The 46,251-nt window shown below is 72.6% G+C and carries 41 protein-coding genes and 2 pseudogenes; 19 read left to right on the forward strand and 24 right to left on the reverse strand.

What is annotated here, in order from left to right; genetic code table 11:
- Window positions 1–619: 619 nt before the first annotated feature.
- From ACZ7N4_RS12420 to ACZ7N4_RS12435, 4 genes are all read right to left on the reverse strand, one after another.
- On the reverse strand, window positions 620–1,597 hold the full coding sequence (locus ACZ7N4_RS12420) for an EamA family transporter (RefSeq protein ID WP_471357005.1): 978 nt from the start codon (window positions 1,595–1,597) through the stop codon (window positions 620–622).
- Between the two features lie 87 nt (window positions 1,598–1,684).
- Entirely contained in the window at window positions 1,685–3,736 is a 2,052-nt protein-coding gene (locus ACZ7N4_RS12425; protein WP_471357008.1) for an ABC transporter ATP-binding protein, read from the reverse strand.
- An 87-nt stretch (window positions 3,737–3,823) separates the two neighbouring features.
- A complete protein-coding gene (locus ACZ7N4_RS12430; protein WP_471357012.1) occupies window positions 3,824–3,955 on the reverse strand; it encodes a hypothetical protein in 132 nt (43 codons plus the stop codon).
- Between the two features lie 199 nt (window positions 3,956–4,154).
- Entirely contained in the window at window positions 4,155–7,409 is a 3,255-nt protein-coding gene (locus tag ACZ7N4_RS12435) for an FAD-binding and (Fe-S)-binding domain-containing protein (RefSeq protein WP_471357014.1), read from the reverse strand.
- 156 nt (window positions 7,410–7,565) lie between these two features.
- On the opposite strand from ACZ7N4_RS12435, the gene serC reads away from it, so the two are divergent.
- A complete protein-coding gene (gene serC, locus ACZ7N4_RS12440) occupies window positions 7,566–8,684 on the forward strand; it encodes a phosphoserine transaminase (RefSeq protein ID WP_471357016.1) in 1,119 nt (372 codons plus the stop codon).
- A gap of 340 nt (window positions 8,685–9,024) precedes the next feature.
- Here the strand turns inward: serC and ACZ7N4_RS12445 are convergent, their stop codons facing one another.
- Entirely contained in the window at window positions 9,025–9,873 is an 849-nt protein-coding gene (locus ACZ7N4_RS12445) for a helix-turn-helix domain-containing protein (protein WP_471357018.1), read from the reverse strand.
- Between the two features lie 18 nt (window positions 9,874–9,891).
- Window positions 9,892–10,659, reverse strand: a complete 768-nt coding sequence (locus ACZ7N4_RS12450; protein ID WP_471357156.1) for a DUF6879 family protein — start codon at window positions 10,657–10,659, stop codon at window positions 9,892–9,894.
- Window positions 10,660–10,854: 195 nt separating this feature from the next.
- Between ACZ7N4_RS12450 and ACZ7N4_RS12455 the strand changes: the two genes are divergently transcribed.
- Both ACZ7N4_RS12455 and ACZ7N4_RS12460 read left to right on the forward strand, forming a co-directional pair.
- Window positions 10,855–11,088, forward strand: coding sequence for a DUF397 domain-containing protein (locus tag ACZ7N4_RS12455; RefSeq protein ID WP_471357021.1), 234 nt, complete (start codon window positions 10,855–10,857; stop codon window positions 11,086–11,088).
- Window positions 11,089–11,167: 79 nt separating this feature from the next.
- On the forward strand, window positions 11,168–11,638 hold the full coding sequence (locus ACZ7N4_RS12460) for a hypothetical protein (RefSeq protein WP_471357022.1): 471 nt from the start codon (window positions 11,168–11,170) through the stop codon (window positions 11,636–11,638).
- A 62-nt stretch (window positions 11,639–11,700) separates the two neighbouring features.
- On the opposite strand, the gene ACZ7N4_RS12465 is transcribed toward ACZ7N4_RS12460, so the two are convergent.
- Both ACZ7N4_RS12465 and ACZ7N4_RS12470 read right to left on the reverse strand, forming a co-directional pair.
- Window positions 11,701–13,281 carry an alpha/beta fold hydrolase gene (locus ACZ7N4_RS12465; RefSeq protein ID WP_471357024.1) on the reverse strand — a complete coding sequence of 527 codons (1,581 nt, stop codon included), beginning with the start codon at window positions 13,279–13,281 and terminating at the stop codon, window positions 11,701–11,703.
- Window positions 13,282–13,477: 196 nt separating this feature from the next.
- The gene (locus ACZ7N4_RS12470) at window positions 13,478–14,503 is read right to left on the reverse strand and encodes a WD40 repeat domain-containing protein (RefSeq protein WP_471357027.1); all 1,026 of its coding nucleotides are present in this window, start codon (window positions 14,501–14,503) and stop codon (window positions 13,478–13,480) included.
- Between the two features lie 377 nt (window positions 14,504–14,880).
- Between ACZ7N4_RS12470 and ACZ7N4_RS12475 the strand changes: the two genes are divergently transcribed.
- Together ACZ7N4_RS12475 and ACZ7N4_RS12480 are read left to right on the forward strand one after the other, a co-directional pair.
- Window positions 14,881–15,564: an SGNH/GDSL hydrolase family protein gene (locus ACZ7N4_RS12475; RefSeq protein WP_471357030.1), complete on the forward strand. Its 684-nt coding sequence runs from the start codon at window positions 14,881–14,883 to the stop codon at window positions 15,562–15,564.
- A gap of 88 nt (window positions 15,565–15,652) precedes the next feature.
- A complete protein-coding gene (locus ACZ7N4_RS12480) occupies window positions 15,653–16,237 on the forward strand; it encodes a Uma2 family endonuclease (RefSeq protein ID WP_471357033.1) in 585 nt (194 codons plus the stop codon).
- On the opposite strand, the gene ACZ7N4_RS12485 is transcribed toward ACZ7N4_RS12480, so the two are convergent.
- Complete coding sequence (locus tag ACZ7N4_RS12485; protein ID WP_471357035.1) at window positions 16,138–17,343, reverse strand: hypothetical protein; 1,206 nt, start codon at window positions 17,341–17,343, stop codon at window positions 16,138–16,140. The genes ACZ7N4_RS12480 and ACZ7N4_RS12485 overlap by 100 nt on opposite strands.
- Window positions 17,344–17,762: 419 nt before the next feature.
- On the opposite strand from ACZ7N4_RS12485, the gene ACZ7N4_RS12490 reads away from it, so the two are divergent.
- Complete coding sequence (locus ACZ7N4_RS12490; protein ID WP_471357038.1) at window positions 17,763–18,758, forward strand: aldo/keto reductase; 996 nt, start codon at window positions 17,763–17,765, stop codon at window positions 18,756–18,758.
- A 175-nt stretch (window positions 18,759–18,933) separates the two neighbouring features.
- Here the strand turns inward: ACZ7N4_RS12490 and thpR are convergent, their stop codons facing one another.
- Window positions 18,934–19,506, reverse strand: a complete 573-nt coding sequence (gene thpR, locus ACZ7N4_RS12495) for an RNA 2',3'-cyclic phosphodiesterase (RefSeq protein WP_471357041.1) — start codon at window positions 19,504–19,506, stop codon at window positions 18,934–18,936.
- 53 nt (window positions 19,507–19,559) lie between these two features.
- On the opposite strand from thpR, the gene ACZ7N4_RS12500 reads away from it, so the two are divergent.
- Complete coding sequence (locus ACZ7N4_RS12500) at window positions 19,560–20,084, forward strand: GNAT family N-acetyltransferase (protein ID WP_471357043.1); 525 nt, start codon at window positions 19,560–19,562, stop codon at window positions 20,082–20,084.
- A gap of 339 nt (window positions 20,085–20,423) precedes the next feature.
- Here ACZ7N4_RS12500 and ACZ7N4_RS12505 read toward each other — a convergent pair whose 3' ends face one another.
- Entirely contained in the window at window positions 20,424–21,767 is a 1,344-nt protein-coding gene (locus tag ACZ7N4_RS12505) for an MFS transporter (RefSeq protein WP_471357045.1), read from the reverse strand.
- A gap of 27 nt (window positions 21,768–21,794) precedes the next feature.
- Entirely contained in the window at window positions 21,795–22,232 is a 438-nt protein-coding gene (locus ACZ7N4_RS12510) for a MarR family winged helix-turn-helix transcriptional regulator (protein WP_471357048.1), read from the reverse strand.
- Between the two features lie 154 nt (window positions 22,233–22,386).
- On the opposite strand from ACZ7N4_RS12510, the gene ACZ7N4_RS12515 reads away from it, so the two are divergent.
- Window positions 22,387–22,569 carry a ribbon-helix-helix protein, CopG family gene (locus ACZ7N4_RS12515; RefSeq protein ID WP_189294974.1) on the forward strand — a complete coding sequence of 61 codons (183 nt, stop codon included), beginning with the start codon at window positions 22,387–22,389 and terminating at the stop codon, window positions 22,567–22,569.
- A gap of 28 nt (window positions 22,570–22,597) precedes the next feature.
- Here the strand turns inward: ACZ7N4_RS12515 and ACZ7N4_RS12520 are convergent, their stop codons facing one another.
- Complete coding sequence (locus ACZ7N4_RS12520; protein ID WP_471357053.1) at window positions 22,598–24,049, reverse strand: NCS2 family permease; 1,452 nt, start codon at window positions 24,047–24,049, stop codon at window positions 22,598–22,600.
- A gap of 150 nt (window positions 24,050–24,199) precedes the next feature.
- Between ACZ7N4_RS12520 and ACZ7N4_RS12525 the strand changes: the two genes are divergently transcribed.
- Both ACZ7N4_RS12525 and ACZ7N4_RS12530 read left to right on the forward strand, forming a co-directional pair.
- Window positions 24,200–24,466, forward strand: a complete 267-nt coding sequence (locus ACZ7N4_RS12525; protein ID WP_471357058.1) for a DUF2530 domain-containing protein — start codon at window positions 24,200–24,202, stop codon at window positions 24,464–24,466.
- Between the two features lie 49 nt (window positions 24,467–24,515).
- Complete coding sequence (locus tag ACZ7N4_RS12530) at window positions 24,516–26,882, forward strand: HAD-IC family P-type ATPase (RefSeq protein WP_471357061.1); 2,367 nt, start codon at window positions 24,516–24,518, stop codon at window positions 26,880–26,882.
- 60 nt (window positions 26,883–26,942) lie between these two features.
- On the opposite strand, the gene ACZ7N4_RS12535 is transcribed toward ACZ7N4_RS12530, so the two are convergent.
- The 4 genes from ACZ7N4_RS12535 to ACZ7N4_RS12550 all read right to left on the reverse strand — a co-directional run bounded on the left by ACZ7N4_RS12535 (window position 26,943) and on the right by ACZ7N4_RS12550 (window position 32,899).
- On the reverse strand, window positions 26,943–27,725 hold the full coding sequence (locus tag ACZ7N4_RS12535) for a hypothetical protein (protein ID WP_471357159.1): 783 nt from the start codon (window positions 27,723–27,725) through the stop codon (window positions 26,943–26,945).
- A 198-nt stretch (window positions 27,726–27,923) separates the two neighbouring features.
- Window positions 27,924–28,814 (reverse strand): hypothetical protein, encoded by an 891-nt coding sequence (locus ACZ7N4_RS12540; protein ID WP_471357064.1) that lies wholly within the window; start codon window positions 28,812–28,814, stop codon window positions 27,924–27,926.
- A gap of 32 nt (window positions 28,815–28,846) precedes the next feature.
- Window positions 28,847–29,629 (reverse strand): calcium-binding protein, encoded by a 783-nt coding sequence (locus ACZ7N4_RS12545; protein ID WP_471357067.1) that lies wholly within the window; start codon window positions 29,627–29,629, stop codon window positions 28,847–28,849.
- A 111-nt stretch (window positions 29,630–29,740) separates the two neighbouring features.
- Window positions 29,741–32,899, reverse strand: a complete 3,159-nt coding sequence (locus ACZ7N4_RS12550) for a sacsin N-terminal ATP-binding-like domain-containing protein (RefSeq protein ID WP_471357070.1) — start codon at window positions 32,897–32,899, stop codon at window positions 29,741–29,743.
- 148 nt (window positions 32,900–33,047) lie between these two features.
- On the opposite strand from ACZ7N4_RS12550, the gene ACZ7N4_RS12555 reads away from it, so the two are divergent.
- Window positions 33,048–33,542 carry a hemerythrin domain-containing protein gene (locus ACZ7N4_RS12555; RefSeq protein WP_471357073.1) on the forward strand — a complete coding sequence of 165 codons (495 nt, stop codon included), beginning with the start codon at window positions 33,048–33,050 and terminating at the stop codon, window positions 33,540–33,542.
- 21 nt (window positions 33,543–33,563) lie between these two features.
- Here the strand turns inward: ACZ7N4_RS12555 and ACZ7N4_RS12560 are convergent, their stop codons facing one another.
- Window positions 33,564–34,526, reverse strand: coding sequence for a YihY/virulence factor BrkB family protein (locus tag ACZ7N4_RS12560; RefSeq protein WP_471357076.1), 963 nt, complete (start codon window positions 34,524–34,526; stop codon window positions 33,564–33,566).
- A gap of 15 nt (window positions 34,527–34,541) precedes the next feature.
- Window positions 34,542–35,561 carry a polyphosphate kinase 2 gene (ppk2, locus tag ACZ7N4_RS12565; protein WP_471357079.1) on the reverse strand — a complete coding sequence of 340 codons (1,020 nt, stop codon included), beginning with the start codon at window positions 35,559–35,561 and terminating at the stop codon, window positions 34,542–34,544.
- 140 nt (window positions 35,562–35,701) lie between these two features.
- Between ppk2 and ACZ7N4_RS12570 the strand changes: the two genes are divergently transcribed.
- Window positions 35,702–37,327, forward strand: coding sequence for an alkaline phosphatase D family protein (locus ACZ7N4_RS12570; protein ID WP_471357082.1), 1,626 nt, complete (start codon window positions 35,702–35,704; stop codon window positions 37,325–37,327).
- 56 nt (window positions 37,328–37,383) lie between these two features.
- Here the strand turns inward: ACZ7N4_RS12570 and ACZ7N4_RS12575 are convergent, their stop codons facing one another.
- The gene (locus ACZ7N4_RS12575) at window positions 37,384–37,596 is read right to left on the reverse strand and encodes a hypothetical protein (protein ID WP_471357162.1); all 213 of its coding nucleotides are present in this window, start codon (window positions 37,594–37,596) and stop codon (window positions 37,384–37,386) included.
- Between ACZ7N4_RS12575 and ACZ7N4_RS12580 the strand changes: the two are divergent.
- Window positions 37,517–37,849: pseudogene (locus tag ACZ7N4_RS12580) on the forward strand (ATP-binding protein); the annotation flags it as partial. The gene ACZ7N4_RS12575 and the pseudogene ACZ7N4_RS12580 overlap by 80 nt on opposite strands.
- A gap of 11 nt (window positions 37,850–37,860) precedes the next feature.
- Here the strand turns inward: ACZ7N4_RS12580 and ACZ7N4_RS12585 are convergent.
- Entirely contained in the window at window positions 37,861–38,784 is a 924-nt protein-coding gene (locus ACZ7N4_RS12585) for a DUF3027 domain-containing protein (RefSeq protein WP_471357085.1), read from the reverse strand.
- Between the two features lie 356 nt (window positions 38,785–39,140).
- Between ACZ7N4_RS12585 and ACZ7N4_RS12590 the strand changes: the two genes are divergently transcribed.
- From ACZ7N4_RS12590 to ACZ7N4_RS12605, 4 genes are all read left to right on the forward strand, one after another.
- Complete coding sequence (locus ACZ7N4_RS12590; protein ID WP_471357088.1) at window positions 39,141–40,541, forward strand: MFS transporter; 1,401 nt, start codon at window positions 39,141–39,143, stop codon at window positions 40,539–40,541.
- A gap of 88 nt (window positions 40,542–40,629) precedes the next feature.
- Window positions 40,630–41,109, forward strand: a complete 480-nt coding sequence (locus ACZ7N4_RS12595; protein WP_471357091.1) for a DUF2771 domain-containing protein — start codon at window positions 40,630–40,632, stop codon at window positions 41,107–41,109.
- Window positions 41,076–41,843 (forward strand): futalosine hydrolase, encoded by a 768-nt coding sequence (locus ACZ7N4_RS12600; RefSeq protein ID WP_471357094.1) that lies wholly within the window; start codon window positions 41,076–41,078, stop codon window positions 41,841–41,843. The genes ACZ7N4_RS12595 and ACZ7N4_RS12600 overlap by 34 nt, the downstream gene beginning before the upstream one ends.
- Window positions 41,833–42,681 carry a 1,4-dihydroxy-6-naphthoate synthase gene (locus tag ACZ7N4_RS12605; protein WP_471357096.1) on the forward strand — a complete coding sequence of 283 codons (849 nt, stop codon included), beginning with the start codon at window positions 41,833–41,835 and terminating at the stop codon, window positions 42,679–42,681. The genes ACZ7N4_RS12600 and ACZ7N4_RS12605 overlap by 11 nt, the downstream gene beginning before the upstream one ends.
- 3 nt (window positions 42,682–42,684) lie before the next feature.
- Here ACZ7N4_RS12605 and ACZ7N4_RS12610 read toward each other — a convergent pair whose 3' ends face one another.
- Complete coding sequence (locus ACZ7N4_RS12610) at window positions 42,685–43,068, reverse strand: cold-shock protein (protein ID WP_030989397.1); 384 nt, start codon at window positions 43,066–43,068, stop codon at window positions 42,685–42,687.
- A 175-nt stretch (window positions 43,069–43,243) separates the two neighbouring features.
- On the opposite strand from ACZ7N4_RS12610, the gene ACZ7N4_RS12615 reads away from it, so the two are divergent.
- The gene (locus ACZ7N4_RS12615) at window positions 43,244–43,507 is read left to right on the forward strand and encodes a hypothetical protein (RefSeq protein WP_471357100.1); all 264 of its coding nucleotides are present in this window, start codon (window positions 43,244–43,246) and stop codon (window positions 43,505–43,507) included.
- Here the strand turns inward: ACZ7N4_RS12615 and ACZ7N4_RS12620 are convergent.
- Window positions 43,471–44,109 carry an HAD family hydrolase gene (locus ACZ7N4_RS12620; protein ID WP_471357102.1) on the reverse strand — a complete coding sequence of 213 codons (639 nt, stop codon included), beginning with the start codon at window positions 44,107–44,109 and terminating at the stop codon, window positions 43,471–43,473. The genes ACZ7N4_RS12615 and ACZ7N4_RS12620 overlap by 37 nt on opposite strands.
- Before the next feature lie 145 nt (window positions 44,110–44,254).
- Window positions 44,255–45,280 carry a hypothetical protein gene (locus tag ACZ7N4_RS12625; protein WP_471357105.1) on the reverse strand — a complete coding sequence of 342 codons (1,026 nt, stop codon included), beginning with the start codon at window positions 45,278–45,280 and terminating at the stop codon, window positions 44,255–44,257.
- A gap of 99 nt (window positions 45,281–45,379) precedes the next feature.
- Between ACZ7N4_RS12625 and ACZ7N4_RS12630 the strand changes: the two are divergent.
- Window positions 45,380–46,251, forward strand: a pseudogene (locus tag ACZ7N4_RS12630) (DNA-binding protein); the annotation flags it as partial.

The following is a 46,251-nucleotide window of genomic DNA, read 5'->3' on the forward strand; positions in this document are numbered from 1 at the left end:
CGGGGGGCATGGCTCGGCGCGAGCGGGCACGGCTTGGCGGGGGGCATGGCTCGGCGCGGGCACGTGCGGCTCGGCGGGGGGCATGGCTCGGCGCGAGGGGGCACGGCTCGGGGCCTGCTGTCGCGGCTCGGGGCAGGCGCGCATCACCCGGGGCAGGCGTGAGCGGCTCGGGACAGGCGGGCCACCGGGGGGCACACGGCTCGGGGCAGGCATGCTTCGCCCGAGCAGGACTCACGCGACTCGGGCGCGCGGCTCGGGGCAGGCACGCATCACCCGGGCGGACGTGAGCGGCTCGGGACAGGCGGGCCACCGGGGGGGCACACACGGCTCGGGACGGGTGGGCTTCGCCCGGTAGGACTCACGCGGCTCGGGGCCTGCTGTCGCGGCTCGGGGCAGGCGCGCATCGCCCGGGCAGGGCTCGCGCGGCTGACGGCGAACGCGCGCGGCTCGGTGCTCACGCGGCTCAGGGCGGGCTCGCCCGGGCGCCCACGTCACCCGGGGCCCACGTCGCTCAGGGAGAGCCCACTCGCGGCGCGTCCACGCCGTTCGGAACGGGCCTATGCCGCCGCCCGGGGCGGCGGCGTCCGTCGGGGCTGCGGTGTCCAGCGGGGCGGGAGAGTTACTGGCCCTCGGCCGGGAGCGGCGGGATCTTGCTTCGGCCCACCTGGGTGCGGACCGCGCCGATGCTCGCCGCGATGACCAGCGCGATCGCGGCGGCCTCGGTGGCGGTCAGGGACTGGCCGAGGATCAGGAGGCCGGCGGTGGCCGCGATGGCGGGTTCGAGGCTCATGAGGATGGCGAAGGTGGAGGCCGGCAGGCGGCGCAGGGCCAGGAGTTCGAGGGTGTAGGGCAGGACCGAGGAGAGTAGGGCCACCGCCGAACCCAGGACGACGGTGGTGGGGTTGAGGAGTCGGGTGCCGGCCTCGGCGATGCCGATGGGGAGGAAGAGGAGGGCCGCTACTGCCATGGCCAGGGCCAGGCCGTCGGCTTGTGGGAAGCGGCGGCCCGTACGGGCGCTGAAGACTATGTAGGCCGCCCACATGGCTCCGGCACCCAGGGCGAAGGCGACACCCGTGGGGTCCAGGTTGCTGAAGCCGCCGCCGCCGAGCAGGAAGACGCCGGCGAGGGCCAGGCCGGCCCAGACCGCGTTGACCGCGCGGCGCGAGGCCAGGACCGAGAGGGTGAGCGGGCCGAGGACTTCGAGGGTGACCGCCGGGCCCAGCGGGATGCGGGCGACCGCTTCGTAGAACAGGCCGTTCATCGCGCCCATGGTGATACCGAAGACGATCACCGTGCCCCAGTCGGTGCGCGAGTGGCCGCGCAGACGGGGACGGCAGACCAGGAGGAGGACGACCGCCGCCGCCAGGAGGCGCAGGGTCACCACACCCAGCGCGCCGGCCCGGGGCATCAGGGTGACCGCCAGCGCACCACCGAACTGCACCGAGATCCCGCCGGCCAGCACCAGCCCGACCGGTCCGAGTGAGCCGAGTGAGCCGGAACGGCTCCCTCCCGGGGCGGAGGGCGCGGTCTGGGACGGCGAGGTCGTGCTGGGTGCGGCGGTCACGGGCGGTCCTGGTGCCTGATCGAGTTCGTGCATCGCGATGTACTACCGAGTCCAGGGTAGTGGACTTCGTCAGGTGCGTGAACCCTTTTTGGGACTGTCCCGGATGCCGGACTCCCCGTGTCAGCCGCTGGGCCACACTTCCTCGTCGCGGAACAGGGGACGGCCGTCCGGGAGGACCGAGGGCACGGCACCCTCTTGCCCGCCGCCATACCCGGAACCGGAGCCGGAGCCATAGCCGTGGCCGTGGCCGTGGCCGTGGCCGTGTGCATATCCGCCCTCCTGCCGCTGGCCGTTTCCGTGTCCGTACTCGTACGCCGGTGCCGGTGCCGGTGGCCGCGGTTCCTCCCACAGCGGCATGCGCAGTTCCCCGGTGTCCAGGACCGCGTTGTTCTGGGAACGGTGCAGGCGGGCGTAGGCCCCGCCCCGGGTGAGGAGTTCGTCGTGGCGGCCGTTCTCCACGATGCGGCCGGCGTCCACAACGATGATGCGGTCGGCGTCGGGGGCCAGGTTGAGGTCGTGGGTGATCATGATCGTCGTACGGCCCGCCATCAGGCGGCGCAGCGGCTTGACGACGCGGCGGGCGGCCATCGCGTCCAGGCCGGTGGTCGGTTCGTCCAGGACGAGGACGGGTGCGTCGCGCAGGATGGCGCGGGCGATGGCCAGGCGCTGCAGCTGGCCGCCGGAGAGGCGGGCGGAGTTGGGGTCGACCTCGGTGTCGTAGCCGTCGGGGAGCCGGACGACGAAGTCGTGGGCGTCGGCCGCCTTCGCCGCCTCCACGATCGCCTGCTCGCTGGCACCGGGCCGGCCGCAGGCTATGTTGGCGCGCACCGTGTCGTGCAGGACCAGGGTTTCCTGCGGGAGCAGGGTGATGTACTCGCGCAGCCGGGCCAGCGGGAAGTCGCGGAGCGGGACGCCGTCCAGGAGGACGTCTCCGGAGTCGGGGTCGTAGAAGCGCAGCAGCAGCTTGGACACCGTGGACTTGCCTGCGCCGCTCGGGCCGGTGATGATCACCAGCTCGCCGGGGTGGACGGCGAAGGAGAGGCCTTCGAGGGCGGTCCGGTCGGTGCCGGGGTAGCGGAAGGAGACGTCCCGGACCTCGACGGTGCCGTCCGGGCGCCCCACGTCCGCGCCGCGCCGGGGGTCGGCGACGGAGGGGCGCACGTCCAGGATCTCGATGAGCCGTTCCGCGCCCGCGGTGGCCGCGGTGACCGTGAGGCCGAGCTGGGCGAGGCCGCGGACGGGCGGGTAGAGGTAGCCGAGGAAGGCGGCGAAGGCCAGGAGCCGGCCGAGGGTCATCCGGCCGGTGGAGATCTCCCAGGCACCGATGCCGATCACGGCGAGCACGCAGACCGTCTCGATGACCTGGACGAGCTGCTCGTAGGCCTCGTTCAGCCGGGTGGAGCGGACGGAGGCGCGGAACCAGGCGCTCGCCTCCTCGTGCAGTCGGCGGCGCTCGGCGTCCCGGCGGTCGTAGGCCTGGGTGAGGACGATGTTGCCGAGGGACTCCTCCACCACGGAGGTGATCGCGCCGTCGGCGACCCGGCCCGCGCGGGCGACGTCCTTGATGGAGCCGGAGAAGCGCCGGGCGGCCAGCCAGAACAGGGGAGCGAGGACGAAGGTGGCGGCGGCGAGGTCCCAGCGGAGCCAGAACGCGGCGACGGCGTAGAAGAGGGCGGAGAAGGCCGCCGAGGCGGCGCCGACGAGACCGGACACGACCATCGTCTCGATGGCCTCGACGTCACTGGTCAGCCGCGAGAGCAGATCGCCCTGACGGTGGCGCTGGAAGAAGTGCGGGGGGAGTTGCTGGACGTGGTCGAAGACGTGCTCGCGCAGCCGCATCACGAAGCGCTCGGTGGCCCACGCGGCCAGGGAGTTGCCCGCGTACGCGACGAGCGCGCCGAGCACCGCGATGCCCAGCCACTTCGCGGCCGGACTCCAGAACGCGGCCGGCGAACCCTTCTGCAGGGCGTGGTCGGTCAGGTCGCTGAACAGCAGGATGGCCTCGGTCTCGGCGAGCGCGGCGAGCACCGTGCACAGCCAGACGACGAGCAGCCATTTCCTGAGGCCCCTGGTCAGCGGCCAGAAGCGGCGAAATGCCGTGCGGGCGGGAATGGTCGGTGATGCGAATTCATATTCTTCGCCTTCACCGGCCGTCAGAGCTTCGTCAGCCATCGGGGAATCTTTCCTGATCACCTTCCCAAAGGAAGAGGAAAAGGGGTCGGCGGTGCACCGTCGACCCCTTTTCCACTCAGCTCCGGATCACGCGTGCCGGCCGGGCAGCGGCTTCGGCAGCGGCTTGTGCGCGTGCTTCTTCGGCTTCGGCTTCGGCGGCGGGGGGAGCTGCTTCGACTTGGGCTTGGGGGGCAGCGGGGCAAGCTTCTTGAAGCTCATTTCCGTCTCCTTGTTTCGCATTGTTCCTGTGGCGTTGAATTCCGTCTCCGGAACCCGACACCCATGAACTTACACGCCGTCCAGGAGCCCGGAACCGCGAAATCGGCAAGGGGGCGCTGTGAATTCCTTTGTGTTTCCTGAGAGAGCTGCCCGGAGCCGGCTCCAGGCTGAGAATTCTCTGGTGAAGCTGGGTGGGGCCTTATGAGCCGGCCGGTCCGCCACCTCCCGAGGACGCGTCCAGGGCCTCCGCGAGCACCTCTGCCAGGTGCCTGCCCCGCACCCCGGCGAGCTGTTCCAGCTGGGTGCGGCAGGAGAAGCCGTCGGCCAGGACGACCGTGCCCGGGGGTGCCTGTCGGACGGACGGAAGGAGCTGTTCCTCGGCGCAGGCACGGGAGACCTCGTAGTGGCCTTTCTCGAAGCCGAAGTTGCCGGCCAGGCCGCAGCAGCCTCCGCTCAGCTCACCGGTGAGGCCGGCGGCGGTGCGCAGACGGCGATCGGGGGTGTCGCCGAGCACCGCGTGCTGGTGGCAGTGGGTCTGGCCGGCCACCGGGCGGTCGACGGCGGGCGGGGTCCAGTCCGGGGCGTGCCGCTCCAGGGTTTCGGCGAAGGTGAGGACCGCGGCGGCGAGCTGGGCGGCCCGCGGGTCGTCGGGCAGGAGTTCCGGGAGGTCGCCGCGGAGGGCGGCGGCGCAGCTGGGCTCCAGCACGACGACCGGGACCCCGGCCCGCAGCACCGGTTCCATCAGGTCCAGGGTGCGGCGCAGGACCCGGCGGGCACGGTCCAGCTGTCCGGTGGAGACATAGGTGAGTCCGCAGCAGACCCGGGCCCGGCGGGCCGTGAGCAGCGCCGTCGCCGCCCTTGTCCGGCCGTCGGCGATGGCTCCGCGGCCCGGCAGCCGCGTGGGCGGAAGCGCCACCCGCAGCCCGGCGGCCTCCAGCACGCGCACGGCGGCCTGTCCGACGGACGGCGAGAGGTGCTCGGTGAAGGTGTCGGGCCAGAGGACCACCAGGTGCCCCGCGGAGTCAGGGGAGTCACCGGAGCCAGAGGAGCCGGGAGACCCGGGAGACCCGGGAGAGTCGGAGGGGCCTTCGGCCCCGGTGGGTTTTCGCCCGCGCCACCAGGCGCTGAACGTCCGCGTCGCCAGCCGCGGGATCTCCCGTTCAGGTGCCAGCCCGCCCAGCCCTTTGCCGATGCGGGCCAGCGGGCCGACCGAAGCCAGCGCGTTCAGGACCGGCGCCGTGCGGGTGCGGGCCGTCCAGGTGAGCCAATCCGGGAGGCGGCCCATGGTGTGGTGGGCGGCGGGGCGGCGACGGTCGGCGTAGTGGTGGTGCAGGAACTCGGCCTTGTAGGTGGCCATGTCCACGCCGACCGGGCAGTCCGAGCGGCAGCCCTTGCAGGACAGGCAGAGGTCGAGGGCGTCCCGGACCTCCGTGGACCCCCAGCCGTCGGTGATCACCTCGCCCGCGAGCATCTCGTGCAGCAGCCGGGCCCGGCCGCGCGTGGAGTGCTGTTCCTCGCCGGTGACCCGGTAGGAGGGGCACATCACGGCGGGGCCGGTCGCCGTGGCCGTACGGCACTTGGCGACGCCGACGCAGCGGCGGACGGCCGCGGTGAAGTCACCGCCGTCGGCCGGATAACCGAAGACGACGTCGACCGGGCGGCCGAAGGCGACGTCGGCCGGGGAGCCGGGGGTCGCGCCGGCCTGGGAGCCGGAGGTCACGCCGGCCGGAGAACCGGAGGTCCCCTCGTCCACGGAACCGGAGGCCACATCCGCCGGAGAACCGGAGGTCCCCTCCTCCGCGAGACCGGACGTCACCCCGGCCGAGGAACCGGAGGCCACGCCGGCCGGAGAACCGGAAGCCCCCTCGACCAGAGAGCCCGGAGTCTCCTCAGCCGGCGAACCGGAGACCACGCGGGCCGAGGACCCGGAGGTCACGTCACCCCAGCGGCTCGGCAGGACGGAGAAGCGGAGGTTCGCGTCGAGGGGGGCCGGGCGGACCAGGATGCCGGGGTTGAGCAGGTCGTCGGGGTCCCAGACCGCCTTGGCGCGCTCGAAGAGGCGGACCGTCTCCGCGCCGTACATCCGCGGGAGCAGCTCCGCGCGGGCCTGGCCGTCGCCGTGTTCGCCGGACAGGGAGCCGCCGTGGGCCACCACCAGGTCGGCCAGCTCCTCCGAGAAGCGGCGGAAGCGGCCGATGCCGGCCTCGGTGAGCAGGTCGAAGTCGATGCGGACGTGGATGCAGCCGTCGCCGAAGTGGCCGTACGGCGTGCCGCGCAGGCCGTGGGCCGACAGCAGGGCGCGGAAGTCGCGCAGGTAGGCGCCGAGCCGGGCGGGCGGGACCGCGCAGTCCTCCCAGCCGGGCCAGGCCTCCGTGCCGTCCGGCATCCGGGTGGCCGTGCCGGCCGCGTCCTCGCGGATGCGCCACAGGCCCCGCTGGGCCGCGGGATCGGTGACGACGAGGGTGTCCACGACGTCCGCGGCGCGCACGATCCGCTCGGCGTGCGCGAGGGCCTCGTCCGCCGTCTCCCCGCCGGTCTCCACGAACAGCCAGGCGCCACCCCCGGGCAGCCCGGACCCGGGCGGCACCAGGTCGGCGGCCATGCCCTCCACCGTGAGCGGCCGCAGCGGCAACAGGCCGGCGGCGGCTTCGGCGGCCGTGCTCTCGTCGGCGTACGCCAGCACGGCCAGGGCACGCGCGCGGGGTGCCTCGACCAGGCCGACCACGGCCTCGGTGAGGATGCCGAGGGTGCCCTCGGAGCCGCAGAAGGAGCGGGCGACGTCGGCGCCCTTCTCGGGCAGCAGCGCGTCCAGCGCGTACCCGGAGATGCGGCGGGGCAGGTCGGGGAAGCCGGTGCGCAGCCGGGCCAGTTCGCCCTCGGCCAGCTCGCGCAGCCCCTCCGGGGCGCCCGCCCACCCGGGCCCGAGCCGCAGCCGCCGCCCGCGCGCGGTGACGACGGACAGCTCCCGCACGCTGTCCGCGGTCGTGCCCCAGGCGACCGAGTGGGAGCCGCACGCGTTGTTGCCGATCATTCCGCCCAGCGTGCACCGGCTGTGCGTGGACGGGTCCGGGCCGAACCGGAGTCCGTGCGGGGCGGCGGCCTCCTGGAGCCGGTCCAGGACGAGCCCGGGCTGGACGACGGCCGTCCTGCTGCCGGGGTCCAGCTCCACCAGGCCGTTCATGTATCGGGTGAAGTCGAGCACCACACCCGTGCCGGTCGCCTGCCCGGCGATCGACGTGCCGCCGCCTCGCGCCACCACCGGCACCCCGTGCGCCCGGCACACCTCCAGCGCGGCGGCCACGTCGTCGGCGTCCCTGGGCGCCACGACCCCCAGCGGGACGCGCCGGTAGTTGGACGCGTCCATGGTGACCAGCGCCCGGCTGGTGGCGTCGAAGCCGACCCCGCCCCGGACGGCCCCCCGCAGCTCCGCTTCGAGACCCAAGTGATCCGTCATGTGTCCAGGATGCATCCCGTCACGGACAGTCACCGAAACTTATCCACAGCTCCGCCCCTATCGTCGTACAACCTCACAAGTTCACGCGCCGGTGATCTCGTCTCATCGAACGGACACGTCTCCACCTGGCAGAACACCACCGGCTAACCTCGTCCCGTGGCCGACATCCAGATTCCCGCAGACATCAAGCCCGCCGACGGACGCTTCGGCGCGGGCCCCTCCAAGGTGCGGACCGAGGCGCTGGACGCCCTCGCCGCCACCGGTACCTCCCTGCTGGGCACGTCCCACCGGCAGGCGCCGGTGAAGAACCTGGTCGGCAAGGTCCGCGAGGGCATCTCCGAGCTGTTCTCCCTCCCCGAGGGCTACGAGGTCGTCCTCGGCAACGGCGGCTCCACCGCCTTCTGGGACATCGCCACCCACGGTCTGATCGAGAACAAGTCGCAGCACCTCAACTTCGGCGAGTTCTCCTCGAAGTTCGCCAAGGCCGCCAAGCTCGCGCCCTGGCTGGCCGAGCCCACCGTCATCGCCTCCGACCCCGGCACCCACCCGGAGCCGCGCGCCGAGGCCGGCGTCGACGTCTACGCCTTCACCCACAACGAGACCTCGACCGGTGTCGCCATGCCGATCAAGCGGGTCGAGGGGGCCGACGAGGGCGCGCTGGTCCTGGTCGACGCCACCTCCGGCGCGGGCGGCCTCCCGGTCGACATCGCCGAGACCGACGTCTACTACTTCGCCCCGCAGAAGTCCTTCGCCTCCGACGGCGGCCTGTGGATCGGCGTCTTCTCCCCCGCCGCGATCGAGCGCGCCGAGCGGATCCACGCCTCCGGCCGTCACGTCCCGGAGTTCTTCTCGCTCCCCACCGCGATCGACAATTCCCGCAAGAACCAGACGTACAACACCCCGGCCCTCGCCACCCTGTTCCTCCTCAACGAGCAGCTGGAGTGGCTCAACGGCCAGGGCGGTCTCGCCTGGTCCACCGCCCGCACCAAGGACTCCTCGACCCGCCTGTACACCTGGGCGGAGGAGGCCAAGTACGCCACCCCGTTCGTCTCCGACCCGGCCAAGCGCTCCCAGGTCATCGGCACCATCGACTTCTCCGACGAGATCGACGCCGCCGCCGTCGCCAAGGTGCTGCGCGCCAACGGCATCGTGGACACCGAGCCGTACCGCAAGCTCGGCCGCAACCAGCTGCGCGTCGCGATGTTCCCGGCGATCGACCCGGCGGACGTCGAGGCGCTGACGAAGTGCGTGGACTACGTGATCGAGAAGCTCTGACCTCCCGGTCGAGTACGACGCCGAAGGGCGCCCGGTGACGAACACCGGGCGCCCTTCGCCGTCGTTGCGTGCTGTCTACCGACACGCGGGGGCACCGCCAGGGGCCGTACACCAAGACCGTGTGGGCCCGGTTCGCGCTCACCCCCGGGGTGGTGGCCGGTGTTCCGGACCGTGCGTAAGCCCAGCCCCTTCGACGCCCGGTGGCGCCGCTGGTTCAAAGGTTGCCGTGCCGCCGGCCGTCGGCTGCCGTTTCCCCGCGACGAGGAGTGCCGGCAGGCGCCGCCCCGGCCGACGGCTCCCCACGGGGAGACCGCCGACGACGTCGTGCGGCTGTACGTCCTCAGACCTTGATGCTGCGGCGGACTCGGGCGATCACCTGCTGGGCCTCGGCGCCGTAGACGGCCGACTCGGCGAAGGTGTCCCAGACGCGGCGGTAGAGAGCGATCGTTTCGGCATCGTCCAGCCAGAGTTCGGCGTGCCAGTCCTCGACCACGACCAAGCGCTCGTCCAGCATGCAGAAGGCGTTGCCCGGTGGAATGCGCAGCTCTGCGTCCAGCGGAAGGATGCCGAGGTGCAGCGTATCCATACCCACCGCCCCGAGCAGGCGGTCCAGTTGCGCGACCAGCACTTCCGCCGGGCATACCCTGGCCCACAGGGCGCCTTCCCACATGAGCAAGTTCAACCGTTTGCCAGACCGGTACAGCCACTCCTGCCGCTTCATGCGAGCCCGCACGGCCTCATCCATGTCTCTTGGGGAAGAGCGGAGGTCCGTGTAGCGCTCGAAGACATACCGGGCGTACTCGGCGGTCTGAAGCATGCCGCAGACCAAGTGGTTCTCCCACATGTGCAGGACCCGAGACTCCGCAACGAGTGTGTTCCAGGTTTCCTGCACGGGACGGTGTCCTGCCGCCAGCTGGCGTCGCCAGGAGCGGATGTGGCTTTCGAATCCCTTGAGCCGAGCACGGAGTTCCACAAAAGCAGTCGGCTGTCCCACGGCACTGGTCCACGCGCGCAGGTCCTCGTCCGAGGGAGTCTGTCTGCCGTTTTCCAGCTTGCTGACCTTCGACTGCGGCCACCCCAGCCGCTGAGCCAGCTGGCTACCGGTGAGCCGTCCATCGGGGCTTTCCAGACGCAGTTCCCTGAGCTTGCGCCCCAGTTCCTCACGTGCCCTCTGATAGTCCGTGCTCACCGGTATCCGCTCTGGCCCCTACGCGTCGCTGTACATCTCCGCCGTGAACTGCTGCCACGGTACGGCGTGGTGCCAAGCAGCATCCCTCACCATGCAGCAGCGCACCACCTCTGCGGGCTCGGTGATCAGGTCCACGTGCGTGAGCTGGTCGTCGTCGTCGAACCGCAGGAGCGCGATGAGGCGGCTGTCGAACAACCAGAAGTCCTCGGCGGGCAGCCGCAGTCGGTCGGCGTCGGCACGCCACATGTTGCGAATGTCCTCGCCGAGGCCGATGTTCCACCTGGCGCTGTCGAGGAGGTAGCGCTGGCCGGTGGTGGCGGGCTGGTCCACGATGCGCACCCGCTCCACCCGCCTGCCCTGCGCGGTGTGGGCGCGGATCGTCTTGGTCCACCAACTGTAGAGCGAGTCTGAATCCTCGCTCTCGCCGATCGTCCCGTTCCGGATGAACCGATCCCACCGGTCGCCCGTTTCGTCGCTCGCATACCGGCGGCGCGTCTCCAACCGCCACGCCGTGTGCTCGAACTTCTCGAACAGGCCATGGAACTCGTCCAGATCGATCGTCTGCACCTGCCGCGTCCGCTCCTTCGGCGCCCAGTCCACCAGAAGGTCCCGCGGTACCACCACAGCAACCTCCCCCTCCGAGAGGTGCTGAAGCTGTGCGACGTCCTCCGGATCGGTGAGCGGCGGGCCGTGCACGATCACCTCCCCGCTGTCCAGGTCCTCATGCACTGACGGGCACCCCGTGACCCCGCTCCCCGTCCCGTTGAACCGCAACCGACGCGCCATGCCCAACCACCCCCTGGGTGTCGACGATGATGGCCCCCAGCATGTCGGTGCCTCTGAGTGAAAGTCCATGCATCTAGAGTGACGGCGCGGGAATAACCAAGAATATTCGCCTACTTGCTCCACCCCGCCGCCCTACGGTCACCTCTCGAATCCACACCCACTCGGCTCCCGCAGCGGAGCAGGAAGGTGCCACCCATGGTGAACGGAAACGACCTGTACGCCCTCGACCTCGACGGCGTCTCGTTCGTGACGGCGTGCGGGGGCAACACCCACCCGGACGGCGAGTCGTGCGTGATCCTCGCCCGGATCGGCCAGGACGCCTGGGCCCTCGGGGACGGCAAGCGGCCCGACAAGGAGCCGTTGCGGTTCAGCACCGAGGAGTTGGCCGTGGCCGGGATCGACCCGGCGCGGTTCGGGCTGTCCGTCTGAGCCGGTACCCCCTCCCACCGGTCCCGGTCAGGCGCGGTCCTGGCCGGGGCCGGTCCACCCCGGCGAACTGGACGCGCCCGTGCACCACCACGCCTATCTCTGGGCAGGCCCCAAGGACCGCTTCGACCAGGAGGCCCTGCGCCGGCCGCCCCACCCCGACCCGCCCCCGGCGGAGAGCAAGCCGGACGTGATCCTGCGGTACCGGGAGGTGGCCACGGAGTTCCCCAAGTCGGATCTGCCGCCGATCGAGACGGCGTACTGGCTCGTCAAGCCGCGCTCGCTGGTGCGTGGCACCTGGCCGGACCCGGACGGGGCGGCAGCATGGCTGAGTGACCGTCTGGTGGAGTTCGCGCCCCGGTTCGCGTCCCCTGCCGAGCGCGGTGGCGCGCGTCTGAAAGACCTCGTCGTGTCCGCCGCCGAACGGTTGGGAGCGGGAGGTGACGTCTCGCTCGGGTTCTACCTCGAACGTCCCTCCTATCTCTCGCTGGCGCTGGTGACCTGCTCCCCCAATCGCCAGATGCCCGCACTTCCCTGCCCCCTCGGCGCATGAACGAGAGGGCGCCCGGTGCACCGGCACCGGGCGCCCTAGTGGGTCAGCGGGTCAGAAACGGGTCAGAAGCTCGGGACCAGCGACGGCTTCACGCCCAGTCCCTGCCGACCGGACGGCTTGCAGGTGACGTCCCGTGCCGGGAGCTTGCCGGTGCTCAGGTAGGCGTTGACGTTGCTGTCGGCGCAGGAGCGCGGGTCGCCGCCGTAGACGCCGTGGCCCTCGCCGCCCTTGACGTACACCATGCGGGACCCCTTCAGGGCGCGGTGCATGCCGAGGCCGCTGGCCAGGGGGGTCTGGGAGTCCCACTCGTTCTGGACGGTCAGCAGGCGGACCTTGTTGTCGACCCGGGTGACGGGCTCGACCGGCTTGCCCCAGAACGCGCAGGGCGTGATGTTGGAGCCGAAGTCGCCGTAGACCGGGTACTTGGCCTTGTCCCGGACGGCGTCGCGCCGGTACTGCTCCGGGTCGTGCGACCAGGCCGCGGTGTCACCGCAGAGCACCGACCAGAAGACGGCGCTTCCGTTGTCCGCCGGCGTCCGCACGGCCCCGGATTCCGCCGCGGCGGGAGCCGGCACGGCGGCCCAGCGGGGCGACTGTCGGGCGGCGGGCGGCAGGAGGGAGTGGCGGGAGGAGCCGTGGCCGGCCGCGGCCTTCTTCAGTTCGACGACCGCCTCGGCCGCGTACTTGGGCGAGAAGAACACCGGGCGCAGGCCGGACCGGATGTCGTCGCCCGTGTACTTCTGGCCGTCGAGCTTGACGGGGGTGCGGTCGGCGCGGGCGATCAGGTTCCAGAACGTCTTGCGCACCTCGGCCGGGGTGTTGCCGAGCTTGTAGGTGCGGTGGTGTTCCGCGGTCCACTTCGTCCAGCGGGTGAACGCCGGCTCGGTGCCCGACGCCCAGACCTGGATCATGCCGCGCCAGACCCGGGCCGGGTCGACGGAGCTGTCCAGCACGAAGCGGTCGGTGCGCTCGGGGAACATCTGCGCGTAGACGGCGCCGAGGTACGTACCGTAGGAGTACCCCAGGTAGGAGAGCTTCTTCTCGCCCAGGACGGCACGGATGACGTCCATGTCACGGGCGGTGTTGCGGGTGGTGATGTACGGCAGCTTGTCGCCGCTCCTGGCACGGCACTTGTCGGCGACGGTCCGGGCCCACTTGACGTCGCGGCTGAACGTCTCCGCCTTGTAGGGGTGCTCGGAGTTCTGCTCGGCGTCCGTGAGGCCGCAGGTGACCGGGGTGCTCCGGCCCACACCGCGCGGGTCGAAGCCGATGAGGTCGTACTGCTCGCGGACCTTCTTGGGCAGCGTGTCCTTCATCATGACGGGCATGTCCAGGCCCTCGCCGCCCGGGCCGCCGGGATTGAAGAGGAGCGAGCCGTGCCGCTTGCCGGGGACGCTGGTCTTCATCCGGGAGACGGCCAGCTTGATGGTCTTGCCGCCGGGGCGGCTGTAGTCGAGCGGGACCTTGATGGTCGCGCACTGGAACGAGGCCGGTTCCGACGCGTCGCATCTGTGCCAGGCGGGCTTCTGGGTCTCGAACCTGCCCAGCGGTTCCGCGGCGGAGGCCTGTGCCGGGGCGAGGGCGGGGACGAGGGTCGCCGTGACCCCCACGGCGAGCACGGGCGCCAAGCGTCCTATCCGCACGATGGACGTTCCTTTCCGTCAACTTACGGTTCGGAACGACGATTTCGTGTCGGGCGGGACGTACGAATCCATCTGGGAGGCGGACTTGATCCACCTTCGGATGGACACGGAAAGGGACCTGCGGAGGAGAACCGGAACGCGCCGAAAACCGTCCGCCCCCCGGCCCGCGCGGCCGGTTGCGGCGTACGTCCCGTGCTCAGCCGCGCCGCAGCCGCCGCAGGCCGAACAGCGCCGCCACGCCGACCACGACGATCACGGCGCCGATCTTGAGGCTTCCGCCTCCTCCCTTGTCCGCGGTCTCGCCGGAACTCCCGCGTGCGGACGGTGACTTCCCGGCCGGGCGGTCGGGAGCGTCGACCGCCTGCACGGCGCTGTCGGCGCCCTCGCTGCCGTACATCAGCTTGGTGCCGTCGGCGGAGTACGACACCGACTCCCCCTGTCCCTGGAGCGGCACGTCGAGGCGCCCCTTGCGCCGGAGCCGGCCGTCGTTCCAGTCGTAGGCGATGCCGCCGAAGTAGCCGCGTACGGCGAGGTGCCGGCCGTCCGGCGAGAGGGCGGCGTCGGTCGCCCACAGGTCGACGGCCGCGACGGGCCTGAAGACGTTCGCTCCGGAGGTGGAGAGGGTGGCCGGGCCCTCGTACAGGTGCCCGCCGTCCTCCTTCTTGTCGATGATGTAGACGCGCCCGGTCTTCGGGTGGACGACCAGCGACTCGGCGTCGCGCGGTCCGTCGGAGTACTTCACCACGTACTGCGTGGCCGTGACGGTCTGGTCGGTGAGCTTCTCCGGCTCGGGCAGCCGGTAGATCCACACGTACGGCCACTTGCCGCCCAGGTTGTCGCCGATGTCCCCGACGTAGATCTCGTTGTGCGGCCCGACGGAGATGGCCTCGACGTCCCTCGGGGAGCCGATGCCGCGCAGAGTGATCCGGGCGACGGTCCGGCCGGTGGCGCTGTCCACGGCGTAGAGGTACGGCCCGTCGTCGCTGTCGTTGTGCGTCCAGTAGATGCCGGGGTGCTGCCGGGAGGCGGCGAGCCCGCTGGACTCGGTGATCCGCGGGTCCTTGATGGTGAAGCCCTGGTCCCCCGCTCCGTCGGCGGCCCCCGCGGCGGGCCTCCCGGCGGCCCTCACGGCGGACCCGGCGGTTCCGTCGGCTGCGGATGCGGGCAGCGCGCAGGCGCCGGCGAGCAGCATCCCGGCGAGAACGGCGAACGATCGACGCATGGGCCAAGCCTGCCATTACCGCCGGGGGTTCGGGGGAGGGTGGCCCAGGGATCAGGGAGGGCTGCCGTCGAGGGCTCGGGAAAGTGGTCGCCCGGGGTCGCGGTGTGCGGCCGCCCTGGGGTCGCCGTGTGCGGCCGCCCTGGGGTCGCGGTATGTGGCCGCCCTGGGGTCGCGGTATGTGGCCGCCTGGAGCCGGGGCAAGTGGCCGTACGGGGGCCGGGGCAAGTGGCCGCACGGGGTGCGGGGCGAGTGGCCGTCCTGGGTTCGGGACGGGGCCGCACGGGGTTCGGGACGGGTGGCCGCCGGGGGCCGGCACGTGGTCCGCCTCACAGGCACCCCCTGCCCCACGTGCCTCCGGGATCCTTCATCATGAGCGGATGCTGAGGTTCATGCCCGTGGGCGACTCCATGACGATCGGGAGCGCGGGCGAACACACCTGGCGTTACCGGCTGTGGCAGCACCTGTGCGTCTCGTACGGCGGCCCGTTCACCTTCGTCGGCCCGCGCGAGACGCTGTACGACAAGCAGGCCGACGCCCCGACGTCCCTCGCCTACGCCGAACCCGGATTCCCGCGCGCCCACCTCGCGGGCTGGGGCGAGGGCTGGCTGCACATGGCCCCGCTGATCGGCGACGCGGTCCGCGCCCACCGCCCGGACGTCCTGCTGGTCTCCCTGGGCCTGATCGACCTCGGCTTCTACACCAACGCCGAGCAGACGGCGGAGAACGTGCGCGCCTTCGTCGCGGGGGCCCGCGAGGCCGGCCCGCGCGTCCGGATGGTGCTGCTTCCGGTGATACCGAACATCCGGGCCGCGGAGGACCCGCCGTTCGCCGAGCAGGTCGACCGGTTCAACGTGCTGCTCGCCAAGACGGTCGCCGACCTGGACGAGCCCCGGTCACCCCTGCTTCTGGCCTCGCCGCCCAAGGCGTACGACCTCCACACCGACACCTACGACGGCACGCACCCCAACGCGCGCGGCGAGCACCGGATCGCGGAGGCGTTCGCGGGGGCGATGTGGGAGGCGTGGGGGGTCGGACAGGCGTACGCGGCGGGAACGAGCTGACCGAAATCCGGCGTCTCGTCGTCGTGGTGCCTATCGTTGTACTGCGCGGCTGCACCTGTCCGTGGGGCGGCCGGGGAGGAGCGCCACGATGACCGTCCTCGAAGACAGGATCGAGATGGCCGAGGAGAGCGACGAGCTGACTCTGGACGCCCTGTTCGAGTCGCTTGAGCGGACCACCCCCGAGGGATACAAGGTCGAGATCGTCGAGGGGGCCATCTTCATGACGCCGCAGCGGGACACCCGCTGGGAGATCATCGCCGACCTCTACGAGCAACTGCGCACCAGGTTCCCGCGCAAGCGCGTCAAGTCGGACGTCCGCATCGACTACCCGGGCCACCTCAACGGCTTCTGCTCCGACGTCACTCTCATCGCCGAGGGTGCCGAGAAGACGCCCGGGGGGCTCTGGCGCTGTGGCGACGTCGAGTTCGTCGCAGAGGTCATCTCGAAGGGCACGGCACACAACGACTACGGCCCCAAGCGGACGGCCTACGCCACCGCCGAGGTCCCCGTCTACCTCATCGCCGATCCCTACCAGGGACGGTGCCACATCCACACCGACCCCAAGGACGGCGACTACGCCGTGAGTACACGGGTGGAGTTCGGCACCGACGTCGACCTGACCGGCACCGTCGTCGACCTCGTCCTCAAGACCGACGACTTCCCCCGCGACTGACCCCGCTCCCACACGTACAGCACCTCCCCGGAGTCGTCCGGCGTCACCCACCTGCCGTCCCCCAGCGCGGCCATGGGCGGCCGGATGCCGACCGGTACCGGATAGGTGACCTCCACCGGCGTGCGCGCACCCGCCGTGTCGAGGAGCCAGTGCCGGCCCCGCCCCCACTCCTCGTCGCTCTCGACCGTCGAGCAGATCAGGGTCGTCTCGTCCAGGAAGCCGCCCGCCCAGTCCCAGCAGGAAAGCGCCTCGTCGTTGTCCGGCTCTGCCTCCGGATGCGGGGGGACGGCCGTCCCGGCGTCCCACTCCAGGCCCTCCGGCACCGAACCGCCGGTGTCCCGCACCGCCAGCACGTCCTGGTCGTGGGCCACGGTCATCAGCCGCGCACCGGACGGGCTCACGCCCATCAGGGTCAGGTCACCGTCGACGTACGTGACGGACAGCTCCGTCCCGTCCCAGCGCCCCCAGCGCAGTGGCGCCCCGTCCTGGCCCTCCCCGATGCTCAGCCCCATCTGCCGCGGGTCCGCCGGGTGCGGCAGGTGAAGACTGCCCGCCGCCGCGGACTCGGCGTCGGCCCGTGCGAGCACCCGCCCGTCCGCCGGGTCCAGCAGCACCCACTCGTCCAGCACGTCCGGGTCCGGCTCCCCCGCCGCCAGCGGCCCCCGCACGTGCGCCCAGACGAACGCCCCGTCCACGGAGAACCCGGCCGAACCGCCGTCCGGGTGACGGTGGTCGGCGCGGTCGCCGTACTCCTCGTACGACTCGTGCAGCTCTCGGCAGGCCCCGTACCAGCAGCCGTGCCGGACCTCCCAGCGCGTGGTGCCCGACGGCTCCACCGCCCGCACCGCGTGCACGCCCGCGAACACGGCCAGGCTCGCGTCCGGCGCCACCGCCCACGTCCCGCGCCGGCGCGGCCACGGCGCGGGCACCCGCACCCGGTCCCCCGCCGGTGCGAAGGCGTCGTCCAGCGGCTGGACCAGGAGCGCGTCGTCGCCGCGCTGGACCAGCAGACGGCGGCCCGGCGGCCCGAGCAGTTCGGGGACGTCCGCCTCGGCGGAGGGCAGCGGCGCGGGGACGACGGCACGGAGCCGGGCGGGGACGGACACGGGACTCTCCAGAGGCGGTGCGGCTCCCCGCACCGTACGGCACGCCTCTGACAGTCCTTCCGCCCGGCCCGACGGTGGCCGGGTCCCACGGGCCAGGCTGTCGCAGCGGGGGCCGGCCGGCATCTCGTGGTCGACGCGACGCCGCGCCCGCCACCGGAGCGGTACCGTCTCCACGATTGCGGACCACCGCATCGAACTCCGTCTGAACCTGATGGACAACGGACTCGGCGCCGGCTCGGCGAGCGTTTCGCGGGCATCGGCCTCGGCACCGCCCAGTCTGTGCTGCCCGGAGTCGCCGGGCCGACCGGCCCCCGGGGTGCCCGGCGGCACCTCCCTGCCGGGCCGGGCACCCTACCGCAACCCCCTTGATCCACAGAGCACTTGCCTAGAGCGCACTCCAAGCCGTTGGCTAGTGGACCATGGAGTACACGCAGCTCGGACGCACGGGACTCAAGGTCAGCCGGCTCGTCCTCGGGACGATGAACTTCGGTCCGCAGACCGACGAAGCCGACAGCCACGCGATCATGGACGCGGCGCTGGACGCGGGCATCAACTTCTTCGACACCGCCAACGTGTACGGCTGGGGCGAGAACAAGGGCCGCACCGAGACCATCATCGGCAACTGGTTCGCCAAGGGCGGCGGGCGGCGCGAGAAGACCGTCATCGCCACCAAGGTGTACGGCAACATGGCCGCCGACACCGACAACGCCTGGCCCAACCACGACAAGCTCTCCGCGGTGAACATCCGCCGCGCGGTGGACGCCAGCCTGAAGCGGCTCCAGACCGACCACATCGACCTCTACCAGTTCCACCACATCGACCGGAACACCCCGTTCGAGGAGATCTGGCAGGCGATCGACGTCCTCGTCCAGCAGGGCAAGATCCTCTACGCCGGCTCCAGCAACTTCCCCGGCTACAAGATCGCCCAGGCCAACGAGATCGCCGCCCGCCGCGGCGGCACCATCGGCCTGGTCAGCGAGCAGTGCCTGTACAACCTCGCCGAGCGCCGCGCCGAGATGGAGGTCATCCCGGCCGCGCAGGACTACGGCCTCGGTGTCATCCCGTGGTCGCCGCTGCACGGCGGTCTGCTCGGCGGGATCATCAAGAAGGAGGTCCAGGGGGGCCGCCGTGCCTCCGGCCGGGCCGCCGACACCCTCAAGGACCCGGCCGCCCGCGCGCAGATCCAGGCCTACGAGGACCTGCTCGACAAGCACGGTCTGGAGCCCGGCGAGGTGGCCCTGGCCTGGCTGCTCACCCGCCCCGGCGTGACCGGCCCCATCGTCGGCCCGCGCACCGCCGACCAGCTGGAGTCGGCTCTCCGGGCGGTGGAGCTGGAGCTGGGCGAGGAGCTGCTGAACAGCCTGGACGAGATCTTCCCGGGCCCGGGCCCGTCCCCGGAGGCGTTCGCCTGGTAAGCGGTGGGGCAGGGGGAACCGCGCGACCGGTCACGACGCGCCCGCAGCCGGAAGGACGGCCGCGGTTCCCCGGCACCCCTAACGCATGGCCGACGCCAAGGCCACCACGACGAACATCAGCACGAGCACACCGGCCATGATCCGGTTTCGGGTTTTCGGGTCCACGCATGCGAGCCTAACCGCCCCCGCCCAGCACCCACCGCCCGACCACCTCGTACCGCGGTTGCTCCCCCGCCACCCCGGACGTCGGCAGACGGCTGCGCACGAGCGCCAGCTCGCCCACGGTCCAGCCGGCGCCGGCGAACTCCGCGAGGTCCGCCACGTACGGCCGTACATCCACCGCCTCCCGGCTGCGGGCCAGCGTCAGATGGGCCTTGTACCGCCGGTGCTCCCCCATCGGCACCCCGGCCTTCCGCCCGGCCGCCTCCGCCCGGTCGGCCAGCAGCCGCAGCGCCTCCACGTCCCCCTCGGCGCCCGCCCACAGCGCGCGGCCCCGGCCGAACTGGCCGCCGCCCGCCAGGGCGAGGGGGAAGGGGGCCGAGCGCCGGGCCGCGTGGGCCAGGCGGTCCGACAGGGCGGGCACGGCCTCGTCGGCGACCTCGCCGTAGAACGCGAGGGTGAAGTGCCAGCCGGGGCGGGCGGTCCAGCGCAGCCGGTCCGCCCCCGGCAGCCGCCGCAGCCGGGACACCTCCGCGGCGAGTTCGTCGACGACGTCCTCGGGGGGAATCACGGCGGCGAAGAGTCTCATGGACCTCACGATCCCACCCCGCGGCCCCGGACCCCGGGCGGCATGATGGGCCCATGGCGATCACCATTCGGGAAGGCGGCCCCGACGACCTGCCCGCGATACTCGGCATGCTCGACAGCAGCGTGGAGTGGCTGGTCTCACAGGGCCGCACCGTGCAGTGGGGCACCGAGCCCCTGTCCGGGCACGAGAAGACGGTGGCGGCGGTCGCGCGGGCCATGGAGGAGGGGACCACGTATCTCGCCGAGGTGGACGGCGTACCGGCCGCCACCCTCACCCTCACCGACGGGCCCGGCTCCTATCTGTCCCACCTGCCGCCGCCCGGGGAGCCCGAGCGGTACATCCACTGGCTCGCCTCCGACCGCCGCTTCAAGGGCCATGGCGCGGGCAGCGCGCTGCTCGCCCACGCCGCCGAGGTGACCCGGCGGGCCGGCGTGGGGCTGCTGCGCGTGGACTGCTACGCGGGCGGCGACCGCAAACTGGTCGCCTATTACGAGGCCAACGGCTTCACCCCGACGCACCCCTACACCCACGGCCCGAACGCCTGGCCGGGCCAGGTGCTGGCCCGGCGGGTGCTGTAGGAGGCAGCGCCGGAAGAGGCACGGGCGGCGTCGGCGTGCGGCCGCGCCGCGCGGGCGAGAACCCCGTCCACGGCTTGTCCGCGAGCGAGAACCCCGTCCACGGCTTGTCCGCGGGCGGGGAGCCGGCCGGCGCACGGGTAACCCGCCGCGGCCCGGCACCCCGCGGCGATCCACGCCGCTGCGGCCCGACCCGCTCAACGATCCGCACCCTTACGGCCCGACCCCGCGGCGACCGGCACCCCCACGGCCCGACCCCGCGGCGACCGGCACTCCCACGGCCCGTCCCCGCGACGATCCGCGCCCCCGGGGCACGGCCTTCCCTTGCCCCGGCCGGCAGGCCTACGCGGCGGTCGTCAGCCGCTCCCGCTCGCGCGGTACGAAATGGACCCGCGGGTGGCCGTGGTGCCAGCCCACCGACACGCGCAGGCCGCCGACGCGGACGAGGGCCAGGCCGACCGCGGTGGCGGCGGCGGCCGACACGACACCGCCGGCCGCGAAGCCGATCCGGGCGCCGTAGGTGTCGGTGACCCAGCCGACCACCGGTGCGCCCAGCGGCGTACCGCCCATGAACACCATCATGAACAGGGCCATCACCCGGCCGCGCATGGCCGGGTCGGTGGCCATCTGCACGGCCGTGTTCGCGGTGACGTTGACCGTCAGGCCGAAGACCCCGATCGGGACCATGAGCAGCGCGAACAGCCAGTACGACGGTGCCACGGCGGCCACGACCTCCAGCGTGCCGAAGGCCAGCGCGGCGGCGATCAGGACGCGCAGCCGGGCCGTGCCGCGCCGGGCGGCCAGCAGGGCGCCGACCAGGGAGCCGACGGCCATCAGCGTGTTGAAGAGGCTGTACGCGCCGGCTCCGGCGTCGAAGACGTCGTCGGCGTACGCGGAGAGCCACACCGGGAAGTTGAAGCCGAAGGTGCCGATGAAGCCGACCAGGACGATCGGCCAGATCAGCTCGGGCCGCTTGGCGACGTAGCTGAGGCCCTCGCGCAGCTGGCCCTTGCCGCGCGGCGCGCGCTCGACCACGTGCAGTTCGCGGGCGCGCATCAGCAGCAGGCCGGCGATGGGCGCGGCGAAGGACAGGCCGTTGGCGAGGAACGCCCAGCCGGTGCCCACACCGGTGATCATGAGGCCGGCGACGGCGGGGCCGACCAGCCGGGCGGACTGGAAGTTCGCCGAGTTCAGGCTGACCGCGTTCTGCAGCTGCTCCGGGCCGACCATCTCGGAGACGAAGGACTGACGGGCCGGGTTGTCGACCACGGTGGCGAGGCCGACGGCGAACGCGGCGACGTAGACGTGCCAGACCTGGACCTGGCCGGAGAGGGTCAGCGCGGCGAGCGCGAGTCCGGTGACGGCCATCGAGGACTGGGTGACCAGCAGGGCGGGCCGCTTGGGCAGGCGGTCCACGAGGACGCCGCCGTACAGCCCGAACAGCAGCATCGGCAGGAACTGCAGGGCCGTCGTGATGCCGACGGCCGCGGAGGAGCCGGTGAGACTCAGGACCAGCCAGTCCTGGGCGATGCGCTGCATCCAGGTGCCCGTGTTGGAGACGACCTGGCCGGCGAAGAAGAGGCGGTAGTTCCTGATCCTCAGCGAACCGAACATCGAGGACTTACGGGAAACGGGGGTAGGGGTGGCCGGTGCGGGGGCGGAAGGTGTTCCGGATCCCGTACTCAAAAGGGTTCGCCTCCTTCGGTGGTGCGCTTACAGGTGTGCGAGCTTCTCCAGCACGGGGGCGGCGGCGCGCAGGGCGGCCCACTCGTCCTCGTCGAGGGCCTCGACCAGGCCGGCCAGGAAGGCGTTCCGCTTGCGGCGGCTCTCCTCGAGCATGGCCTCGGCCTGTTCGGTCTGGGTGACGACCTTCTGGCGCCGGTCCTCGGGGTGCGGCTCCAGCCGGACCAGCCCCTTGGCTTCGAGCAGCGCGACGATGCGGGTCATCGACGGCGGCTGGACGTGCTCCTTGCGGGCCAGTTCGCCCGGGGTGGCGGAGCCGCAGCGGAAGAGGGTGCCGAGCACCGACATCTCGGTGGGGCTCAGCGACTCGTCGACCCTCTGGTGCTTGAGCCGACGGGACAGCCGCATCACGGCGGAGCGGAGGGCGTTCACGGCGGCAGCGTCGTCGCCATGGGTAAGGTCCGGCATGTTCTTTAGAGTAACTCATTACTCTCGCTAAAGACCAGTCGGACGCGCCTGCTTGCCCGTGATGCCCGCCACTGAACCCTCCGATCACCCGTATGAGTGAGCCGGTTCCGGAAAGCGACGCGTCGCGCGGCCGGATGTGGCGACCCTCGTACGCATGGGGACCAGTGTGCTCAGCCTGCGGATAGACGGGGAGCTGCTCGAAAGGCTCCGGCACCACGCGGCGAAAAGAGGAATGAGCGTCCAGGACTATGTCGTCCGGACGCTCATTCGCGATGACTTCGACCAGCGGTTCCAGACCGCCGTCGAGGAGACGGAGAGGTTCTACGGGGTCACCTGACGGCTCCCGCCGGGGCTCGGATCAGGGCTCAGGTCAGGCCCAGGGCCGGCATCAGGTAGTAGAAGGCGAAGACGGCCGAGACGGCGTACATCGCCACCGGGATCTCCCGGGCCCGCCCGGCGGCCAGCCGCAGCACCGTGAAGGTGATGAAGCCCATGCCGATGCCGTTCGTGATCGAGTACGTGAACGGCATCATCAGCATCGTCACGAAGGCCGGGATCGCGATGGTGTAGTCGGCCCAGTCGATCTCCTTGATGGAGTTCGACAGGATCAGGAAGCCGACCGCGATCAGCGCCGGGGTGGCCGCCTGGGACGGGACCATCGTGGCGACCGGGGTGAGGAACAGCGCCACGGCGAAGAGGCCGCCCGTGACGATGTTCGCGAGGCCGGTGCGGGCGCCCTCGCCGACGCCGGCCGTGGACTCCACGAAGGCGGTGGTGGCCGAGGAGGAGCTGGCACCGCCCGCCGCGACCGCGAGGCCGTCCACGAAGAGGACCTTGTTGATGCCGGGCATGTAGCCCTCGGCGTCGGTCAGCTTGGCCTCGTCGCTGACGCCCATGATCGTGCCCATCGCGTCGAAGAAGCACGACAGCAGGACCGTGAAGACGAAGAGGATGCCGGTCAGCACGCCGACCTTGGAGAACCCGCCGAACAGGCTGACCTGGCCGACCAGGCCGAAGTCGGGGGTGGCGACCGGGTTGCCGGGCCACTTCGGGACGGTCAGGCCCCAGGAGGGGATCGTCACGACCGCGTTGACGATCACCGCGAGGACGGTCATGCCGACGATGGAGACGAGGATCGCGCCCGGCACCTTGCGGACGATGAGGGCGAAGGTGAGCAGCGCGCCCAGGATGAACACCAGCACCGGCCAGCCGGTGAGGTGACCGCCGGTGCCGAGCTGGACCGGGACGGTGGTCTGGGCGGCGTCCGGCATCCGGGTGACGAAGCCGGAGTCGACCAGGCCGATCAGCATGATGAACAGGCCGATACCGATCGAGATCGCCTTGCGCAGCCCGAACGGCACGGCGTTCATCACGCGCTCGCGCAGACCCGTGGCGACCAGCAGCATGACCACGACGCCCGCGAGGACGACCATGCCCATGGCGTCCGGCCAGGACATGCGCGGCGCGAGCTGGAGCGCGACCACCGAGTTCACGCCGAGGCCGGCCGCGAGCGCGATCGGCACGTTGCCGATGACACCCATCAGCAGCGTGGTGAACGCCGCCGTCAGCGCCGTCGCCGTCACCAGCTGGGCGTTGTCCAGGTGGTGCCCGTACATGTCCTTCGCGCTGCTGAGGATGATCGGGTTCAGCACGATGATGTACGCCATCGCGAAGAAGGTGGCGAAACCGCCCCGGACCTCGCGGGCGACGGTGCTGCCGCGCTCGGAGATCTTGAAGTAGCGGTCGAGGGCACCGTAGGCGGACGCGCCGCCCGGCTTCTCGGGGGTGGGGACCTTGGCGGGTGCCGAGGTGGACATGGAGGACCTCGTCCCCAGCGGGGTTCCCCCGAGCCCCGTTGGAGTTTCCTACGATCAGAAGCGGTCAAAGACAAACGGTTTCAGTATGAACACATGAGCCGGAGATCGCTATCTCCGCGCGTAGACACGGGCGGCGCATAAGCTGTGCGCATGGCTAAGTGGACCCCCAAGCACGAGGCGCCGGAGCCCCTGGAGGGGCCCGTGGTCGCCACCATCACCGGCGGCACCCTCGTGTGGTTCGTCCTCTTCCTGGTCCAGCTCCCCTTCTACGGCTGGTTCGAGGACCACGGACACCTGTGGTGGCTGTGGACCTGCCTGGCCGGGGGCGGACTCGGGCTGATCGGCGTCTGGTACGTCCGCAGGCGGGACGCGGCGATCAAGAGGGACGCGGCCCTGAGGTCGGCGGGGGCGGAGTAGCGACCCGTTCGGCAGGTGAACGGGCGGAGCGGCACGTACCGTCGATGGCATGAGCCATATGGACGTGGCCCTGCCGAAGAGCCCCGCGGCCGGGCTGACCGGTGCCGAGGTCGCCGACCGCGTCGGCCGCGGCCTCGTCAACGACGTGCCGGTGCGCAGCAGCCGGTCGCTCCGCCAGATCGTCCGGGCCAACGTCCTCACCCGGTTCAACGCGATCATCGGCGTGCTCTGGCTGGTCATGCTGTTCGTCGCGCCGGTCCAGGACAGCCTCTTCGGCTTCGTCATCCTCGCCAACACCGGCATCGGCATCGTCCAGGAGTGGCGGGCCAAACAGACCCTGGACTCCCTCGCGGTGATCGGGGAGGCCCGGCCGACGGTACGACGGGACGGGGTGGCGACCGAGGTGGCCACCCACGAGATCGTGCTCGACGACCTCGTCGAGATCGGGCCCGGCGACAGGGTCGTGGTCGACGGGGTGTGTGCCGAGGCGGACGGGCTGGAGATCGACGAGTCGCTGCTCACCGGCGAGGCCGACCCCGTCGTCAAACGCCCCGGGGACCCGGTGATGTCCGGCAGCTTCGTGGTCGCCGGCGGCGGCGCCTTCACCGCCACCAAGGTCGGCCGCGAGGCCTACGCGGCGCAGCTCGCCGAGGAGGCCTCCCGGTTCACCCTGGTCCACTCCGAGCTGCGCACCGGGATCTCCGTCATCCTCAAGTACGTCACCTGGATGATGGTCCCGGCGGCCGTCGGACTCGTCATCACCCAGCTCGTCGTCAAGAACGACGATCTGAAGGACGCCGTGGCCCGCACGGTCGGCGGGATCGTGCCGATGGTCCCCGAGGGGCTGGTGCTGCTCACCTCCGTCGCCTTCGCGATCGGCGTGATCCGGCTGGGCCGCAGGCAGTGCCTGGTGCAGGAGCTGCCGGCCATCGAGGGCCTGGCCCGCGTCGACACCGTCTGCCTGGACAAGACCGGCACCCTCACCGAGGGCGGCATGGACGTCACCGGGCTGCGGCTGCTGGACGGGGCCGAGGAGCCGTACATCCACAAGGTCCTCGGCGCGCTCGGCGAGTCCGACCCGCGCCCGAACGCCTCCCTCCAGGCGATCATCGACGCCTACCCGGACAGCGACGACTGGCGCTGCGTCGAGTCGCTCCCCTTCTCCTCCGCCCGCAAGTACAGCGGGGCCTCCTTCAGCGAGGGCGACGGCGAGACCAGCACCTGGCTGCTGGGCGCCCCCGACGTCCTGCTCGCCCCCGACGACCCGGCACTGGCCGAGACCGAGCAGCTCAACGAGCAGGGGCTGCGCGTACTGCTGCTGGCCCGCGCCCGCCGCGACCTGGACGACACCGAGCCGGCCCGGGGCGCCCGCCCCACCGCCCTGGTCGTCCTGGAGCAGCGGCTGCGGCCCGACGCCTCCGACACCCTGCGCTACTTCGCCGAGCAGGACGTCCGCGCCAAGGTCGTCTCCGGGGACAACGCGGTGTCGGTCGGCGCGGTCGCCGCGAAGCTGGGCCTGGACGGTACGGCGGTGGACGCGCGGCGGCTGCCCGCCGACCGGCCGGCCATGGCCGAGGCTCTCGCCTCGGGCACCGTCTTCGGGCGGGTCAGCCCGCAGCAGAAGCGGGACATGGTGGGCGCGCTGCAGTCGCGCGGACACACGGTCGCGATGACCGGCGACGGCGTGAACGACGTGCTGGCGCTGAAGGACGCCGACATCGGGGTCGCCATGGGCTCCGGCTCGGAGGCCACCCGGGCGGTGGCCCAGATCGTGCTGCTGGACAACAGCTTCGCGAGCCTGCCCTCGGTGGTCGGCGAGGGCCGCCGGGTGATCGGCAACATCACCCGGGTGGCGACGCTGTTCCTGGTGAAGACGGTCTACTCGGTGCTGCTCGCGGTGCTGGTCGTGTGCTGGCAGGTCGAGTACCCGTTCCTGCCCCGGCACCTGACCCTGCTGTCCACGATCACCATCGGCGTCCCGGCCTTCTTCCTGGCCCTGGCGCCGAACACGGAGCGGGCGAGACCCCACTTCGTGCGCCGGGTGATGCGGTACGCGGTCCCCGGCGGCGTGCTGGCCGGCGCGGCGACCTTCGTGACGTACCTGCTGGCCCGGCACCACTACTCCGGGCCCGGCGCCCTGGACGCGGAGACCAGTGCGGCCACCCTGACCCTGTTCCTGATCTCGATGTGGGTGCTGGCGATCATCGCCCGCCCCTACACCTGGTGGCGGGTGGCGCTGGTGGCCGCGATGGGCGCGGCCTTCCTGCTCGTCCTCGCCGTCCCGGCGTTCCAGGACTTCTTCGCCCTCAGGCTGGTCGGTATGGAACTGCCGTGGACGGCGGTCGGCGTGGCGGTGGTGGCGGCGGCCGTCCTGGAGTTCCTGTGGAGATGGGTCGACCGCCGCTTCCCGGCCTGAGACGGCCCGGAAGGGCCCGGGGCGGCCCTTGGGCGGCCCCGGGACCGTCTGGGACGCGTGTTACTGCACGTCGACGTAGTCACCCGCGGCGCTGACGCCGGACGTGGTGGACGTCCCCGCGAAGCTGTAGCGGTAGTAGCCGTCCGAGCCGGCCGTGACCGTCGTCTTCAGGGCACCCGTGGAGGACGAGGTGATCGTCTTGACGGTGGTGTAGGTGCTGCTGCCCGCCTTGCGGAACTGGAGCCTGACGGACTGGCCGCCGAAGCCGGCGTACGTGCCGTGCTGCCAGTCGGCGCGGGTCAGCTTGCCGGTGACGGTGAGCGTCCTGCCCTTCTTCACCGGCTCCGGGGTGGCGTCGGCGGTGAGCTTGGCGGCGCGGCGGACCGGGATGGTGCCGAGGTCGCTCTGCCACTTGGCGGCGTAGGTCTTCTTGTCGACCGCGAGGCCGCCCTGCTTCCAGGTGCCGGCGTCGGAGTTGTACAGCTCGCGGGCGGGGATGGAGATGTAGGCCGTGCAGTTCACGGTGGTGGAGTTCACCGTGGTGCAGGTGCCCGGGTCGTCGCTGACGACCTGGGTGTCGGCGTCCTTGACCGAGGTGCCGCGGTAGAGCACCGGGCCGGTGTCGACGTTGGACAGGGAGACGGTGCTGGGGTGCGTGACGGTGTAGGTCGCCTTGACCTTGACCGTGGAGGCGGCCCCGATGGTGATCGCCTTGCCGCTGTTGACCTTCACGTTCGAGAAGGTGACGTTCGGCGCCGTGCCGGCCGCGTGGGCGGCGGGGACGGCGAAGGCGGACAGGGCCAGGGCGCCGGAGACGGCGGCCACGGTGGCACGAATGCGCATGTGCTTCCCTAGGAGGGAGAAGTTGATCGTGGAGTCGGTCGACTCACGCATCAGATCGTCGAGGCACACGGCAGGTTGTACGCCGGGAGTGCGGACCGGCCGGATTTGAGTCAGGGATTACCGGCTCATGGCACATCTGAGAAGAAACGTTCCGCCCCGGGAGCGACGGCAGGCACTCCCGGGGCCGGACCGGGGCGCCTACTTCACGTCGACGAAGTCACCCGCGGCGCTGACCGCCGGGGTGGTCGTGGTGCCCGCGAAGGAGAAGCGGTAGTAGCCGTCGACCGTGGCCTTGGTCGTCGTCTTCAGGGCGCCCGTGGAGTCCGTCTTGACGGTCTTCAGCGTGGTGTAGCTGCTGGAGCCCTTCTTGCGGAACTGCAGCTTCACGGACTGGCCGGTGTAGCCGTGGTACTTGTGATCCTCCCAGTTGGCGCGGGAGAGCTTGCCCGTGACGGTGAGGGTCTTGCCCTTCTTCACCGGCTCCGGGGAGGCGTTGACCGTCAGCGTGGAGTTGCGCTGGAGCAGGGTGGTGCCGAGGCCGTCGACCTGCACGATCTCCTTCTCGGAGTCCATGTCGATCGCGATGCCCGCGCCGTGCCAGGTCCCGGCCTGCGTGTTGCGCAGCCTCATGTCCCGGTCGGTCTCCCGCGGGTTGAGCACGATCGTGCCCTTGCAGTCGGCGGTGGTGGCCGAGGTCGCCACGCAGGTGCCGGGCGCGTCGCCGCCGGCGGCGTTGTCCGGGGTGGTGGACGAGCCGTGGTAGATGAGCGGGACACTGAGGAAAGTGTCCGAGTCGATCTTGACGTCGGCGCCGTGGGTCAGGGTGTAACGGACCGGCACGGACACCTTGTTCGTGGTCCCGACCTTGATCGCCTTGGCGATCTTGAAGTTCGAGAAGGTGACGTCCAGGTCGCCCTCCGCCGGGGAGGCGGCGACGCCCGCCCGGCCGGACGCGGCGTGCTGCACGAGGACCTTGGCAAGGTCCGCGCGGTGGGCGGAGCCGCCGTCGGCGGCCTGCGCGGCCGGCACGACGAGGGCGGAGAGGGCCAGGGCGCCGGAGACGGCGGCCACGGTGGCACGAAGTCGCATGGGATGTCCTTGGATGCGGAGGTGCTTGCGGCTTACTTCACGTCGACGAAGTCACCGGCGGCGCTGACCGCGGAGGTGGTCGAGGTGCCGGCGAAGGAGTACCGGTAGTACCCGTCGGCGGTGGCCTTGACCGTGGTCTTGAGACGGCCCCTGGAGTCCGTCTTGACGGTCTTCAGCGTGGTGTAGCTGCTGGAGCCCTTCTTGCGGAACTGCAGCTTCACGGACTGGCCGCTGTAGCCGGAGTACGTGCCGCCGTTCCAGTTGGCGCGGGTCAGCGTGCCCCCGGCGGTGAGGGTCTTGCCCTTCTTCACCGGCTCGGGGGAGGCGTCGGCCGTCAGCTTGGCCAGCCGCTGCGCCTGGAAGGTCTTGACGTTCTCCTTCTTGACGAAGTCGGTGTCCTTGCCCTGGGCGATCGCCCAGACCTTCCAGCCCCCGGCCACCTCGTTGACGAGGTTCTCCCGGGCCGCCAGCGTGTACGTCGCCTTGCAGTCGGCCTTGGTGGAGCTGACCTTGGTGCAGCGGGAACGGTTGTCGGGGGTGTTGGCGACGGCACCGCTGTCGGAGTGCGCGATGTCCTTGCCGTGGTACAGGATCGCCTGGGCCCACGAGACGCCGGAGTCGTCGGTGACCGTGAAGGAGACCGTGATGGTCTTGGACCCGGTGGCGCCGACCACGACGGGCTTGCCGCCGTTGACCACGACGTTCGAGATCTTCGTGTCGCCACGGTGGTCGTCCGCCGCCTGCGCGGCCGGAACGGCCAGAACGGACAGCGCCAGGGCGCCGAGGACGGCCGTGCCGGCGGCTCGCATACGCATGGGTGTGTGTCTCCCCGTGATCATGAAGCTGATATCGCATGATCAGATCGACGACACTCACCGGAGGTTGTACAAGATCTTCACTTTTTCTCGACTGTGCCGCACGTCACCTCAGTCGAACCAGCGGTCCCGCGCCAGCTCCTCGGTCCGGGACGGGTCCTCCAGCAGCGCCGCCACCTCGAACCGCCTCGGCCACTGCCCGGCCGCCCACGCCAGCCCGGCGGCCACCCCCTCCAGGGTCGCCGCGTGCAGCACGCCGTCGCCGGTCAGCCGCCAGTCGAGCTCCACGCCGTCCACGACGAGTTCCTCGTGCTCGACGTACGTCCGCGGGGTGCGCGGCCCGAGCAGCGCCCGCACCGGGTCCGGTACGTCGTGCTCGGCCCCCTCGGAGTGCACCTCGCCGGTGACGGACTCGCTCAGCCGCCGCACCTGGAACAGCTCGGCCAGCTCGGCGGCCCGCGCGGGCCGGACCGGCAGCAGCGGCACACCGGAGGTGAACGGCAGCAGGTCCGGCGAGTCGACCACGACCGCCGACCCGGCGTCCACGACCTCCACCCGCCCGTCGACCACGGCCCGCAGCTCATCAGGCAGCGTCACCCGCTCCGGCTCTAGCTCCGCCAACGCACCGTACAGGCCGTGCAGTTGGGCGGCGGTGACCGGACGCTCCGGGTCGGCGAGCCGGTCCAGCAGCTCGGCGGCCCCACCGGGCTCGTCCAGCAGCGCCCCGACGGAGGTGCGCACACCGAGCGCCCGCAGCACCTGCTCGTCCTCGAACCCGGTGGCGTCGGCCTCGTCGTACAGCCCGCGCAGCAGCGGGTCCCCGCCCGCCGCCAGCAGACCGGCGGGCCGGCGGCCGTCCAGCACCGGGTGTCCGCGCAGCCACCACGCGGTGTACGGCCGTACGAGCTCGTGGGTGCCGTCCGGCAGCAGGATCCGCACGGGCTGGGTCAGGGCGTCCCGCAGCGGCGGCCGGGCCAGCAGGGCGAGCGCCTCCGGCCAGTGGTCGTCGTCCACCAGGTCCAGGTCGCGGACGGCGACGAGTTCGGTGGCGACGGGCGGCACCGGGCTGTCCGGGAACCGGTCGAGGATGTCCTCGCACCACACGTCGACGGCGTCCAGCAGGCCGGCGTCGTCGGGTTCGGCGTAGTCACCGTCCCGGGGCTCCAGCTCGTCGGGGTCGAGGACGACGTCGGTGGCCCGGACCAGCGCGAAGTCGGCGAGCACCCCGCACGCGGCGAGCGGCTGCTCCCCCCACCGCTCCGCCAGCTCGGCGTCGACGGCGGCGAGTTCACCCGCACGGATCACCCGGGCGAAGGAACTGCCGGGGAACACCAGCTCACCGGCGGGCGCGAGCTCCCCGTCCTCGTCGGGCAGCGCGAGCGCGCCCAGCCAGGGCTCCTCCCCCGGCTCCAGCCCCGCGTCCCGGACGAGACCGAGCACGGTCTCGGCCAGCTCCTCGGCGTCCGGCGCGTCCTCCTCCCAGCCGAACCCGCCTCCCCCGTCGAGGGAGCCCGCCACGGCGGCCCGCACCTGCGGGGTGGTCAGCACCGCGCGCGCGGTCGCGGGCAGCGCGCCCAGCTTCTCCAGCAGCGGGTGCGCGGCATCGGCGTGGGCCACCTTCAGCCCGAGCCGCCCCAGCACGTCCGGGTCGATCCGGGCGCCGTCCGGCGCGGGCAGCAGCACCTGCCGGGGCCCGATGGCCGTCCTCCCTCCCCCGGAGCCGAAAGCCTGGGAGGTGCCCCCGGCGAGCGGCACCGGCAGCCCCGACAACCGCTCCGGGTCGACCCCGGCGAGGCTGTCGTACAGCCGCCACCACCACTCCGGCTCCTTCTCCAGTCCGGCGAGCCGGTCGACGGCCTCGGCGAGCGGCAGCCGCGCCACCCCGAGGGTGCGCAGCTCCACGCGCCGTTCCAGACCGGCCGGGAGCAGGGTGGGCAGCACCTCGGCGAGCACCCGCACGGTGTCGGCCCCGGCGCCCTCGACGACCTCGGCGTCCCGGGGCCGCAGCGCCTCCGGCAGCTCGTCGTCGGCCTTGGCCTCGACGGCCGGCGGCAGGAAGGCGGTACGCGGCAGCCGCTCCAGCACGGCCTGCCGCAGGGCCCCGTCCAGCTCGCCCCGGCCCAGCGCCCCGGGCACGAGGCCGATGACCCCCTCCCCCACCGGGCGCCAGGCGCCCAGCAGTTCGGCGTAGGCGTCGGCCGCGCGCTGCACCAGGAAGTCGGTGAGGGGGCCGGGCGCCGCGTGCCGGCGGGTGGTGTCGAGCGGGAACGAGGCGATGAGCAGGGCGGGCACCCCGAGCGGCTCGTCGCTGGGGGTGGGAGCGTGGAGGACCGGCGAGGTACGGGGCCGCACCGGAGCCCCGTACGCGTCCACGGGGACGGCCCAGGTCACGGACCAGTGCGGGCGCAGCCGCTCCTCGACCGGGCGGTCCGCGAGGAGGTCCGGGGTGAGCGGCCCGTGCGCGGAGGCGGTACGCCAGTTCGTGAGACCGTCCCGGGAGTCGTCGACCACCGTGAAGGCGCCGTCGCTGCGCCGGGTGAGGGTGCGCGGCGCCTCCCCGCCGACCTCCACGACGACCTCCTCCAGCCCCGGCAGGGCGAGGAGCAGGGCGTCGTCGACACCAGCGAGGAGCCGCTCGGCGAGGTCGGCCGCCGCCGCGTCCCGCAGGGGCAGGATGACGGCGGTGTCGTACGGCTCGGGGGCCGTGCCCTCGGCGGCGAAGGGCAGCCGGAGCAGCGGCACGTGCCCGTCCCGGCGGCGCACCTCGTCCCCGAGCCCCGGGCTGTGCCGGGCGACGTCGGCGGCCAGCTCCCGCGCCTCCGCGAGGGACCAGCGCACGCCTCCGTGCCGGCCCACGATCGCCGGTTCGTCGGTCACCGCGAGCACGGCGGCGAAACCGACCCCGAACCGGCCGACGGCACCGTGCGTCGCCTCGGCGTCCCGCTTGGCGGAGGCCCGCAGCGTGGACAACGACTCGACACCGGCCGCGTCCAGCGGGGCCCCGGTGTTCGCCGCCACGAGGACGCCGTCGCGGAGGGTGAGCCGCAACCGCCCCGGCACGTGGGCCCGGGCGGCGGCGTCGGCGGCGTTCTGCGCCAGCTCGACCACGAGCCGGTCCCGGTAGCCGCCGAGGACGAGATCCTCCTCCGCGTTGGCGTCCTCCCGGAACCGGGCGGGGCTGGTCGCCCAGGCGTCGAGCACCCCACGACGCAGACGGGCGGTGCCGAAGGGGTCGGCGCCCTCGGCCGCCGGCCGGACGAACTTGCTCACGTTGACTCTCCTCTACGACGTGGGACCGAACCTACAGCGCGGACGGACCGGAGTCCGAGGGGACGTGGTGGCCGCGGGAGCCATCGGTGCGCACGAAGGGGGTAAGCGGAAATGACACGAGCCCTTCGCACGAAAGTGGAGCACGTCCATGACCCAGACACAGGACGTCGTCGAGCTGATCCTCGAGGACCACCGGCGCATGGAGGACCTCTTCCGCCGGATGCGGAGCGTCGAGGACGACCGGGCGGCCGCCCTGCGGGAGTTCGCCGATCTGCTGATCGCCCACGCCCTGGCCGAGGAGGCCGAGGTGTACCCCGCCCTCAAGCGCTACAAGAACATCGAGGACGAAGAGGTCGAGCACGGCGAGCACGAGCACGACGAGGGCAACAAGGCCCTCCTCGACCTCCTCGAGGTCGAGGAGGTCGGCTCCGAGGAGTGGGACGAGAAGCTGGAGGCGCTGGTGGAGGCCGTCACCCACCACGCCGACGAGGAGGAGCGCACCATCCTCAACGGTGCTCGCGAGAACGTGGCGATGCAGCGGCGCGAGGAGCTGGGCGCGGTGTTCCTGGAGGAGCGTGAGCGACAGCTGAAGTCCGGCTGCGGTTCCGTCGACAACGTGCGCCGCATCGTGGAGCAGTCCTGACCCGCGCCCCGGGCCGGGCTCTCACGGGCCCGGCCCGGGGTCCGGCCGCACGGCCCGGCCCAGTCCGGCGCGGGCCGCCTCCAGCTGCGCGGCGAACGCGATGCCCAGGAACAGGGCGACCCCGGTCAGGTTGGCCCACAGCAGCAGGGCCACGAAGGCCGTGAGCGGTCCGTACACGGCACCGAAGGAACCGCTGCGGGAGACGTAGAGGGCCAGCAGCCAGGTCGCGGTGACCCACAGCACCAGGTGGACGGCGGAACCGAACGCCAGCCAGGTGTACCCGGGCTGGTCCCGGCGCGGCGACCACCGGAAGACGACGGCGGAGGCGATCCAGGCGAGGGCCGTCCCCACGGGCACCTCCAGGGCGCCCCACCACGCCGGGGGCGGGGAGGTGCCCAGCGCCTCGGCCGTCGCCGCGGACACGGCCCGGCCGGCGACCAGGACCAGGAACCCCAGGACCATGGGCACACCGGCGGCGAAGGCGAGCAGCACGGCCCTGCCGTACTTGCGCGGGAGGGGCCGGTCCCGCTCGATGCCGTAGATCCGGTTGGCGCCCCGCTCCACCTGGCCCATGGCCGACGCCAGGTTGACGACGGAGAAGACCAGCCCCAGGACCAGCGCGAGCGTGCTCCAGGCTCCGGAGCCGGCGGTGCGGCGGGTGCCGCGCAGCGCCTCCCGGATCACGTCGGCGCTGGCACCCGGCACGATCCGGCCCAGGGTCAGCTCGATGATCCGGCCCACGCTCTCCGTGTGCGCGGCCGTGGCCAGGCCGACGAGCGCGATGGTGAACGGCACCATGCCCAGCACGATCTGGAAGCCGAGGGCGCGGGCGTTGGTGAAGCCGTCGGCGTAGCGGAACCGGGAGAAGGCGTCGAGCAGCAGCCGCGCGCCCCCGTAGCGGCGCAGCGCGGTGAAGGCCTCGTCGCCGGAGAGCTCGTCCCCGATCATGTCCCGCGTCTGCGGGACGTGCACCACCGTCCCCATGTCCTCGGTCCCTCCTCACCCGTGGCCGCGGCCGGCCGGCACCTCGGTGTCCGGGTGGTTGCCGGGGCCGCCGCCGGGGCCGGCCAGCGGGGTCGGCGACAGGGCCGTGGGTTCCTCGCCCGGTTCGAGCAGGGTGTCCGCCGCACCGACGACCAGCGGGTCGGGGGTGCCGACCGCTTCGGGGTCCTTGGCCGGGTAGTCGAAGCGGTCCAGGAGGCTGCGCATCGCCTCCAGCCGGCCCCGCCGCTTGTCGTTGTTCTTCACGACCGTCCACGGCGCGTGCGCGGTGTCGGTCACCCGGAACATGTCGACCTTGGCCGCGGTGTAGTCGTCCCAGCGGTCGAGGGAGTCCAGGTCGGTGGGGGAGAGCTTCCAGCGGCGCACCGGGTCGACCTGCCGTATCGCGAACCGGGTCCGCTGCTCGGCGCGGGACACCGAGAACCAGAACTTCACCAGCGCGATGCCGTCGTCGGTGAGCAGCCGCTCGAACAGCGGGGCCTGCCGCAGGAACTGGCGGTACTCGGCCTCCGAGCAGAAGCCCATGACCCGCTCGACGCCGGCCCGGTTGTACCAGGACCGGTCGAAGAAGACCATCTCCCCGCGGGCCGGCAGGTGCGTCACGTACCGCTGGAAATACCACTGCCCCGCCTCGCGCTCGGTCGGCTTGTCCAGCGCCACGACGCGGGCCCCGCGGGGGTTCAGCCGCTCGGTGAACCGCTTGATGGTGCCGCCCTTGCCGGCCGCGTCCCGCCCCTCGCACACCACGACGATCCGCTGCCCCGTCTCCTTCACCCAGCGCTGGAGCTTGAGCAGCTCGATCTGCAGGATCCGCTTGGTCCGCTCGTACTCGCGCCGGCCGAGCACGTGGTCGTAGGGGTGGTTCTCCCGCCAGGTGTCGACCGGCCGGCCGTCGGCGTCCAGCAGCACCGGCCGCTCCGGCTGCCGGTCGTCCACCACGAACCCCCGCAGCAGGTCGTCCTCGCGCACCGTGCCGGGGGTCTCCTCGGCCTCCGTCGCCTGCTCGTGCTCGGCCACGCCACCGCCTCTCCGTCTCGCCCTCGCCCGGGCCGGGTCCGCCCGGGTCTCCTCACCAGTGCCCGCCCAGCCGCGTCCCAGACGCCTGTACCGTCGCTGGGGTCGTTCCGCCGTACCCCGCGAGACAGGAAGGCGATCAGATGCCCGAACTGCGCCTGGGACCGCTGCTGAGGTACACCGACGGCTCCTGCGCGACCGTGTGGGTCGAGACGAGCCGTCCCTGTACGGCCGAGGTGCGCTGCTCCGACGGCGCGTCCGGCACGGCCCCCACCTTCCAGGTGGCCGGGCACCACTACGCGCTCGTCACGGTGACCGGACTGCGACCGGGCACCTCGCCCGCCTACGAGGTGTTCCTCGACGGCACCCCGGTGTGGCCCCTGCCCGACTCCCGCTTCCCGCCCTCCGTCATCCGCACGCCCGGCGCCGGCGACGCCGTCCGCGTCACCTTCGGGTCGTGCCGCTGGGCCGCGCCCCCGGCGGACGGCAAGGACCCGGTCGGCCCCGACGCCCTCGACACCCTGGCCACCCGCCTGGCGGCCGACCCCGACGGCGAGCGCCCCGACGTCCTGCTGCTGCTGGGCGACCAGGTCTACGCCGACGAGACCTCCGAGGAGACCCGGCGACGGCTGGCCGCCCGCCGCGACCTGGACCGGCCGCCCGGCGCCCAGGTCGCCGACTACGAGGAGTACTGCCAGCTCTACCACGAGTCCTGGCTCGACCCGGAGGTCCGCTGGCTGCTGTCCACCGTGCCCAGCTTCATGATCTTCGACGACCACGACATCGTGGACGACTGGAACACCTCCGCCTCCTGGCTCGCCGACATGCGCACCACCGACTGGTGGCAGGAGCGGCTGCTGAGCGGCCTGATGTCGTACTGGGTCCACCAGCACCTGGGCAACCTCTCCCCCGCCGAACTGGCCGACGACCCGACCTGGGCCGCCGTACGCGCCACCCCGGACGGTACGAAGGCGCTGCGCGCCCTGGCCGAGCAGGCCGACGCCGACTCCTCCACGGTCCGCTTCAGCTACCGGCGGGACTTCGGCCGGGTGCGGGTGGTGATGGTCGACTCCCGGGCCGCGCGGGTCCTGGAGGAGGGCCGCCGCTCCATGCTGGACGCGGGCGAGGCCGCCTGGCTGCGCGAGCAGGTCCTGGCCGGCGAGGGAGCCTGTGACCACCTCCTCATCGGCACCTCCCTGCCCTGGCTGCTGCCGCACCTGGTGCACGACACCGAGAGCTGGGACGCGGCCCTGTGCGCCGGGGAACGCGGCGACCGCTGGGCACGCTTCGGCGAGTGGCTGCGCCGTGGGGCCGACCTGGAGCACTGGGCGGCCTTCCCCCGCTCCTTCGCCGACCTCGCCGGTCTCATCGCCGAGGCCGCGGCGGCACCGGGCGCCCCGGCGAGCGTGTGCGTGCTGTCCGGGGACGTGCACCACGGCTACATCGCCGAGGCGACCTGGCGCTCCGGTGACCTCGGCATCCCCGTCGTCCAGCTCACCTGCTCGCCCGTGCACAACTCCGTGCCGCTCGCGATGCGGATCGGCTTCCGCGCCGGCTGGAGCGCGCCGGCCCGCCTCCTGGGCCGCCTGCTCGCCCGGCACGGCCGCTGCGCCCGGCTGCCGGTGCGGTGGCGCAAACGGGGCGGGCCGTGGTTCGGCAACCAGCTCATGACCCTGACGCTGAAGGGCCGTTCGGCCCACCTGCGCCTGGAACGCACCGGCGGGGAGGCCGGCCTCCACACGGTCCACGAGACGAGCCTCACCGGCTAGCGCGGTCCCGACACCACCGGTCGTGCGCCGGGCAGTGACTCTACGCAACCATTTCATCACTGTTCACGGGTGTCGGGTACGGCCACTCTGAGTGATGTGAACAGGCACATCTCCACGCGCATCTCCACCCGCATCCCGAACTTCACGGTGCAGCTGTCCCCCACGCCCCGCGGGGCCCGGCTCGCCCGGCTGCTGGCCGCGGAGCAACTGCGCTCGTGGGGGCTGCCGTTGGATCCGGCCGCGCTGATCGTGGCCGAGCTGGCGGCCAACGCGGCCACTCACGGCCGAGTGGCCGGACGGGATTTCCGGCTGACGCTGTACGCCGTCGGGGACGTCCTGCGGATCGAGGTGACGGACACGCGCGGTGACCGGCTGCCGGAGCCGCCGCTCCGGCCCGCGCCCGACGCCGACGCCGGGCGGGGGCTGCTCCTCGTGGACGCGTTCGCCCGGCGCTGGGGGACCGCCCCCGGGGCCTCGCCGAAGAAGACGGTGTGGGCCGAGGTGTGGGTCGGGCCGGAGGACCGGCCGGCGGTTCAGGAGTGGCCGAGTTCCGCCGTCTCGTCGTCGGACTCCGGGACGGAGCCGGAGTCACGGGCCGGGCGGAGCGGGAAGGGGTCGACGCGGGTCTCGTCGATGACCGGGGCGGCGGGCTGCGGGGGCTTGGGCATGACCGCGGCCTCGGAGTGGCCTCCGCAGCCGTAGGAGAGGGAGACCACACGGCCGTCCGCGGGGGAGAACTCGTTGGCGCAGACGCCGAAGGCCTGGCCGAGGGAGCCGCCGATGGGGGCGAGGAAACCGCAGCTCACGCAGGTGGCGGGGGCCGCCTGGGCCATCGCCGTCTTCGGGCCGAAGGCCTCCTCCCAGCGGTCGGCGGCGACGTGCAGGCCGTACCGGGACAGGACACGCGCGCGGCGCATGCCCAGTTCCTCGGCGACGGACGCGATCGTGCCGCGGACCGGGGTCGTCGGCTGGACGGCGGGGGCACCGGGCGAGACGTCGGCGTCCTCGGCCTCCGCCAGCTCCCGCATCTCCTCGGAGACCAGGGAGTTCGGCGGCGGCTCCTCCTCGCCGGTGTAACCGGGCTCCAGGCGCAGGTCGTCCTGGTCGGTGGGCAGGAGGTCGCCGGGGCCGAGGTCGCCGGGCCGCAGGCGCTCGCTCCAGGGGACCCACTCGGGGGCGAGGAGGGCGTCGGGGCCGGGCAGGAGGACGACCTCGTCCAGGGTGACGATCTTGGCGCGGGAGGCGCGGGCCACGGTGACGGCCCAGCGCCAGCCGCGGTAGCCCAGTTCCTTGCACTCGAAGAAGTGCGTGACAACGCGGTCGCCCTCCGACACCAGGCCGGCGTGCTCGCCGACCACGCCGGGCGCGGCGGCCTCCTCGGCGGCGGCGCGGGCGAGGTCGACGGCCTCGGCGCACAGGCGGTCGGGGGTGCGGCTTCGCGTGGTCGCTGCGCTCACAGGTATCGCTTCTCTCCTACGCCGTCTCGTCGAGTGCGGCTGCCTCCGGCGGTTTCGCCGACGGAGCGGACCTGGGGACCGCATCGACGTCTGCATCCGCGCGCCTGGGCGCACCTCTGCCATCCATTCTGCGTTATGGCTGAGATAGGCACGCTACACCGGACGGGATTCGTGGATATTCCCACCCGGCCATCCCGCGGTCCCCGCCCGGACCTCACCCGGGCCCGTACCCGCCCCTCCCGCAGCCCGGCCCGCCGCTGGTGCCGCCGCTCGTCCGCGCCCTTCCGCGCCCTTCCGCCCCTTGTCCGGCGCCACGCCCGCGGTATCCGCACTATCGGGCCGCCTCTCGGGGCACTATGAACGTCGTGGCAGCCGCGGACAGGGCGAATGGTCGGGGCGGCGGTTCGGGCCGGGTGGGTGGTGCCGTCCGCTCGGTCGGCCGTGCCCTGCACTTCCCGGTGACCGGAACGGCGCGGGGCATCCGCAGGGTCACGCACGCGCACGGCGCGGGCGAGTCGGGGCTGGGCAAGCTGATCGAGCTGCACGCGGTCAACGGCGCGGGGGACGTCATGGTCACCGTGGCGCTCGCGTCCACGGTGTTCTTCTCGGTGCCGACGGACGAGGCACGCGGGCGGGTCGCCCTCTACCTCGCCATCACCATGGCGCCCTTCACGGTCCTGGCGCCCGTCATCGGGCCGCTCCTCGACCGGCTGCCGCACGGGCGGCGGGCCGCGATGGCCGGGGCGATGCTGGCGCGGGCGCTGCTCGCGCTGGTCGTCTCGGGGGCGGTGGCGAGCGGCAGCCTGGAGCTGTATCCGGCCGCGCTGGGGGTGCTGGTGGCGTCCAAGGCGTACGGCGTGGTCCGCAGTGCCGTCGTACCGCGGCTGCTGCCGCCGGGGTTCTCGCTCGTGAAGGCCAACTCCCGGGTGACGCTGGCGGGGCTGCTGGCCACGGGCGCCGCCGCGCCGCTGGCGGCGGGCCTGCACGCGCTCGGCGATCCGTGGCCGCTCTACGGCGCCTTCGTGATCTTCGCTGCCGGGACGTTTCTGTCGTTCTCCCTGCCGCCCACGGTGGACTCGGCGAAGGGGGAGGACGTCGCGCTGCTCGCGGGCGACGCGGAGCGTCTGCACGGGCCGCACCGCAAGCAGGCGAAGCGGCCGGGGCTGCGGACGGTCGGGCCCGCGGTCACGCACGCGCTCGGCGCCAACGCCGCCCTGCGCTGCCTGTCCGGCTTCCTGATCTTCTTCCTCGCCTTCCTGCTGCGCGAGCACCCCCTGACCGGGGAGAGCGCGGCGGTGTCGCTGGGGATGGTGGGGGTCGCGGCGGGGGCGGGCAACGCCCTCGGTACGGCGGTGGGGGCCTGGCTGCGGTCCCGGGCGCCGGAGATCATCATCGTGACCGTGGTGGCGGTGGTGCTGGGTACGGCGGTCGTCGCCGGCCTCTTCTTCGGGGCGTTCCTGGTGGCCTGTCTGACGGCGGTCGCCGGGTTCGCGCAGGCGCTGGCCAAGCTGGCGCTGGACGCGCTGATCCAGCGGGACGTGCCCGAGCTGGTGCGCACCTCGGCGTTCGCCCGTTCGGAGACGTTGCTCCAGATGGCGTGGGTCTTCGGCGGCGCGGTCGGCATCGTGATGCCGCTCAACGGCACGGTGGGGCTGCTGGTCGGAGCCGCGTTCGTGGCCGTGGGCTGGCTGGGCACGCTGCGCGGACTGCTCGCCTCGGCCCGGCACGGCGGCCGGGCCCGGGCCCGGGTGGCGTGAGGCCCCGCCGCCACCGCCCGGCGTAACGAACCGGGCACGCCGTACCCCACGTGGGCGGACGGCTCCGGGTGCCCGATAGCCTTCGGCCATGACCACGCTGCAATCCGTTGTGCGACGCCGCCGCGCCGTCGCCGTCGCCGGCGCCGTTTCCGCCGGACTGCTCGTCCTGTCGGCCTGCGACAAGCCGAGTCCCGTCGCGACGCTCACCGTCGGCCGGGACTCGGTCAACTCCGAGGCCCTCTGCTACAACGACGGCAAGGCGCTGGACCAGAAGTCGCTGGACAAGTGCATCAAGAAGGCCGCTGACGCCAAGTCGATCGAGGTCGGCCAGGACGAGACCGTCCGCATCGGCGTCGACCCGAAGATCGCGGACGAGGGCTGGATCGTGCTGGTCAACGGCCGCCAGTTCAGCGACACCAGCAAGGAGACGTACCGCACGATTCCGAGCAGCGCGTTCTTCAACGTCCAGTACGGCACGCAGGGCGAGACCAACACGCTCGCGATCCAGATGGGCGACAAGACGAAGAAGGGTCTGTGGACCTTCAAGCTGAAGAAGGCGAAGGACTGACCACGGCGTCACTCCCGGTCCTCGTCGCCACCGCCGTCCCCGTGGAGCGGGACGCGGTGGCACGGGCGTTGCCCGGGGCGGGCCCGGACCCGGCGGCCGGTGGGATACGGCTGCCGGGCGGGTCCCTGTGCCGTACGGGCGCGGGTTTCGACCTGCTCGCCGCCGGTGTCGGCCCGGCGCTCGCCGCCGCCCGCGTCGCCGGTGCCCTGACCGCCGCCGCCCTGGCCGGCCGCCCCTACGGTCTGGTCGTCTCGGCCGGCATCGGCGGCGGCTTCCAGCCCGACGCCCCCCTCGGCTCCCTCGTCGTCGCCGACGCGATCACCGTCGCCGACCTGGGCGCCGAGACCGCCGACGGCTTCCTCCCGGTCACCGACCTGGGGTTCGGGACCGTCACCCATCATCCGCCGGAATCACTCGTACGAGTCGTTTCCGAGGCCACCGGCGCCCGTACCGGCACGGTCCTGACCGTCTCCACGGTCACCGGCACCGCCGCCCGCGCCGCCGCCCTGCGTGCCCGGCACCCCGGCGCGCTCGCCGAGGGCATGGAGGGCTTCGGCGTGGCCGAGGCGGCCGCCGCGCACGGCGTACCCGTGCTGGAGATCCGCGCGGTCTCGAACCCGGTGGGGCCGCGCGACCGCGCCGCCTGGCGCATCGGCGACGCCCTCGCCGCCCTCACCGAGGGCTTCGGGAAGCTCGCGCCCGCCCTGGAGAGTTGGAAGGCACATGACCACTGAGCCGCTTCGGATCGCGTACTCCCCCTGCCCCAACGACACCTTCGTCTTCGACGCACTCGCCCACGGCCGCGTCCCCGGCGCCCCCGCGCTGGACGTGACCTTCGCCGACATCGACGTCACCAACGGCATGGCCGAGCGCGGCGAGTTCGACGTGCTGAAGGTGTCGTACGCGGTGCTGCCGTACGTCCTCGGCACCTACGCGCTGCTGCCGTGCGGCGGTGCGCTGGGCCGGGGCTGCGGGCCGCTGGTGCTCACCCGGGAGGCGGGGACCGATCTGACGGGCCGTACGGTCGCGGTGCCGAGCGAGAAGTCGACCGCCTACCTGCTGTTCCGCCTGTGGGCGGCGGACACCCTGCCCGGCGGGGTCGGCGAGATCGTGGTCATGCCGTTCCACGAGATCATGCCGGCCGTGCGGGACGGCAAGGTGGACGCGGGCCTGGTCATCCACGAGGCCCGGTTCACCTACCGGAACTACGGGCTGCACAAGCTCGCCGACATGGGCGAGCACTGGGAGCGGACCACCGGGCTGCCGATCCCGCTGGGCGCGATCATCGCCCGGCGTTCCCTGGGCGCCGAGGCGCTGACCGGGCTCGCCGACTCCGTCCGCGCCTCGGTGCGGGCCGCCTGGGACGACCCGGAGGCCTCCCGGCCCTACGTCATGGCGCACGCCCAGGAGATGGACCCGGCCGTCGCCGACCAGCACATCGGGCTGTACGTCAACGAGTTCACCGCCGGCCTCGGCGAGGACGGTTATGCGGCGGTCCGGGGACTGCTCACGCGTGCGGCGGCCGAGGGGCTCGTACCACCCCTCGGCCCGGACGCGCTCGCGTTTCCCTGAGGGTCAGACGTCGAGTTGGTCGGCGACCGCGCGGAGCAGGCCGGCGATCTTCTTACCGGAGGTCTTGTCCGGGTAACGGCCCTTCTCCAGCATCGGAGTGATGTTCTCGAGAAGGGTCGTCAAATCCTGCACGATCGACGCCAGCTCGTCCGGCTTCTTGCGCTGGGCGGCGGCGACCGACGGCGTCGGGTCGAGCACGATCACCGAGAGCGCCTGGTCACCGCGCTGACCGGCGACGACCCCGAACTCCACGCGCTGTCCCGGCTTGAGCGAATCGACTCCGGCGGGGAGAACCGAGGAATGGACGAAGACGTCACCGCCGTCGTCGCGGGAGAGAAAGCCGAAGCCCTTCTCGCTGTTGAACCACTTGACCTTGCCGGTAGGCACGTCTGTCCTCGTCCTCGTACTCGTTGGGAAAACTACTTCGGAAACGGCTCTTGATAGCACTAGAGCGGGTCGACCACGACCCGCCGATACCAAGCGCTACCAAGGCTAATGGTCTTGGGGCGGGTGACAAGACGTCCCCCGGTTGTTCTCTCGCGCAGGGAACTACCCTGGTCCGGTGCGTGACAAAACCCAACCGAATTCCACCGCGCCCGGTGACCGACTGATCCGCGCCGGTGCCGTCGTCTTCTTCCTCGGCGCCCTGGCCACCCTCGTCACGGTGACCCCGTTGTTGCTCGGAACGAAGCCTTTTCCGACGTACATGTTCGGCCTGAGCATGCTCATGGCCGTCGGATTCCTGCTCGCCGGTGCCGGTGTCCTGCGGTCCGTCGCCGCCGGACGGCGTCAGGCGCGGGAGGCGGTCTCCAGCGCCTCGCGGTAGCCGGCCAGCCACCGGGGGAAGTCGGCGAGGCCGGTCAGGACGACGTCCGCGCCGGCCTCCCGCAGCTCGTCCGCCGGGCACGGCCCGGTCGCCACGGCGACCGAAAACGCACCCGCCGCTCGGGCCCCCCGGACGTCTCCGACGTGATCACCGACGTACACGGCCGCGCCGTACTCGCGCAGCGCCGCCGCCTTCTGCTCGGCCCACAGGTCGCCGACCACCACGTCCGGCTCGATGCCGAGGTGGGCCAGGTGCAGCTTGGCGTTCGGCTCGTGCTTCGCCGTCACGACCATCGTCCGCCCGCCGGCCGCCCGCACCGCGTCGACCGCCTCCCGGGCGCCGGCCATCGCGGGCGTCGCGGCGATGGCCATGGAGGGGTACATCTCCCGGTACAGATCGGCCATCGCCGGGACCTCGTCGGCCGGGAACCAGTGGATCAGCTCCTCCACGAGCGGCGGTCCGAGCCGGGTCACCGCCAGATCGGCGTCGATGAACGCACCCGTCCGCTCGGCCAGGGCCACGTAGCAGGCACGGATGCCGGGCCGGGAGTCGATGAGGGTCATGTCGAGGTCGAAGCCGACGGTGAGGGTCGTGGAGGCCATGGGGGACATTGTGCCGGGTGCCGCCGGCGGTCCGGCGGGGCGGGATCACGCCGAGGGGACGGCTGTGATCCGGGCGCGGGGCCGTCGTGGCCGTGCCCGCCACGACGCACGCGCGGGCCGACGCCGGCCGTGACCGCCCCCGGTGCTACCCCTTCCGCTGCGAGCGCCACACCAGGTACAGCGCCGAGGCCACGGCCGCTCCCCTGACCACCCACGGCCAGGTCTCGCTCACCGCGTCGTTCATGTGGCCCTGGGCGATGGGTTCGCCCCAGCGGCCGTCGTTCCGGCCCCACAGCCACACCAGGCCCGCCGCGACCGCCGTACCCGGCAGGACCATCACCGCCCACTTGGTCTCCGCGGCCGTCAGCCGGCGTGAGCCGTAGGCGATGGCCCAGCCGAGGAGCAGGGCGAACCAGTTGCCGAGCACGGCGCCGGCGACCAGCGCGGCGGCGGCCAGCAGGAGGAGGGGGTTGGACCAGCCGGCGGCGGGGCCGGGCAGGAGCCGGCGGCGCGGGGCGGCCGGCTCGGGCACCGCCCCGGGCTCCGGCGCAGCCCCGGCGGCCTTCTCCGAGGTCTTCTCGCCTGTCTTCCCGGCGGGCTCCTTGGCCGCCTCCCCGCTCCGGCCCGGAGGCCTCCTGAGCAGTTCCGGGATCTCCACGCCGCCGACGAAGCCCGGCACCGGGTCGGTGTCCGCAAGGGGGCCGGCGGTGTCCACGCGCCACCAGTCGGGCGGCGCCGTGCCGTCACCGAGTTCGTGCGCGGGGGCGAGGTGCGGCGGGGCCGGGATGTCGCGCGCGGCGGGCCGCTCGGACTCGGCGGGGCGCGGACGCGGTACGACCCGGCGCAGCCCCTTCGGCCGTTCCCGCTGTGCCGGCCCGGACGCCCGCTCCCGGGAGGAGGGCTGCGCCGGTACGGCGGCGGGCGGCGGCTGCGGGACACCGCCGGAGCCTCCGGCCGCCGTGACGACCTCGTCCGGACTGCCCAGGCGGTCCAGGATGCCGCGGACGGCGGCGGGCGAGTCCACCGTCGCCTGGGCGCGGCACCGGTCGATCTCGTTGCGCAGCTCCGACACGAGCCGCATCCGCGTGGCGGACGGCAGCTGCCGTTGCTGAGCGAGGTCCCCGACGCGGCTCAGATACTCGTAGACGACCTGATCGCTCTCGATCCCCACGGAAACCCCTCCGGGGTGCGCCGACTTCAATGCCCGTGAGGACCGTACCGCTTTCCGCGGGATGCCCTCGGCATATGGAATTCCGCTACCGTTGGCCGGATGAGCCCCGAGGCCCACTCAGCCCCTCGGTCCCTCGCGGAGGCGCTCCGCGCGCGGGACGACGCCTCCCTGGCCGCGCTGCTGCGCAGCCGCCCCGACCTCATCACCCCCGTCCCCACCGATCTCACCCAGCTCGCCACCCGCGCCGGTACGCGCGCCTCGGTGCTGCGCGCCCTGGAGCGGCTGGACCGGTTCGCGCTGCAGACGGCGGAGGCGCTGGCCGTGGCCCCGGACCCGGCGCCGTACGACACCCTGCTGGCCCTGATGGCCGGGGACACCGGGGACGAGACGATCGCCGGCGCGCTGCCGCGGGCCGTCGGCACCCTGCGCGAGCAGGCCCTGGTGTGGGGCGCGGACGACCGGCTGCGGCTGGTGCGCACCGCCCGCGAGCTGCTCGCGCCGTCGGCGCAGCACCCGTCGCCGACCGGGCTCGGGCCGACCGTCCAGGAGGCCGCCTCCGGCATGTCGCCGGGGCGGATCCAGGAGATCGTGTCGACGGCGGGGCTGCCGTCGACACACGACTCGGTGTCGGCCGTGGCCGCGCTGACCGCGCTGTTCACCGACCGCGGGAAGATGGCGAAGCTGCTCGCCGGGGCCCCCGAGCCGGCCCGGGAGGTGCTGTCCCGGCTGATGTGGGGGCCGCCGTACGGGCAGGTCACGGCGGATCCGGCGGCGCACCTGCGCTGGCTGCTGGACCGGGGTCTGCTGCTGCCGACCGCGCCCGGGACCGTCGTCCTGCCCCGCGAGGTCGCCCTGCACCTGCGCGAGGGCCGACCGCACCGCACGCCCGAACCGCTGCCGCCCGCCGTGGAGCCGGCCGCGGCGCACTCCCCGCAGGTGGTGGACGCCACCGCGGCCGGGCAGGCCTACAC

The sequence above is a fragment of the Streptomyces sp. NPDC107654 genome (assembly GCF_055639035.1).

Bases quoted from the DNA above. Each gene is read 5' to 3' on its own strand.
- ACZ7N4_RS12430 (WP_471357012.1), bottom strand. From the start codon at position 3,955: ATGAGCTTCAAGAAGCTTGCCCCGCTGCCCCCCAAGCCCAAGTCGAAG.
- ACZ7N4_RS12590 (WP_471357088.1), top strand. From the start codon at position 39,141: ATGAACGTCGTGGCAGCCGCGGACAGGGCGAATGGTCGGGGCGGCGGT.
- ACZ7N4_RS12450 (WP_471357156.1), bottom strand. From the start codon at position 10,659: ATGGCGCGTCGGTTGCGGTTCAACGGGACGGGGAGCGGGGTCACGGGG.
- ACZ7N4_RS12520 (WP_471357053.1), bottom strand. From the start codon at position 24,049: ATGTCCACCTCGGCACCCGCCAAGGTCCCCACCCCCGAGAAGCCGGGC.
- ACZ7N4_RS12535 (WP_471357159.1), bottom strand. From the start codon at position 27,725: ATGCGCATTCGTGCCACCGTGGCCGCCGTCTCCGGCGCCCTGGCCCTG.
- ACZ7N4_RS12490 (WP_471357038.1), top strand. From the start codon at position 17,763: ATGGAGTACACGCAGCTCGGACGCACGGGACTCAAGGTCAGCCGGCTC.
- ACZ7N4_RS12425 (WP_471357008.1), bottom strand. From the start codon at position 3,736: ATGGCTGACGAAGCTCTGACGGCCGGTGAAGGCGAAGAATATGAATTC.
- ACZ7N4_RS12525 (WP_471357058.1), top strand. From the start codon at position 24,200: ATGGCTAAGTGGACCCCCAAGCACGAGGCGCCGGAGCCCCTGGAGGGG.
- ACZ7N4_RS12595 (WP_471357091.1), top strand. From the start codon at position 40,630: ATGACCACGCTGCAATCCGTTGTGCGACGCCGCCGCGCCGTCGCCGTC.
- ACZ7N4_RS12560 (WP_471357076.1), bottom strand. From the start codon at position 34,526: ATGGGGACGGTGGTGCACGTCCCGCAGACGCGGGACATGATCGGGGAC.
- ACZ7N4_RS12510 (WP_471357048.1), bottom strand. From the start codon at position 22,232: ATGCCGGACCTTACCCATGGCGACGACGCTGCCGCCGTGAACGCCCTC.
- ACZ7N4_RS12530 (WP_471357061.1), top strand. From the start codon at position 24,516: ATGAGCCATATGGACGTGGCCCTGCCGAAGAGCCCCGCGGCCGGGCTG.
- ACZ7N4_RS12480 (WP_471357033.1), top strand. From the start codon at position 15,653: ATGACCGTCCTCGAAGACAGGATCGAGATGGCCGAGGAGAGCGACGAG.
- ACZ7N4_RS12420 (WP_471357005.1), bottom strand. From the start codon at position 1,597: ATGCACGAACTCGATCAGGCACCAGGACCGCCCGTGACCGCCGCACCC.
- ACZ7N4_RS12435 (WP_471357014.1), bottom strand. From the start codon at position 7,409: ATGACGGATCACTTGGGTCTCGAAGCGGAGCTGCGGGGGGCCGTCCGG.
- ACZ7N4_RS12545 (WP_471357067.1), bottom strand. From the start codon at position 29,629: ATGCGTATGCGAGCCGCCGGCACGGCCGTCCTCGGCGCCCTGGCGCTG.
- ACZ7N4_RS12605 (WP_471357096.1), top strand. From the start codon at position 41,833: ATGACCACTGAGCCGCTTCGGATCGCGTACTCCCCCTGCCCCAACGAC.
- ACZ7N4_RS12470 (WP_471357027.1), bottom strand. From the start codon at position 14,503: ATGCGTCGATCGTTCGCCGTTCTCGCCGGGATGCTGCTCGCCGGCGCC.
- ACZ7N4_RS12455 (WP_471357021.1), top strand. From the start codon at position 10,855: ATGGTGAACGGAAACGACCTGTACGCCCTCGACCTCGACGGCGTCTCG.
- ACZ7N4_RS12555 (WP_471357073.1), top strand. From the start codon at position 33,048: ATGACCCAGACACAGGACGTCGTCGAGCTGATCCTCGAGGACCACCGG.
- ACZ7N4_RS12540 (WP_471357064.1), bottom strand. From the start codon at position 28,814: ATGCGACTTCGTGCCACCGTGGCCGCCGTCTCCGGCGCCCTGGCCCTC.
- ACZ7N4_RS12620 (WP_471357102.1), bottom strand. From the start codon at position 44,109: ATGGCCTCCACGACCCTCACCGTCGGCTTCGACCTCGACATGACCCTC.
- ACZ7N4_RS12515 (WP_189294974.1), top strand. From the start codon at position 22,387: ATGGGGACCAGTGTGCTCAGCCTGCGGATAGACGGGGAGCTGCTCGAA.
- ACZ7N4_RS12500 (WP_471357043.1), top strand. From the start codon at position 19,560: ATGGCGATCACCATTCGGGAAGGCGGCCCCGACGACCTGCCCGCGATA.
- ACZ7N4_RS12570 (WP_471357082.1), top strand. From the start codon at position 35,702: ATGCCCGAACTGCGCCTGGGACCGCTGCTGAGGTACACCGACGGCTCC.
- ACZ7N4_RS12475 (WP_471357030.1), top strand. From the start codon at position 14,881: ATGCTGAGGTTCATGCCCGTGGGCGACTCCATGACGATCGGGAGCGCG.
- thpR (WP_471357041.1), bottom strand. From the start codon at position 19,506: ATGAGACTCTTCGCCGCCGTGATTCCCCCCGAGGACGTCGTCGACGAA.